This is a genomic window from Pseudomonas sp. GL-B-19 (assembly GCF_019956415.1).
Classification (GTDB): Bacteria; Pseudomonadota; Gammaproteobacteria; order Pseudomonadales; family Pseudomonadaceae; genus Aquipseudomonas.
Genome location: NZ_JAHBDK010000050.1, coordinates 1 through 40,660, shown reverse-complemented (window position 1 = coordinate 40,660; position 40,660 = coordinate 1). Strand labels below are relative to the sequence as shown.

Genomic DNA, 40,660 nt, shown 5'->3' with positions numbered 1-40,660 from the left:
CCCGCTAGCGTCGAGCCTGCACGTTCTTTCCTGACCTGCTCGACCCAGCGGCGCAACGCAGTAGGGCCGATATCGAAGTTGGCGCAGACCTCAAGAATGGGCTGGTCTTCATCAAGCACCATGCTTGCAGCATTGAGCTTGAACTCGCTGGAATAGGACTTTCGCATCATCATGCACACCTTAGATTTGGGCGCCATCATAGCGCCCTATTGAGGTGTCCAATTTCATTAGGCCAGATCAGGCTCGCTCCCACAGGGTTTGTGGTGTCTGAGAGAAATCAGTAAATCATTCACAAATGTTAACGGCTTGGGTCAATCACCGCCCCTGACCTATGCTGCACCCCAACGCTTTCGTTTCCGGTCGATTTTATGGGTCGTGGTTTGCTTTTGATGTTGCTGCTGATCGCCCTGCCCGCCGCAGCGCAGATTTATAAATACACCGACGCCGACGGCAATACCGCCTACAGCAATCAACCACCCGACGGCGTCACGGCCCAGCCGGTTGAATTGCCGCCGCTGAATAGCGTGGCACCCCCAACCCCTCCCGCTCCCTCTTCCGAAAGCACCAGCAATGAGCCGCCGCACAGTGCCTATGAGGCGCTGCAGCTGACCGGCCCGCCCACCGGTGAGGCCCTGCGTGCCAATAACGGCACCTTCACCGTCAGCGTCCTGATCAAGCCGCGCCTGCAAGCGCCGCACCTGTTGCGATTGCTGCTGGATGGCCAACCCTACGGGCAGTCGAGCAATGTGCCGATCCTGCAGCTGGTGAACGTCGACCGCGGCGAACATAGCCTGGCGGTGCAGGTGATCAATGGAGAGAACGTCCTTCAGCAAAGCCCCACCGTGACGTTCACCGTGCAAAGGGTGCACAAGCCATGAGGCTATGGCTGCTGATCGCCTACTTGATCGCCTTCCCTGTGTCGGCCGAGGTATTCACCTATGTCGATGCTCAGGGCAATCGCGCCTTCACCGACCAGCCGCAGCATGGCAATGCCAAACGTGTGCCGCTGGCTACCAGCAATCGCATGACTGCCCAGCCCACCGCTACGATGCCGCTGATTGCCGCGAACCCGCCCGAAGAACAACCGCTGTTCCACTACGACTTGCTTCGCATACTGGTGCCGGAGCCGGACGCGACGATCCGCAGTAATGCCGGCGAAATCATCGTCAGCGTCACCAACGAACCCCGCCTGCAACCGGGCCATCGCTACCGACTTCTGCTCGACGGCCAACCCACCGCCGACCCCGGCCTCAGTCCGGTGTTCCCCCTGAGCAACATCGACCGTGGCAGTCACAACCTGTCCGTTGAAATCCTCGACGAGCAAGGCCGCACCGTCGAACGCACCGCCAATCAGCCGTTCCATATGCTGCGCACATCCCTCGCGCAAAAACGCCAGGTCAAACCCTGCGCCCTCGTCGACTACGGCAAACGGCCGGAATGCCCGCTCACAGACAAACCGAAAGAAGAAATAAATCCTTTCTTGCGTTTGTTCTAACGCCGTTCAGCTTTACGCACTACATTGGTGCAATAGGTTGCACCGTACCCATATCGCAACCCATTTTGGTTCGAAAGTACCCGCGAAAACTGGCAGAACGCCACGCAAACGAGCGTCAAACGTCCGTTTCAGGCCTTAAACGCTTCTTTTCGGAGCCTTGGTTTGGTTTTTGCATTTTCCTCGTATCGGCGCGTTATTCACGCACATGCCCTGCTCCAAAAGAGGTCCTGATGACCATTAGCGACGCACTGCATCGACTACTACTCGACAACCTGACCACCGCCACCATCCTGCTCAACGCCGAATTGCGCCTTGAGTACATGAACCCGGCGGCGGAAATGTTGCTGGCCATCAGCGGTCAGCGTAGCCATGGGCAGTTCATCAGCGAATTGTTCACCGAATCCACCGAAGCGCTGAACTCCCTGCGCCAGGCAGTCCAGCAGGCGCACCCGTTCACCAAGCGCGAAGCGATGCTCACCGCTCTCACCGGCCAGACCCTGACCGTCGACTACGCGGTAACGCCGATCCTGGCCAATGGCGGCACGATGCTGTTGCTGGAAGTCCATCCCCGTGACCGCTTGCTGCGGATCACCAAGGAAGAGGCACAGTTGTCGAAGCAGGAAACCAGCAAGATGCTGGTGCGCGGTCTGGCCCACGAAATCAAGAACCCACTGGGCGGGATTCGCGGCGCCGCACAATTGCTCGCCCGCGAACTGCCGGAAGAAAGCCTGCGCGATTACACCAACGTGATCATTGAAGAAGCCGACCGCCTGCGAAACCTCGTCGACCGCATGCTCGGCTCGAACAAGTTGCCGTCGCTGGCCATGTGCAATATCCATGAGGTGCTGGAGCGTGTCTGCCAACTGGTGTCAGCGGAAAGCCAGGGCTGCATCACCTTGGTGCGCGACTACGACCCCAGCATTCCTGACGTGCTGATCGACCGCGAACAAATGATTCAGGCGGTGCTGAACATCGTGCGCAATGCGATGCAGGCCATCAGCAGCCAGAACGAACTGCGCCTGGGTCGCATCAGCCTGCGTACCCGCGCCTTGCGCCAATTCACCATCGGCCACGTGCGCCATCGCCTGGTGACCAAGATCGAAATCATCGACAACGGTCCGGGCATTCCCGCAGAACTTCAGGAAACCATTTTCTTTCCCATGGTCAGTGGTCGTCCGGACGGTACCGGGCTGGGCCTGGCCATTACCCAGAACATCATCAGCCAGCACCAGGGCTTGATCGAATGTGACAGCCACCCAGGCCACACCACTTTCTCGATCTTTCTGCCACTGGAACAAGGAGCCACATCGACATGAGCCGTAGTGAAACCGTGTGGATCGTCGATGACGACCGTTCTATCCGTTGGGTCCTGGAAAAAGCCTTGCAGCAGGAAGGCATGACCACGCAAAGCTTCGACAGTGCCGATGGCGTGATGAGCCGCCTGGCGCGCCAGCAGCCAGACGTGATCATCTCTGACATCCGCATGCCCGGCGCCAGCGGCCTGGAACTTCTGGCACGGATTCGCGAACAGCACCCGAGGCTGCCGGTCATCATCATGACGGCTCACTCCGACCTGGACAGCGCTGTCGCGTCCTATCAGGGTGGCGCGTTTGAATACCTGCCCAAGCCGTTCGACGTCGATGAAGCGGTCTCTCTGGTCAAGCGCGCCAACCAGCACGCCCAGGAGCAGCAAGGCCTGGAAGTCCCGGTCGCCCTGACCCGTACGCCAGAAATCATCGGTGAAGCACCGGCGATGCAGGAAGTGTTTCGCGCCATCGGGCGCTTGAGCCACTCCAACATTACCGTGCTGATCAATGGCGAATCCGGGACCGGTAAAGAGCTGGTGGCCCACGCCCTGCACCGTCACAGCCCACGGGCGGCCTCGCCGTTCATCGCACTGAACATGGCGGCGATTCCAAAAGACCTGATGGAATCCGAGCTGTTCGGCCACGAGAAAGGCGCGTTCACCGGCGCGGCCAACCTGCGTCGCGGACGTTTCGAACAGGCAGACGGCGGCACGCTGTTCCTCGATGAAATCGGCGACATGCCGGCCGATACGCAAACCCGCTTGCTGCGAGTACTGGCCGACGGCGAGTTCTATCGCGTTGGCGGTCATGTGCCGGTGAAGGTCGATGTGCGAATCATCGCCGCAACGCACCAGAACCTGGAAACCCTGGTACACGCCGGGAAATTCCGTGAAGACTTGTTCCACCGCCTCAACGTGATCCGCATTCACATCCCGCGCCTGTCGGACCGTCGCGAAGACATCCCGACCCTGGCCAAGCACTTCCTCAGCCGCGCTGCGCAGGAACTGGCGGTCGAGCCGAAGCTGCTGAAAAGCGAAACCGAGGAATACCTGAAGAACCTGCCGTGGGGCGGCAACGTGCGCCAGCTGGAGAACACCTGCCGCTGGATCACGGTGATGGCTTCGGGTCGCGAAGTGCACATCAGCGACCTGCCGCCAGAGTTACTGAGCCTGCCGCAGGACTCGGCACCGGTGACTAACTGGGAACAAGCGCTGCGCCAGTGGGCCGATCAAGCGTTGGCACGTGGTCAGTCGAGCCTGCTGGACACCGCTGTGCCGGCCTTCGAGCGGATCATGATCGAGACCGCCCTCAAACACACCGCCGGCCGTCGCCGCGATGCTGCGGTCTTGCTGGGTTGGGGGCGTAACACCCTGACACGCAAGATCAAGGAATTGGGGATGAAAGTGGATGGCGGGGATGATGATGAGGGAGATGAGGGTTAAGCAGCCTGCAGTTCTTCACTGACAGTTACATCCAATCGCGGGCAAGCCTTGCTCCTACAGGTCATATGCCAATTTTGACATTGCGCATGACCTGTAGGAGCAAGGCTTGCCCGCGATGCTTTATGGGGCCTCATGCACCGTGGCAATGCACCGTGAACCGCAATCGCGCACAAAGACTGATTCACAACCCCGCATTTTTTCGCAATCGAACCCAGCTGAAAAAACACGAAAGCCCCTGAATACGGGGCTTTTGGCGTTTTAAAGCGATTTTCTGTACCAATTTGTTAAAACCTGGCACGCCGCCTGCAATAGTCCATTCAGTGATTCAGTTCACTACCCGGTTTCGGGGACCTTGGTACAGGCAGGCCGGGGATTCCCCTCTTTACATCGGGCTCACACCGCTTACGCGACGAGCCCACCCTGTTTTGGGGCCCTTGATACAGGCAGGTCAGGGGTTCCTTCTTTACACCGGGCTCACGACGCAATGCGCGAGCCACGCCGTTTTGGGAACCTTGGTACAGGCAGGCCGGGGATTCCCTCTTTTATTGCTCCCGGAGATGGATCTCCAGCCGCCAGCGATCATCGACCTCACTACCGGCCCATTCGCCTTGCAGTGGTCGGGCTGCCACCACCGACAGCAACATCCCCCCATCACTCAAACGCACCCGCCAGTTGACGCTCTTGTCGTTGAGCTTGAGCTGACCTTTCTGCGCCGGGCCTTCGGCCTCGAACAGTAATGCGAGGCTACCGTCCACAAACTCGCCATGGTTCTTGGGTTCGTTGTTGAACCACACTACCAGCCCGTCGCTGGTGGCCTCGACCTGCTGCAAAACTGTCGGATCGGGCGCGGTCAGGCGACCGATCATCAGCCCCACCATCATCCCGACAATCGCCAACGAACCGAGCACTCGCGGGAATAGTTTCGAACGGGGATCCTTTGGCGGCGTAGAATGCCCGTCATCTTTACCTTCGGAGCCGTGCATGTTTCACGTCATCCTTTTTCAACCAGAAATTCCACCGAATACCGGCAACGTTATCAGGCTGTGCGCCAACAGTGGCTGCCACCTGCATTTGATCGAGCCGCTGGGCTTCGAGATGGACGACAAACGTCTGCGCCGGGCCGGCCTCGATTACCACGAGTATGCCACCCTGCAACGCCACGCCGATCTCGCCAGTTGTCTGGAGAGTCTTGGCCATCCCCGGTTATTCGCCTTCACCACCAAGGGCTCGCGACCGTTCCACGATGCCAGTTTCGCCGAGGGCGACGCCTTCCTGTTCGGCCCGGAAAGCCGAGGCCTGCCAGCTGAAGTGCTCGACGCCCTGCCCGGCGAACAACGACTGCGCTTGCCGATGCGTGAAGGCTGCCGCAGCCTGAACCTGTCGAACACCGTGGCCGTCGCCGTGTACGAGGCCTGGCGCCAAAACGACTTCAAATAACACCGCCGTCCTTGTAGGAGCTGGCTTGCCAGCGAAAGCGGTGTAACAGCCAGCACAGAGGTTGAGTGTGATGGCCCCTTCGCTGGCAAGCCAGCTCCTACAGGTTTCGTTTGCTCCATGAAAAAAGCGCCTTCAGAGGCGCTTTTTTCATGGAGCAAACGAAGCTTTTATTGAACGGTCGGAGTCTCGCCAGCCGCCTGCATGCGTTGCAGCTCTTGTGCGTACAGCGCGTCGAAGTTCACCGGTGCCAGCATCAGGGCCGGGAACGAGCCACGGGTGACCAGGCTGTCCAGGGTTTCGCGAGCGTACGGGAACAGGATGTTCGGGCAGAACGCGCCGAGGGTGTGGCTCATCGAAGCGTCGTCCAGGTTCTTGATCAGGAAGATCCCGGCCTGTTGCACTTCAGCGATGAATGCCACTTCGTCACCGTTCTTCACGGTCACGGACAAGGTCAGCACGACTTCGTGGAAGTCGCCTTCCAGGGTCTTTTGACGGGTGTTCAGATCCAGACCGACGCTCGGCTCCCACTGCTGGCGGAAAATCGCCGGGCTTTTCGGGGCTTCGAAAGACAAGTCACGTACGTAGATGCGCTGCAAGGAGAATTGCGGTGCGGTTTCTTCTTCGCTAGCTGCAGTGTTCTGTTGGTCAGTCATCTCAGATCCTTTCTGATCTTGGGGTCTTATAGGGAAGGCATACAGGCCTTGAGCATTGCGTCGAGCTTACCGGCGCGCTCAAGGGCAAACAAATCATCACAACCACCAACGTGGGTGCTGCCGATCCAGATCTGCGGCACGGACGTACGTCCGGCTTTCTGAGCCATGGCGGCGCGCACCTGCGGCTTGCCATCGACCTTGATCTCTTCGAAGGCCACGCCTTTGTTCTCGAGCAGGTACTTGGCTCGCGAACAGTAAGGGCAGTAATCGCTGGAATAGACGACGACGTTGCTCATATCACTTCACCAGCGGCAGGTTGTCGCCCTTCCAGCTGGAAATACCACCGGAGAGCTTGGCGGCGGTGAAGCCGGATTTCATCAGTTCGCGTGCATGCGTACCGGCGGTCTGGCCCAGGGCGTCGACCAGGATGATGGTCTTGGCCTTGTGCTTTTCCAGTTCGCCGATGCGAGCGGTCAACTTGTCGTGAGGAATGTTCAACGCGCCAACGATGTGACCGGCGGCGAAGTCCTTGGTCGAACGGATGTCGATCACAACGCCTGCGTCCTTGTTGACCAGCCCGGTCAATTCACCGGTACTCAGGCTACGGCCGCCGCCTTGCATTTGATAGGCAATCAGCGCCGCCAGCAGTACGACGAAGATACCGACAAGAATGTAGTGGTTAGTGGCAAATTCAATCAGGTGAGCAACCATCGAAGGAGGTTCCAGGGCGTTAAAATGTCGGCCAGTATACACAGCCACTATGGTGGGCCAAACCCCGTCCGGCGGTGACGTGGCCGGAACTTCGCTTTAAACTGCCACTCCCTTTTCCATCGCCCTCTTTTAACTTAAGCCAGAGTGAATCCATGACTACCACGCCTAAACCTTTGGTCCTGATTATTCTCGATGGCTTCGGTCACAGTGAGAGCCCTGAATCCAACGCCATCTATGCGGCCAAGAAGCCCGTGCTGGACCGTCTGTGGGCCACCGTGCCGAACGGCCTGATCTCCGGCAGCGGCATGGACGTCGGCCTACCGGATGGCCAGATGGGCAACTCTGAAGTCGGCCACATGAACCTCGGCGCCGGTCGCGTGGTGTATCAGGACTTCACCCGCGTGACCAAGTCGATCCGCGACGGCGAGTTCTTCGAGAACCCGACCATCTGCGCCGCTGTAGACAAGGCCGTTGCAGCCGGCAAAGCCGTGCATTTCATGGGCCTGCTGTCCGACGGCGGTGTTCACAGCCACCAGGACCACCTGATCGCCATGGCTGAACTGGCATTCAAACGCGGCGCTGAAAAAATCTACCTGCACGCCTTCCTCGACGGCCGCGACACGCCACCGAAAAGCGCGCAGTCATCCATCGAATTGCTCGACGCCAGCTTCCAGGCGCTGGGCAAAGGTCGTATCGCCAGCATCATCGGCCGCTACTTCGCCATGGACCGCGACAACCGTTGGGACCGCGTGTCCCAAGCCTACAACCTGATTGTTGACGGCAACGGCGAATTCAACGCAGCCACCGCCCAGGAAGGTCTGCAAGCTGCTTACGAGCGTGGCGAGAGCGACGAATTCGTCAAAGCCACCTCCATCGGCGAGCCGGTCAAGGTCGAAGACGGCGACGCGGTGGTGTTCATGAACTTCCGCGCCGACCGCGCCCGTGAACTGACTCGTGTGTTCGTCGAAGACGATTTCAATGAATTCGAACGCGCGCGCCAACCGAAACTGGCCGGCTTCGTCATGCTGACCCAATACGCCGCGAGCATTCCTGCGCCGTCGGCGTTCGCCGCCGGCAGCCTGGAAAACGTGCTGGGCGATTACCTGGCGAAAAACGGCAAGACTCAACTGCGCATTGCCGAAACCGAGAAATACGCCCACGTGACCTTCTTCTTCTCCGGCGGTCGTGAAGAACCGTTCCCGGGCGAAGAACGCATCCTGATCCCGTCGCCAAAAGTCGCTACCTATGACTTGCAGCCGGAAATGAGCGCGCCGGAAGTTACCGACCGCATCGTCGATGCCATCGATAACCAGCGTTACGACGTGATCGTGGTCAACTACGCCAACGGCGACATGGTCGGCCACAGCGGCGTGTTCGAAGCAGCGGTGAAAGCCGTTGAATGCCTGGACCAGTGCGTCGGCCGCATCGTCGAAGCCCTGGAAAAAGTCGGCGGCGAAGCGCTGATCACTGCCGACCATGGCAACGTCGAGCAAATGTCCGATGAAGCCACCGGTCAGGCGCACACCGCTCACACCACCGAGCCTGTGCCTTTCATCTATGTCGGCAAGCGTGACCTCAAGGTCCGTGAAGGCGGCGTACTGGCGGATGTGGCGCCGACCATGCTGATGTTGATGGGCCTGGAAAAACCGGCGGAAATGACCGGGACATCGATTCTGGTGTAATCGACCGTTCAATCACCACCAAACCCTGTGGGAGCGAGCCTGCTCGCGATAGCAATCTGACGGCCAACATCACTGTTGAATGTCAGGACGCCATCGCGAGCAGGCTCGCTCCCACATTGGTTTGTGGTGTTTTTTTGTCCAGTTATCACACAGCCCCAATTGGGCATTTTTTTTGCCACGCTTGGCGGGCATACTAGGCCGTCCCTTTCCCTGGTGCCGCCCGCCTCTATGCTCCGCGTCCTGATAGCCCTAGCACTGACTTGCCTGCTCCAACCGGCCTTCGCTGACGAGCGCGAGCAAACCCAACAACAGTTGGACGCCACGCGTCAGGACATTGCCGAGCTGAAAAAACTGCTGGGCAAGTTGCAGGAAGAAAAATCCGGTGTGCAAAAAGAGCTCAAAGGCACCGAGACCGAGATGGGCAAGCTCGAGAAACAGGTCGACGCCCTGCAAAAAGAGCTGAAGAAAAGCGAAACCGAGCTACAGCGACTCGATGCCGAGAAAAAAAAACTCCAGAGCGCGCGCATTGAACAGCAACGACTGATCGCCATTCAGGCCCGCGCGGCCTATAAAAACGGCCGTCAGGAATACTTGAAGCTGCTGCTGAACCAGCAGAACCCGGAACAGTTCGCCCGCACCCTCACCTACTACGACTACCTGAGCCAGGCCCGACTGGAGCAGCTGAAGAATTTCAACGAAACCCTGCGCCAACTGGCCAATGTCGAAAAAGACATAGACGCACAGCAGGCGCAGTTGCTGGTGCAGAAGAGCAGCCTCGACAGCCAGCGCGACGAACTCGACAAAGTCCGCAAGGAGCGCCAGCAAGTCCTGGCCAAACTCAACGAAGACGTAAAGGCTCGCGACCAGAAACTGGCCTCCCGCGAGCAGGATCAGGCAGACCTGTCTAAAGTCCTTAAAACCATTGAAGAAACCTTGGCTCGCCAGGCCCGTGAGGCAGAAGAAGCGCGGCAAAAAGCGCTGATCGCCCAGCAGGAAGCCGAAAAAAAGCGTTTACGTGAGGCTCAGGCTGCAGCAGATGCAGAAACCACCGACGCCCCACGCAAACCGGTTAAATCGACACCCGGCGCTTTGGTCTCAAGTTCAGGCGAGACCTTTGGCGGCCCCTTTTCGTCAACTCGGGGAAAACTTCCCTGGCCGGTTGATGGTCGACTGTTGGCACGCTTTGGCGAGTCTCGTGGCGACGATGCCCGCACCAAGTGGGACGGCGTGATGATCAGCGCCTCCGCCGGCAGTCAGGTGCATGCCGTGCATGGCGGTCGCGTGGTGTTTGCCGACTGGTTGCGTGGTGCCGGGCTACTGGTGATTCTCGACCACGGCAACGGTTTTCTGAGTCTTTATGGTCACAACCAGACGCTGCTCAAGTCTGCGGGTGACGTAGTAAAAGCCGGTGAGTCCATCTCCACTGTCGGCAACAGTGGCGGGCAGGACACACCAGCACTGTATTTCGCTATTCGTCAGCAGGGTCACCCGAGTGATCCGGCGCAATGGTGTCGTGTGCAAGGATAAGCACGCTACCTAATTCAGGAGTTCGTTTGACATGCTGCATTTGTCCCGCCTTACCTCGCTGGCCCTGACGATCGCCCTGGTGGTCGGCGCGCCCCTGGCGTTCGCCGCTCAACCAGCACCGGCTGTCGCGCCTGCGGGCACTGCCGCGACGACCAAGGCCCCGTTGCCTCTGGAAGAGTTGCGCACCTTTGCCGAGGTCATGGACCGGATCAAGGCCGCCTATGTCGAACCCGTAGATGACAAGACCCTGCTGGAAAACGCCATCAAAGGGATGCTCAGCAACCTCGATCCACACTCTGCCTACCTGGGCCCGGAAGACTTTGCCGAGTTGCAGGAAAGCACCAGCGGTGAATTCGGCGGCCTGGGCATCGAAGTTGGCGCCGAAGACGGTTTCATCAAGGTCGTTTCGCCGATCGATGACACTCCGGCGTCCAAGGCGGGCATTCAGGCCGGTGACTTCATCGTCAAGATCAATGGCCAGCCGACTCGCGGCCAGACCATGACTGAAGCCGTGGACAAGATGCGCGGCAAGATCGGCCAGAAAATCACCCTGACCCTGGTGCGCGATGGCGGTACACCCTTCGACGTAACCCTGTCCCGCGCCATCATCCAGGTGAAGAGCGTGAAGGCGCAGCTGCTGGAAAACGGCTACGGCTATATCCGCATCACTCAGTTCCAGGTCAAGACCGGCGAAGAGGTCTCCCAGGCCCTGGCCAAACTGCGCAAGGAAAACGGCAAGAAGCTCAAAGGCATCATCCTCGACCTGCGTAACAACCCCGGGGGCGTGCTGCAGGCTGCGGTGGAAGTGGTCGATCATTTCATCAAAAAGGGCCTGATCGTCTACACCAAGGGCCGTATCGCCAACTCCGAGCTGCGCTTCTCCGCGACCGGCAAGGATGAAAGTGAAGCCGTGCCAATGGTCGTGCTGATCAACGGCGGCAGCGCCTCGGCTTCGGAAATTGTCGCCGGTGCCTTGCAGGATCAAAAACGCGCCGTGGTGATGGGCACCACCAGTTTCGGCAAAGGCTCGGTACAAACCGTGCTGCCACTGAACAACGACCGCGCCCTGAAGATCACTACCGCGTTGTACTTCACCCCGAACGGTCGCTCGATTCAGGCCCAGGGCATCGTCCCGGACATCGAAGTGCGCAAGGCCAAGATCACCAACGAGCAGGACAGCGAGTACTTTAAGGAAGCCGATTTGCAGGGTCACCTGGGCAATGGCAACGGCGGCGCCGATAAGCCGACCGGCACCAGCGGCAAAGCCAAGGCCATGCCGCAGGATGATGATTACCAGTTGGCCCAGGCCTTGAGCCTGCTCAAAGGGTTGAGCATCACGTCCGGCCGCTGAGATGCTCCAGCGGTTTATCCTGTGTTTATTGCTCTGTCTGGCGGGTGTTGCTCACGCAGCGCCCGTCGAGACGCCCCCTCAAAAAGCCTATCTCAGCCTGATCATCGATGACCTGGGGCAGAACCTGCCCCGGGATCGCCGCGTGCTGGCCCTGCCCGGCCCGGTGACCGCGGCGATCATGCCCGACACACCCCACGCCACCGAATTCGCCCGCGAAGCCCATCGCGCCGGCAAGATCGTCATCCTGCACATGCCCATGGACCCGGCCACGGGCCCCTTCGCGTGGCACCCGGACTTGCCCATCGAAGAGCTGGAAAAACGCCTGAATGCGGCGTTCAAGGTCGTGCCCTATACCGCCGGCATCAACAACCACATGGGCAGCCGAATGACCGCTCAACCGGCCGCCATGGCCTGGTTGATGGCGGATTTGCAGCAGCGGCACAAATTCTTCGTCGACAGCCGCACCAGCGCGCAAACCGTTGCCGCCGCCCAGGCGCAGAAGATAGGTTTGGCCAGCGTTTCGCGGGATGTGTTTCTGGATGACGAACGCACCGAAGCGGCAATCTTCACCCAGTTACAGACGGCGATCAGCCTGGCGCGCAAGCAGGGTTCCGCGGTGATGATCGGGCATCCATATCCGCAGACGCTGGCGGTTATGGAGCGGGAGTTGCCGAAGCTGAAGGCTCAGGGGATTGAGTGGATTGATATCAGGCAGATGATCAGTGTGCGCGGTAACCGGGCAACCACGGCGCATGGCAAGGATGGGGTGTACCGATAACTTGCAGTTGAACCACCCTCTGTAGGAGCCGGCTTGCCGGCGAAGCGGTCTTGAATATCACGCTGCCTGTGCGACCGCCTTCGCTGGCAAGCCAGCTCCTACAAGGGGTGCGGTGGCGCCATTAGAGATACCGCGCCATGATCTCGTCTACCTTGCCTTCCTTGCGCAGTTGATCCAGCACGGCCTGAAGTTTGGCCACCATCTCGTCCGGCACGTCTTTGTTCAACGCCAGGTACAGCTCGGCGCTATTGAAGCGCAGCACCGTTTTGAGACCATTTACGCCTTCCTGCCGCGCAAGATAGCGCCCGGCCGGATCACCAGTCGCCCACAAATCAATTTGGCCGTTGACCAGTTTCTTCGCGTTGTCCTGATCGCGAAGCACAACGATTGGATTCAGCCCCTGCTTGGCGAGCGTCTCGGCAATTGCATCGCCCTTGTAGGCACCGATTTTGTATTGGCGCGCGTCATCCAGCGTTTCGAGGGTGATCGTGCTGTCGGCCTTGGCCAACATGATCCAGTCATCCGGGCCAATCGGGCCGACCCACTTGAAGAGCTTCTCGCGGTCAGGCAAACGCGCCATCACGAACACGCCGTAACCGGGCTTTTCCAGGGCGAGTTTGTAGATTCGCTCCCAAGGGAAACGCAGCGTCAGGCTATATGTGATGTCGGAACGCTTGAACATCTCGCGGACAATGTCCACGGCGATGCCATTGATGTTCTCGTCTTGAGCGAAGTTTTTGCCGTTCTTCGCCATGTTGTACGGCGGGAAATTTTCCGTCAGCAACACCAGGTCGGTGTCGGGGCTTTCTGCGGCATGCGCTCCGCTGATAAACAACAGAGAGGCACTGGCGAGGACTAGAAGAAGGCGTTTGAGCATGTCTGGCTACCGAAATCCATGGCGTACCCAAGAGTGCCTTGAGCCCGCCATGATGTCCACTGGCCTGCATTGATTGTTTAGCGCATCACGATGCCGCGATGCGCCATGTAGGCCTTGGCTTCCTGCACGGTGTATTCGCCGAAGTGGAAAATACTCGCCGCCAATACTGCGCTGGCGTGACCTTCGAGGATGCCGTCAGCCAAGTGCTGCAAGTTGCCGACACCACCGGAGGCGATCACCGGAATCCCCAAGGCATCGCTGATGGCACGGGTCACACCGAGGTCGAAGCCGTTTTTCATGCCGTCCTGGTCCATGCTGGTCAGCAGGATTTCACCGGCACCGAGGCCTTCCATTTTCTTCGCCCATTCAACAGCGTCGAGACCGGTAGGTTTGCGACCGCCGTGGGTGAAGATTTCCCAGCGCGGGGTTTCGCCCGGCAGTGAAACCTTCTTGGCGTCGATGGCGACGACAATGCATTGCGAACCGAAATGCTGCGCGGCTTCGCCGACAAACTCGGGATTGAACACCGCAGCCGTATTGATCGAAACCTTGTCCGCACCGGCATTCAGCAAATTGCGAATGTCCTGCACGGTGCGCACGCCACCGCCGACGGTCAGCGGGATGAACACCTGGCTGGCCATGCACTCCACGGTATGCAGCGTGGTGTCGCGACCGTCGACGCTGGCGGTGATGTCAAGGAAGGTAATCTCGTCGGCACCCTGCTCGTCGTAGCGACGGGCGATTTCCACCGGGTCACCGGCATCGCGAATGTTCTCGAACTTCACACCTTTAACGACCCGGCCGTTATCCACGTCCAGGCAAGGGATGATGCGTTTGGCCAGCGCCATGGTCAGTCCTCAGCCTTTGTACGAGTCGCAGAAAGCTTGCGCTTCAGCGACATCGAGGGTGCCTTCGTAGATCGCCCGGCCGGTGATTGCGCCGATGATGCCTGGCGCCTTGGCGTCGAGCAGCGATTTGATGTCACCGAGGTTGTGAATACCGCCGGAAGCGATCACCGGAATACGCGTGGCAGCGGCCAGGGCGGCGGTGAACGGTACGTTGCAGCCCTGCATCATGCCGTCTTTGGCGATGTCGGTATAAACGATCGCGGATACGCCGTCGGCTTCGAATTGCTTGGCCAGGTCAATCACCTGAATGGTGCTGATTTCAGCCCAGCCGTCAGTGGCGACAAAACCGTCTTTGGCATCCAGACCGACGATCACTTGGCCCGGGAACGCGCGGCAGGCTTCGGCGACGAAGGCCGGGTCTTTCACGGCTTTGGTGCCGATGATCACGTAGCTCACGCCGGCTTTTACGTAGTGCTCGATGGTTTCCAGCGAACGGATACCGCCGCCGATCTGGATCGGCAGGTTCGGATAACGCTTGGCAATCGCAGTGACCACTTCGCCATTGACCGGCTGGCCTTCGAAAGCGCCGTTCAGGTCGACCAGATGCAGACGACGGCAACCGCCTTCCACCCACTTGGCAGCCATGCTCACCGGATCATCGGAGAACACCGTGGAATCTTCCATGCGGCCCTGGCGCAGACGAACACAGGCACCGTCTTTGAGATCGATAGCGGGAATAATCAGCATCTGGCAAACCTTCAAATTCGAGTATTCAGCTTCGCTCGGAAATCAGTTTTTCTCGAGCGCCCACAAGTCGCTTTCGATGCTTTCGAACCTCTCTTTGAGGTGCGTCTGCACATCGAAAATCGCCCTGTTGTAATAGTGCGGAGCAATTTCACGGGTAAACAGCTCAAGGATTTCGGCCGCTTCGAACGAACCCAGGTCCAGTTCGAAGCGATCCTCCATGAAGCGTTTGATCTTCTGGTTGGCCTCGTTCTCCTGTTCAGGAGTGAGGGTCAGGATCGGTGGCTTCTTTTTGACGGCCATTTACCAGCGACCATCCCACGCGGCGAAGTTCTGCAGCAATTGCAGACCATGGGTATGGCTCTTCTCCGGGTGGAACTGCACGGCGAAACGCGAGCCTTCGGCCAGCGCCGCAGCAAAATCGACACCGTAGTGACCGCCGCCCACCACCTGCCGCGCGTTGCCGGCGGCGATGTAGTAGCTGTGCACGAAGTAGAAACGCGCCAGGTCCGGAATGTCGTGCCACAGAGGATGTGCAATCGTCTGCTTAACTTCGTTCCAGCCCATGTGCGGGACTTTCAGGTGTTCGCCGTCTTCGTGCAGGTCTTTGCCGAAAAACTTCACCGCGCCCGGGAACAGGCCGATGCAGTCGACGCCATCGTTCTCTTCACTGCTGTCGAGCAAGGCTTGCATGCCAACACAGATGCCGAGGAACGGACGGTCCTGGCTGACTTCACGCACCAGCGAATCGAAGCCCAGGCGACGGATCTCCGCCATGCAATCGCGAATCGCGCCGACGCCGGGGAAAACCACCCGATCGGCTTCGCGAATCACGTCGGCATCGCTGGTGATCAGGACCTTGCCGGCACCGACGTGCTCGAGGGCCTTGGCCACCGAGTGCAGGTTGCCCATGCCGTAATCGATAACCGCGACCGTCTGCATTACAGAACGCCTTTGGTCGATGGCATCTGACCGGCCATGCGGTCATCGAGCTCTACGGCCATGCGCAGTGCGCGGCCGAATGCCTTGAACACGGTTTCGATCTGGTGGTGGGTGTTGGTGCCACGCAGGTTGTCGATGTGCAGGCTGACGAGCGCATGGTTGACGAAGCCCTGGAAGAACTCCTGGAACAGGTCAACGTCGAAACCGCCGACGGTAGCGCGGGTATACGGGACATGCATCTGCAGGCCTGGGCGGCCGGAGAAGTCGATGACCACACGCGACAGCGCTTCATCGAGCGGCACGTAGGCGTGGCCGTAGCGACGGATGCCTTTCTTGTCGCCGATGGCTTTGGCAAAGGCCTGACCCAGGGTGATACCGACGTCTTCCACGGTGTGGTGGTCGTCGATATGCAGGTCGCCCTTGCTGACAATATCCAGGTCGATCAGCCCGTGACGGGCGATCTGGTCCAGCATGTGCTCAAGAAAAGGAACACCGATATCAAATCGGGCCTTTCCGGTGCCATCCAGGTTGATCGAGGCTTTGATCTGGGTTTCCAGAGTGTCGCGCTCGACTGACGCCTTACGTTCGGCCATCACCAGCTCCGCAAAATCATTGGGCGAAAAAGGCAGCCATTATAGGGGCGCGGGCGCGAAACAGAAACACGATACGTGATATCCCTGACGGGCTGAACCCGGCACTGTCGGGGATAGACATGTCCATACAAGCCGGCATTCATTGCGAATGCACGGCTTTTGTAGGAGCTGGCTTGCCAGCGAAGGCGGCCGGGCGAAGTGCAGCGGCAATGAGGACGCCTTCGCCGGCAAGCCGGCTCCTACAAGGTTTGGCGTTAGTGGAACAAGATCGCCGTTTTCTGCAGGGTTACCCACACACCCCACGCCAACGGAATACCCACCACCAGCCACGCCGCCACCGCCAAAGGCTTAGTGCCCGCGTCCGCTTTCCACTCCAGCTCGGTACTGCTGTCGGCACCTTTGTCGTGACCCAGCGCCTGTTCGGCAGCCAGCTCAGCATCGGTCATGAAGTACTTGTCAGCCACCGGACGCACCAGCAGGTTACACAGGAAACCCAGCACCAGCAGGCCGGCGAGAATGTACAAGGTGATGTCGTAAGCGGCGGCGCGCTCAACGCCGATGCTCAGTTGATACTCACGCAAGTAGTTCACCAACACCGGACCCAACACCCCCGCTGCCGCCCATGCCGTCAACAGACGACCGTGGATCGCGCCGACCATTTGCGTACCGAACAAGTCCGCCAGATAAGCCGGAACCGTCGCAAAACCACCGCCGTACATCGACAGGATGATGCAGAACGCCGCGACGAACAGCGAGACGTTACCCAGGTGACCGAGGTTCGGGATCAACGCATACAGCGCGAAACCCAACGCGAAGAACACGAAGTAGGTGTTTTTACGGCCCAGGTAATCCGAGAACGAGGCCCAGAAGAACCGGCCACCGATGTTGAACAGGCTCAGCAAACCAGTGAAACCGGCAGCAATCGCCGCAATCGAAGCCAGTTGCCCGGCGTCCAGTTGACCGAATGGCAGGTCCACACCAATCAATTTGCCGCCGAACACTTCCTGCAACAGCGGCGACGCCATGCCAAGGATTCCGATACCGGCCGATACGTTCAGGCACAGCACCAGCCACACCAGACGGAACTGTGGAGTTTTCCAGGCGACATTCACATGAACATGGCGGTGGGTGATCATCGCGTTAGCGGTTTTTTTCGCCGGCGCTGTCCAGCCCTCAGGCTTCCAGCCGGTTGGCGGAACGCGGTAGGACAGAGCGCCACCGATCATGAACACGAAGTAGATCGCGGCCATTACCAGGAAGCTCTGCCAGACGCCGACGCTGGTTGGCGAAGCGAAATGGCTCATCAGGGCTGCGGCCAGCGGAGCACCGACCATCGCGCCACCGCCAAAACCCATGATCGCCATACCGGTCGCCATGCCGCGCTTGTCCGGGAACCACTTGATCAACGTCGAAACCGGCGAGATGTAACCCAACCCCAGGCCGATACCGCCAATGACCCCGGAGCCGACCCACATCAGCCAGATCTGGTGGGTATAGATCCCCAGTGCTGAAATCAGCAGACCACCACACCAGCACAGCGCCGATACAACGCCAGCCTTACGCGGCCCGGCGTGTTCCAGCCAGCCACCCCAGATCGCTGCCGAGCAGCCGAGGAAGATGAAGAACAAAGTGTAGATCCAGCCGAGCATCGAGATCGGCCAGTCGCATTGCGACGAGAAAATTTGCGAAATGAAGCTCATGTCCGGCGCGCAGGCCACTGGAGCGGTCACGCCCAGCGCCTTGGACAGTGGCAACCAGAACACCGAAAAGCCGTAAGCCATACCGATGCAAAGGTGGATGGCCAAAGCGGCCGGTGGCACCAGCCAACGGTTAAATCCGGGCTTGGCGATGATGCGCTCCTTGGACAGGAACGCAGGCTGGCCGGCTATGAGGCCGTCCGCCGTGATGCTCGTGGTCATTGTGTATCCCCCAATTATTAGTAGGGTTCGCCAGCCACTCCTCACCCCCAGCCTTTATGCGCACGCGTGACCGTTTTGTTAGGTGAAGCTGCTTTTTGTGCGGCATCTCGTCGCAGCAGGACGGACGAACGGGCAAAGGTTACCATTTGAGCGTGGCAGAAAAGCCAAACTGATATCACCATTTGTATGTCATCCGTTCTCGTACCTCTTAAGGAGTCGCCATGCCGATCATTGTCGAACCGCTGAACGAGGCCACTTACCAGGATCAGCAAGACTTGCAGAAAATTTACCGTGACGCCCCGGACTGGCTGTACGCCCCGTATTCAGGGGATGTGCAACTGATCGAAGGCTGCCTGCGGGACGGTTCGCTGATCGCCGGACGCTTCAATGATCGACTGCTCGGCGCGGCCCGCTTGCAACGGCATCAGGACGTTTGGCACTTGTCCCAACTTTGCGTACGAAAAATTACCCGTCGGCGTGGCGTCGCCGAACGTCTGGTGAACGAAGCGCAGAAAATGGCCTCTGAGTCGGGCGCCACGCTTCGCTTGCTGGCCCCCGCCGGGCATCTCGAAGCCCAGGCCCTTGCCGCCAAGCTGAAACTGCCACTGGATGTACTTCCGGCAGTTATCGCCTGACCGGTCGTCCGCTTCAGAGCGCTATACTCCCCGGCTAAATTTCGAATTCGACTATCTACAAGGACTCGCCCATGAAAGCGTTCGGCAAAATCCTGGGTCTGGTACTTCTCGGGCTGTTGCTGATCATTGTGGCGCTGGGCTTTGCCCTGACCCACCTCTTTGATCCCAACGACTATAAAGACGAGATTCGCCAGATTGCCCGCGACAAGGCCCACATCGAGCTGACGCTCAATGGCGATATCGGCTGGAGCCTGTTCCCTTGGCTGGGCCTGGAATTGCACGAGGCCAGTGTCGCGACCCTGGCCAAGCCGACGGAGCCGTTCGCCGACTTGCAGATGCTTGGCCTGTCAGTGCGCGTGCTGCCGCTGCTGCGCCGTGAAGTGCAGATGAGCGATGTGCGTGTTGAAGGCCTGAATTTGCGCCTGAACCGCGACAAGGACGGCCATGGCAACTGGGAAGATGTCGGCAAGGTCCCGGCGCCAGTCACTCCGGCCACGCAACCAGCCACTCCTGGCGAACCTGCACCGGCGTCGGAAACCACCGTTCAGGTAGAAAAACCGGCCCAGCCGATTCGCCTGGACATCGACAGCCTGACCGTGAACAACGCCCGCGTCGAATACAGCGACGAGAGGACCGGCAGGCAGTTCAGCGCCGAAAGCATCCAGCTGAGTACAGGCCCGGTGCATGACTCGACCAACATCCCGGTCAAACTCACCGCGTTCCTCGGCACTAACCAACCGGTTCTGCGGGTGCGTACCGAGCTCACTGGTGAGCTGCGTTTCGAACGCGCGCTGCAACGCTACAAATTCGAAGACATGAAAATGTCCGGCGAAGTCGCCGGTGATCCGCTGCAAGGCAAGACCATGACCTTCGCAGCCCAAGGGCAATTGCTGCTGGATAAAGCTGCGAACGTCGCCGAATGGACCGGCATCAAGATCTCTGCCAACCAATTGCGCGCACTGGGTGAACTCAAGGTCAACGACCTCGACAAGACGCCGCAGATCAGCGGCGGCATTTCGATTGCCCAGTTCGACCTGGCGAAATTCGTCGACAGCATTGGCCAAAAACTTCCGGCCATGGCCGAAGGCAGTCTGAGCAAAGTCGAACTGGTGAGTCGCGTTGCCGGCACGCCGACCAGCGTTTCGTTCGACGACATCAACCTGAAAGTCGATGACAGCAGCTTCAGTGGCCGCATCGCCGTCGAGGATTTCGCCAAACAATCGCTGCGCGCAGTCCTGAAGGCTGACACGTTCAATGTCGACCGCTATCTGCCACCCAAATCCGCCGAAGCCAACAGCGCGACACAGGTGCGTCAGGCTGAAGTCGCCAGCACCGAGGCCAATGCCATAGCCGGCGCGGGCAGCACACCGCTGCCGGAGTCACCGACCAAGGACGCTTGGAGTACCGAACGCCTGCTGCCGGTGGAACGCTTGAGCAAACTCGACGTGGACGCCGACCTGACCTTTGGCCAGTTGACCCTCGACAAGCTGCCGATCCACAACGCCGCGTTCAAGGCCACTGGCCTGGGCGGCCTGTTGACTCTGGAGAACCTGCGCGGCGATCTGTACGACGGCAACTTCGAAACCAAGGGCACCCTCGACGTGCGCCAGCAAGTGCCTGCGCTGAGCATGCAGACGCAGATCAGCAAAGTGCCGGTGGAAAAAATCCTCGAAAGCCAAGGCAAAAATCCACCGGTCAACGGCCTGGTGACGCTCAACAGCGCGCTGACCGCCAGCGGCAACAGCCAGAAAGCGTTGATCGACAGCCTCAACGGCAACGCCAGTTTCGTCGTCAACAATGGCGTGTTGCTCAACGCCAACCTCGAACAACAGCTGTGCAAAGGCATCGCCACCCTGAACCGCAAAACCCTCAGCGGCGAGCCACGGGGCAAGGACACTCCCTTCCAGGAACTCAAAGGCACCCTGACTTTCCATAACGGCGTGGCCAGTAACCCGGACCTGAAAGTGCGCATCCCGGGCATGACCGTGAATGGCGACGGCGACGTTGATCTGCGCGTGCTGGGCATGGACTATCGCGTGGGCATCATCGTCGAAGGCGATACGAGCGCCATGCCGGACCCGGCCTGCCAGGTCGGCGACAAATATGTCGGCATCGTGTGGCCGCTGCGTTGCCGGGGGCCGCTGGAACTCGGCGCCAAAGCCTGCCGTCTCGACAATGAACGCATGGGACAAGTCGCGAGCAAACTGGCTGAAGATCGGATCAGTGAAAAAATCGACGAGAAGTTTGGCGATAAAATTCGCCCGGAACTGAAAAACGCGTTAAAGGAGCTGTTCAAGCGATGAAAGCCGAGCAGTTTTCTTCGGCGGTGCTGGACTGGTACGACCGCCACGGCCGCCACGATTTGCCTTGGCAACAGGGCATCACCCCGTATCGGGTGTGGGTCTCGGAAATCATGTTGCAGCAAACCCAGGTCAGCACCGTGCTCAATTACTTCGATCGTTTCATGGCCTCGTTGCCAACGGTCGAGGCCCTGGCCGCCGCGCCGGAAGACGAAGTGCTGCACCTGTGGACGGGCCTGGGTTATTACACCCGCGCGCGCAATTTGCAGAAGACCGCAAAAATTGTCGTCTCCGAGTACGGCGGCGAGTTTCCGCGAGACGTGGAAAAACTGGTTGATCTGCCGGGCATCGGCCTGTCGACGGCGGGCGCCATCGCCAGCCTGAGCATGGGCCTGCGGGCGCCGATCCTCGACGGTAACGTCAAACGCGTCCTGGCGCGCTTTACCGCGCAAGAGGGTTACCCGGGGGAGCCGAAGGTCGCAAAACAGCTCTGGGCCAACGCTGAGCGCTTTACGCCGCATGATCGGGTCAACGCCTACACTCAGGCGATGATGGATCTGGGCGCCACGCTGTGTACCCGCAGCAAGCCGAGCTGCCTGTTCTGCCCGCTGGAAAAGGGTTGCGAAGCGCACATGCTCGGCCTGGAAACCCGCTACCCCGTCCCCAAACCGCGTAAAACCGTGCCACAGAAGCGCACGCTGATGCCCATGCTCGCCAATGGCGAGGGCGCGATTCTGCTTTACCGTCGCCCTTCCACGGGCCTGTGGGGCGGTCTATGGAGTTTGCCGGAGCTCGATGACCTCGATGACCTGCAACATCTGGCCTCGCAGCACTCACTGGAACTGGGCAGCCAACAAGCGCTGCCAAGCCAGGTGCACACCTTCAGCCACTTTCAGTTGTCCATCGAACCCTGGCTGGTCCATGTCCAGGAAGCCGGCCATCACGTGGCCGAGGCCGACTGGCTCTGGTATAACCTCGCCACCCCGCCGCGCCTGGGCCTTGCCGCCCCGGTCAAAACCTTGCTCGAACGCGCGGCCGCCGTATTGAACGCAGGAGAGTCGACATGACCCGCACCATCATGTGCCGCAAGTACAAAGAAGAATTGCCCGCCCTGGAACGCGCTCCCTTCCCGGGCGCAAAAGGTCAGGACATTTTTGACCACGTCTCGGCCAAGGCCTGGGCCGACTGGCAAAAACACCAGACCCTGCTGATCAACGAAAAACGCCTGAACATGATGAACGCCGAAGATCGCAAATATCTTCAGGGCGAGATGGACAAGTACTTCTCCGGCGAGGATTACGCCAAGGCTGACGGCTACGTCCCGCCGGCTGAATAATCCCGATTTCTCGGGGGTCGGATCGTAAGCGACGGTAATAATTAAAATTTTTTTCAAAACTTTCTTGACGACCCCCTGAAAAACCAGTTTAATGCGCCCCGTTGCCCAGATAGCTCAGTCGGTAGAGCAGGGGATTGAAAATCCCCGTGTCGGCGGTTCGATTCCGTCTCTGGGCACCAAATACCGAAAACCCTGAATCGCAAGATTCAGGGTTTTTTTATGCCTGCGATTTGATGAGGCACTGTTCCAGTCACCCTCGAAGCGCCGAACAAAGCAGCATCCCCCCACCTCCTCGCGCCACGCCAGCAAGCACCTGCAACGCCTTCCGAAGCCGAGTCCCGAGTGGCATCAAGCATTAGTGATCGGCCCTTCTCGCAATCTCTCGGGTTTGTCGGAACGCTCCGTATGCTTTAACGGAAGTGGATGACATACGCTGATCATCGGCTTGGGCAGAATCGTGGGAGGAGCTGCCGCATAACCGGGAGCAGATACACAACAGGGATGTAGACAATGACTGACGCCATCAAACGGGATGTCGAAAACGTTGAGCTTCTTACTGGACAGGACATCAGAATTTTGAGCTTTGATATTCGGCAGTCAACATGGCTTCACAAGTTCGCCGAAGAACTGGCCGCCATCGGCGGGCCGCAGGCACCAGGAGCCAATTTCAAAGCCTCTCAGGCAGCCACAGAATTAAAGTTCTCGTTTTCGAAAGACCAATGCGAACTGCTGGCGGCCTACTCCAATGGCCTTGTTTGCGTGTTGATCTTTGAAGGGCTGCAAAAAATCACCGATGGCAGCCCTCCAAATGAACTACCCAACCTGACATCCCTGGAAAATCGCTACGACGTCCTTTGCCTGGCCGCCCGTAATCAGATCTTGTTGAAACTGGTGGATAACAACTCCTTTGCCTACGACATGGACAACGAAGGAAAGCTGGTTCGACTGGTGGCCAACTTCAAGGGTGGCGGACTCGTCAAAATCAATGCCGAGACGGACATCAAAGAACTGAGTTCCCATTCCGGCCTCGCGCTTGGCCCGCATACCGAGGCGCCTTACTGGTGCGCCGTGAACGCGAAAGACGGGCACTCGCCCTCTCCGTCGTCGCTCATACTTTCCGCCCTGTGGTGCCCGAGTCTGGAACCTACGCGGGTGATTCCGTTGCCTCCCCTATTGGAAAAAATTGGCGTTACCCACTGCCTCGCACTGACCACGGGCAACTTCCAATTCACTCGTAGCGACTCCTTTGTCAGTGGCAAAGGGGAAGATGGTCGCAACGTTTCGATTCTAGAGTTTGACGACAAGGTCGGGTTCGCGGCCCGCTTCAACTCGTATCGCTTTTCGGTCAACGACAACGCCTCGAGCTTTGTCAAAACGGTCTACGCCGCCCTTTGCCAGGGGGTAAGCGAAGCAACTCCATTCAAGTACACGCTGACGCAAGAGTCGGCCATGGTCATCAATAACGTCCGATCCCTGCACTGTCGCGATGTCATCAAAGACAACAGACGGGTCCTGGTACGTATTTTCGGGCTTTCAAAATTTTCTTCCCCTGTCGTTATTTCAGAGGACCCGTTACTGCTGCAGGGCTGATTTTTTAAGCGTTCAAGCTGCGCAAGGACCAGTCATGTGATTACTGGCCAATAACTATAAAGAGGGAATGTTATGTCTTGGGATTTAATAGGCATGTTGGCGCTTGTCGCTTTTTTCGCCGGTTTTTTTGATGCGATTGCCGGCGGTGGGGGCTTGATTACCTTACCTGCATTGTTTCTGGCCGGTATAGATCCGATCAGCGCAATTGCAACGAACAAGTTCCAGGCCGCGTCGGCAACTGTTTCGGCCACTGTGACCTTTGCTCGTAAAGGAATGATCGAGTGGCGCGAAGGCCGTTTCCTGGTGATCTGCGGATTTATTGGCGGCGCCAGTGGTGCCTTGCTGGTCAGCTCTATTGATAAGCACTATCTGGAAGTTTGCGTGCCTATCATGCTGATTCTGGTGGCTATCTATTTTGCTTTCTCTCCCAAGCTGGCCAATGAAGATCGACGCAAGAGAATCGGCATTCTGCTTTTTTCGTTTACCGTCGCGCCGATCCTGGGCTTTTACGACGGTATATTTGGCCCCGGTGTGGGCTCTTTCTTTATTGTCGGGTTTGTACTTCTCTGCGGCTTGGGCATGATGCGGGCCATGAGTTTTACCAAACTTGCCAACGCCTCATGCAACCTGGGTTCTTTGTCGGTCTTCATTACCAAAGGTGTGATTATTTGGCCGATTGCCATAGCCATGGCTTTGGCGGCCTTCATCGGCGCTCAATTGGGTGCACGAGCCGCTGTTCGCGTCGGTCCACGCTTGATTAAACCCATGTTGATCGTGGTCTGCTGCGCCTTGGCCATCAAGCTGCTGAGCGTAGAAAGCAATCCCTTACGCGTCGCGATCCTTGAAACTTTGGCTTCGCTATGATTGCCGGTGCGACTCTGACCAGTTCTTGCCTTCAACTTTGATCGCCGCCGACCCACCCTGCGCAGGGTCGGCGGTTCGATGCCGTCTCCGGTACCAAATACCGAAAACCCTGAAACCAACCCCCTCATTCGCTACTGTTCCAGTGGAACACCAGATTCCTCGCGCCAGCACTGGCGATATCTGTCGTGTCACGCTTCGCTTCACCATTGCGCGTTGCCACGACCGTGTACTTGCCAGGAGGCAATTGGACGTAAACCAAAGGGCCTGCCTGCCTGAGCGTCAGCACCGGACCTTGAGCGTTCTGGACAAGCAGTTCCACGTCTGGAATGTATTCGTCTTTCGGACCGACAGAGAAGGTCATGTGCAGGTTATAACCAGTGGTTTGCTGGATAGCCTTCGCTTCATCCTCGCCAATACCACCGGACAGGTAAGCAATCCCGTTTTGCTCCTGCTGCTGAACTTGCACGCCTGAACTGTCGACGGGCTCAAGACTGGCCGCATTCAGCATCGCTGGAAACGCCAGAGCGCCGATGGCAACAAGGGACAACATGAATGCATGGGCGAATTTCATGATGACGACTCCCGGGCTTCTCAGAACCCTTTCACTCCCTTGAATTTTGATTTCCAGTACACCGGTCGAGTTTTAGATTGATTCGATCTTGGGTTCACTGCGAAACGGACTACACCCTGTATTCCACAAATACGTCCCGCCGTCGGCCTGGTCCTGCAAAACGAATCCGGCAATTCCTTCCGGCTTACCAGCGGCGTACTGCATCGCCACCCCACGCTCTCTTGTCATCCTCTTTCGCCTGCTCCTCCAGCCACGGAAGACTTCATGACCATCGTCAAAACCGATAACACCCAAGATCCACAACTCGCCTCTCTGGTGAGCAACCTTGGAGATCTGATCCGCCAGGCACGTCTTAAAGTGCTTCGAGCGGTCGATACGGCTCAAGTGCAAACCTGTTGGCAGATCGGGCGGCATATTGTCGAGTTTGAGCAGGAGGGGGCTCGTAGGGCGGGGTATGGGAAGCAGTTGTTGGCGACTCTGGCGAAAATTCTGACAGCCGAGTTCGGGAAAGGGTTTGACGCTTCCAACCTTCGCTACATGCGCCAGTTCTATCAAGCCTTCCCAATTTGTGACGCACTGCGTCACGAATTGAGCTGGACCCACTACCGCAGACTACTGCGGGTGGACAACGACCATGCCCGTCATTGGTACATGAACGAGTCAGCCCTTCAGAATTGGTCGAGTCGCGCCCTGGAGCGTCAGATCAACACGCTGTATTACGAGCGGCTGTTGGCAAGTCGCGATCGGTCTGCGGTCAGGGAGGAAGCCGCCACCAATATCCGGAGAATGGCCACTAGTCCCACTGACCCTACACGGAGTTCAGAGGTATTGGAGTTTCTCGGCCTGCCTGATACAGCCTCAGTAGATTGTCCCCAAGCACTATGAAGACTATCGTTGGCAGCTACGCGCAAAGGTCCGTCACCGATGAATTTCAAGGACACGCCTACACTGGCACCCGCTCAGATCGAGCTGCCATTGCCTGACACCACACCCGGAGCCCCCTTCAAGGAGCCCGCCGCAGACGGCTTCACCCTCGGCGGGTTCACCTGGCGGCACACTCCGCAAGACCCTGCGCGCCCCGTCGTGATCATCAACGCTGCCACCTCTGTCCGCTGCCGCCATTACTCACGATTCGCCGATTACCTGTTCGCCAACGGGTTCGATGTCATCACATACGATTACCGTGGCATCGGCGAATCACGTCCCGTCTCGCTCAAAGATCTCGACGCTTCATGGACCGACTGGGGCGCGCTGGACTTTGAAGCGATGCTAAGGCGCGCTGAGCGTGAATTCCCCGGGCAGCCCATCGACGTCGTCGGCCACAGCTTTGGCGGCTGTGCAGCAGGCCTGGGGGCGTCCGGGCGTGTCATTCGACGGATGGTGACGGTCGGTGCGCAATTCGCTTACTGGCGTGATTACGCGCCCGCCCATCGCTGGCGGATGTTCGGCAAGTGGCATGTGGTGATGCCGTTGATGACGATGTTCCACGGCTATTTCCCCGGCAAGCGCCTCGGCTGGCTGGAGGACACACCGGCCGGCGTAGTTCGCGACTGGACTACACCGACAGCCCGTTATGAAACGCGCCCCAGCGGTCGACGCCTCCATGGCGGAACCGGTCGACTGCCCTTTGAGCGTGTCAGCGCGAAAATCCTGGCGATCAGCATCAGCGACGATCCTTATGGCACGATTTCAGCCATTGAACGCCTGCTCCGCTACTTCACCCACAGCACCAACACCCACTTGCGAATCGCCCCCCAAGACATCGGCGAAGAAGAAGTCGGACATTTCGCCTTTTTTCGTAGCGCATACCAAGCCACACTATGGCCCATTGCATTGTCCTGGCTGCAAAACGCCGAACTGGCCCCCGGCACACCCGGGCGGCAAGTCCCACGCAGCTGAGCCCTCTCAACGAATACGGAACGACACCCATGGCCTCCGCCAACAAACAGCACAAACGCGCCACTCGCGCCAAAGCCAAGGCCAAGCAGAACCGCACCCAACGGGCCGCCGCGCCGATCGAGCTGGACCCGAACGATGATCGCATCGACTTCGAATCGGTAGACCTGACCGAGCTGTTCAAGAAGATGATCGACGCCGAAAAGACCAGCCAGCAAGCGATGTGCGTGGCGTTCCTGGAAGACCCGCTGCTGGAATTGGTCTATGAACAGGAAGGTGAAGAAGGCGCGATGGACTTCATCCTCGCCGCGCTGATCGAGTACCGCCAATGGTCGACCGAAGTGGACGAAGCCGGCGCCCTGGCGTGGATCGAATCACCGGCCTTCCAGGCTGACTATGTGGCAGCGTCCGATATCATCGCCGCCCAAACCCAACAGAAAACAAACTGAGTTCCCATGGCATCCCCGAACAAGCAACAGAAACGCGCCAAACGCGCAAAGGCCAAAGCCAAGCAAATCAACATCCACGGCAGAAAACCCGCTGCGCTGGACGATGAACTGGGGGAAATCGGCGAGCCGATCCCGGAATACACCCTGGCGATGTTCAGCAAGATGCGTGATGCAGAGGCCGTCAACCGTAACGACATGCTTCAGGTCCTGCTGTCAGATCTCGCCGGGATCATCAGCGACCATCCAGAATTGCTGGACATGGAAAACGCCGACAACGAAGCCATGGCCGCCACTCACCTGGCCGCCGACATGCTGATCGACTACCGCATGTGGGCCGACGGCATGGACCGGGAAACGGCTCAAGCCTGGCTGACCGATCCGCAGTTCATCACCGACTTCGGCGATGCGCTGGATAGCTATCGTCAGGCGCTGGATGCGCAAGAAGAAAAAACTGATTAAACCTTTCCTCAGAATAACGGCTAATTACCAGCCGCCGTTTTCACAGGCATGCGAAGGAGCCCCATGGAAAAGAAGACCCTTTTCCGAAACGAAGGATGCAAGTCCGCCGAACGGGTCAATACGGAACCGATGTCGGATTCGGTGAATCCAGTCGATTTCGTCGCCATTGGAAGGGCTCGCGTCATCAAGCCCGCAGGAACTCAATGGAATGACTGGTTCGAAGGCGATGATGTCAGTGTCGACTTCATGACCACCCGCCATCAAACATGATTGCAAAAAAACAAAAACGGCCGCTTGTCATCACTGACAGCGGCCGTTTTCGTAGGTATCAACAACAATTGCCTTGGGTCAGAACCCTCAGCGTGCCAACACTGCGCTCAGCTTCTCATTACGACGACGGCGAGCTACCAGCACGCCAGCCGCCACCACCAGCAGGGCCAACAGGCCGGTTGCGAGAATCTCCACGCGATGCGCTTCCTGGAACAGCATGATGGTCAGGGCCGCCACGATGAAAATGATCACCGCGTAGGTCAGGCCCGGGAACAGCCACATGCTGAAGGCAATTTTTTCACCGCGAGCCATACGCTGTTTACGCATACGCAGTTGTGAAATGGCGATCACCAGGTACACCAGCAGCGCGATGGCGCCGGAGCTGGCCAGCAGGAATTCGAACACGGCGGCCGGGGCCACGTAGTTGGCGAATACCGCGAGGAACGCAGCGCCGGTGGACAACATCACAGCCCAGTACGGCGTGCCGCTCTTGTTGGTGCGTTGGGAAACGGCCGGTGCATCACCGCGCTTGCCCAGGGAGAACATCATGCGCGAGGCGGTGTACAGCGCCGAGTTCAGGCAGCTGGTCACAGCAACCAGTACCACGATGTCGACGATCAGCTTGGCATTCGGGATGCCCATGCGCTCAAGCACAGTCTGGTAAGAACCAACGCTGGCCAGGATCGGGTCGTTCCATGGCACCAGGGCCACGACGATGAAAATCGACACGAGGTAGAACAAGCCGATCCGCCAGATCACCGAGTTGGTGGCCTTGGAGATTTGCTGACCAGGGTTCTTCGATTCTGCGGCCGCAATGGTCACGATCTCGGTGCCCATGAAGGAAAACATGGTGGTCAGGATCGCGCCCAGTACCGCGCCCATGCCGTTTGGCAGGAAGCCCTGGGTGTCGAACAGGTGCGAAACGCCGCTGACCTGACTGGTCGGCATGAAGCCGAAGATCGCCATAACGCCGAGGACAATGAAACCGATGATCGCCACGACCTTGATCAGGGCGAACCAGAATTCGAACTCACCGTAGTTTTTTACGCTGAACAGGTTAGTCACCGTCAACAGCAGGGTGATGATCAGCGTGAAAGCCCAGATCGCCACATTCGGGAACCAGGCATGCAGGATGGTTGCGGCGGCGTTGGCTTCCAGCGGGATGACCAAGACCCAGAACCACCAGTACAACCAGCCGATGGTGAAACCGGCCCAGTGACCAATCGCGCGATCGGCGTACGTCGAGAAGGATCCGGTATCCGGCGAAGCAACGGCCATCTCGCCGAGCATGCGCATCACCAGCACGACCAGCATACCGGCGGCAGCGTATGCCAACAGCACGGCCGGGCCTGCGGCGGCGATGGCGTGACCCGAGCCAACGAACAAGCCGGCGCCGATAACTCCGGCAATCGACAGCATGGTCACATGACGCGGTTTGAGCCCCTGTTCGAGGCCATTGGAGCTTGGGGTACTGCTCATTGAAACTACCTTTGTAAGGAAAAGCGAATGCGTGCATCCCGCTTTGAATTCTTTCTCGTAAAAAGAAACCAACGGGGCGTTCTGGATTCTGTACGCAATAATTGCGCCAAAATGTTTCAAAACCGTCTACCACGGTGATCTCGTCCCGACCGGACGGTCATCGCAAGTCATTGAAATTAATGGCACTTTGCCAGAACGTTACCCTGCGACTCACTTTTAGAACGAATGCGCGCACCGGAAACACACCCGAAAAAGGCTCGAAGCACTATAAAAGTGCGGATCAGGGACGATTGGCCGGTTAGCGCTTCCAACACCCCGTCAAAGCTGGCAACATCGCGCCTTTTTTTACGCGACACCCACGGCTGCTTTGTATTTAAAAGCAGGTTCAAACGGCTGTTCGGTTGATAGCAGCGCGACAGTCTGCTGTAGCGATGCGACAACCTGCTACATCACTTCCGTTTACCGCCCGTAGCGCTGTTGGCTGCCATTCAAACGCTATGCTAGCTTGGCCGCCTCGCCAGGAAGGCCGCCAACAGCAGGAGCGAAACACTATGAGGAACGCACATGGCTGAGGCCACGCCCGCGCTTGAAATCCGCAATTTGCACAAACGCTACGGACAGCTTGAGGTGCTCAAAGGCATCTCGCTGACCGCCCGCGACGGCGACGTGATCTCGATCCTGGGCTCTTCCGGTTCCGGCAAATCCACGTTTCTGCGTTGCATCAATCTGTTGGAAAACCCGCACCAGGGTCAGATCCTGGTGGCCGGCGAAGAACTCAAACTCAAGGCCGCGAAAAACGGTGAACTGGTCGCCGCCGACGGCAAGCAGATCAACCGCCTGCGCAGCGAGATTGGTTTTGTGTTTCAAAACTTTAATCTCTGGCCGCACATGAGCGTGCTCGACAACATCATCGAAGCGCCGCGCCGCGTCCTCGGTCAAAGCAAAGCCGAAGCCATCGAAGTCGCCGAAGCCTTGCTGGCCAAGGTCGGCATCGCCGACAAGCGTCACGCGTACCCGGCGCAACTGTCTGGCGGCCAGCAACAGCGCGCCGCCATCGCCCGTACCTTGGCGATGCAGCCCAAGGTGATCCTGTTCGACGAGCCTACTTCCGCCCTTGACCCGGAAATGGTCCAGGAAGTACTTAATGTCATCCGCGCACTGGCCGAAGAAGGCCGCACCATGCTGTTGGTCACCCACGAAATGGGCTTTGCCCGTCAGGTGTCCAGCGAAGTGGTGTTCCTCCACCAAGGCCTGGTAGAGGAGCAAGGATCACCACAGCAGGTGTTTGAAAACCCGCTTTCGGCACGCTGCAAACAATTCATGTCCAGCAACCGCTAACGGAGCTTCCCGCATGCAGAACTACAAAAAGATCTTCCTGGCTGCCGCCGTCACCCTGGCGTTCAGCGCCGGCGCCATGGCCGAAACCCTGAAGATGGGCATCGAAGCGGCCTACCCGCCGTTCAACAATAAAGATGCCAGTGGCAATGTCGTCGGCTTTGACAAGGAAATCGGCGACGCCCTGTGCGCGAAGATGAAAGTCGAGTGCACCGTGGTCACCTCCGACTGGGACGGCATCATCCCGGCCCTGAACGCCAAGAAGTTCGACTTCCTGATCTCCTCGATGTCGATCACTGATGAGCGCAAGGGCGCGGTGGACTTCACCGACCCGTACTACTCGAACAAACTGCAGTTCATCGCCAAGAAAGACGTCGACTTCAAAACCGACAAGGCTTCCCTGCAAGGCAAAGTGATCGGCGCACAACGTGCGACCCTCGCCGGTACCTGGATGGAAGACAACATGGACGGCGTCGAGATCAAACTCTACGACACCCAGGAAAATGCTTACCTGGACCTGACTTCCGGTCGCCTGGACGGCATCCTTGCCGACAAGTACGTCAACTATGAGTGGCTGAAAAGCGACGCTGGCCGCCCTTACGAATTCAAAGGCGATCCGGTGGAAGAAAGCGACAAGATCGGTATCGCGGTACGTAAAGGCGACCCGATCCGCGCGAAGCTGAACCTCGCCCTGAAGGAAATCGTCGAGGACGGCACCTACAAGAAAATCAACGACAAGTACTTCCCGTTCAGCATCTATTGATTCTGACCTGCCGGACCGGCGCCGTACTCTGACGGCGCCAGTCCATGGCATTGCCTGCCGCGACTTGAAAAGAAACCCATGACTATCGATCTCTACGGATTCGGCCCGGCGCTCGCCGCTGGCGCGCTGATGACTGTGAAACTGGCACTCTCAGCCTTGTGTCTTGGGCTGGTGCTCGGTTTGCTCGGCGCCTTGGCCAAGACATCCCCGTACAAGCCGCTGCAATGGCTTGGCGGCACTTATTCGACACTGGTTCGCGGCATTCCGGAATTGCTCTGGGTGCTGTTGATCTACTTCGGCACGGTCAACCTGATGCGTGCCCTGGGCGAGTTTTTCGGCAATCCCGACCTCGAACTCAACGCCTTTGCCGCCGGCGTAATTGCGCTGGGCCTGTGCTTCGGCGCGTATGCCACCGAAGTATTTCGGGGCGCGATTCTGGCGATTCCCAAAGGTCACCGCGAAGCGGGCGTGGCGTTGGGTCTGTCGAAATTCCGCATCTTCACCAAACTGATCATGCCGCAAATGTGGCGCATCGCCCTGCCGGGTCTTGGCAACCTGTTCATGATCCTGATGAAAGACACCGCGCTGGTATCGGTCATCGGCCTGGAAGAAATCATGCGTCATGCGCAAATCGGCGTGACCGTGTCCAAGCAACCGTTCACCTTCTATATGGTGGCCGCGTTCATGTACTTGGGCCTGACCGTGCTCGCCATGAGCGGCATGCACTTAATGGAACGTCGTGCCGCTCGCGGCTTCGCGAGGAGCACCCAATGAACTGGGACATCATCATCAAGTGGCTGCCGAAGCTGGCCCAAGGCGCAACGCTGACCCTGGAGTTGGTGGCCATCGCTGTAATCGCCGGGTTGCTGCTGGCGATTCCGCTGGGTATCGCGCGTTCGTCGCGACTCTGGTATGTGCGGGCATTTCCCTACGGCTACATCTTCTTTTTCCGTGGCACGCCGTTACTGGTTCAACTGTTCCTCGTCTACTACGGCCTGGCGCAGTTCGATGCAGTTCGTAACAGCTCGATGTGGCCATACCTGCGCGATCCGTTCTGGTGTGCCACCGCCACCATGACCCTGCACACTGCGGCCTATATCGCCGAGATCCTGCGCGGCGCGATCCAGGCGATTCCGCCGGGTGAGATCGAAGCAGCGCGAGCATTGGGCATGTCTCGCGCCAAAGCACTTTTCTACATCATCCTGCCGCGTGCCGCACGTATCGGCCTGCCGGCGTACAGCAATGAAGTGATCCTGATGCTCAAGGCCAGCGCCCTGGCCAGTACCGTGACCTTGCTGGAACTGACCGGCATGGCCCGCACCATCATTGCCCGGACCTACCTGCCGGTGGAGATCTTCTTCGCCGCGGGGATGTTCTATCTGTTGATGGCTTACGTGCTGGTTCGCGGCTTCAAGCTGCTGGAGCGCTGGCTGCGCGTCGATGCCTGCCAAGGGCGTTGATGCCTCCTGCGTGCTGACGGGCGAGGACCTGCTCGCCCGCTTCATCGCGCTGGATGCTTTTCTGATTGAGCATCAGGCGCTGTGGAAACCACGACCGTTTACTCATCTGCAACTGCCTTGGGAAGCGTCCTATCCAGAACTGGCGCTTTGGTTGCGTGGGCGGTCGCTGGAAGACGCGGAAGTTGCTCATAACCAACCTTGTTTGCTGGATGCGCCGGAGCCGTTTGCTTCATTGGCGACGTTGTCGGCTGTGCTGAGTACGGTCAGTGAGTTGCCGGCGCACGCACTGGAAGCCGCCGGGCATCGGCTGAATGTCGATGTACCGGGGCGCAAGTGGCAACAAATTGAGGCGTTTGCCAGTCGCCTGTCGTTTGCTGCACCGCCCAAGCATTGGCTGGACTGGTGCTCGGGCAAGGGCCACTTGGGGCGGCGTTTGCTGCAAACCGGGCAACAACTGACCTGCCTGGAATACGACCCGGCGCTGGTGGCCAGCGGACAGGCACTCAGCCAGCGTCATCAATTGCGTGCCCTGCATGTCGAACAGGATGTGCTCGCTCTTGGCGCCGCAAGTTTATTGAATGCTGACCACTCGCCGGTGGCGCTGCACGCCTGCGGTGACCTGCATGTGCGATTGATCCAGCTCGCCAGCGCGGCAGGCTGTAAACAACTCGCCATCGCGCCATGCTGCTACAACCGCATCGGTCTGACCGAGTATTCGCCGATATCCCTGGCCGCAAAAGGCTCCGCCCTACAACTCTCCCTCGATGACCTCGCGCTACCAATGAGCGAAACCGTCACCGCCGGTGCTCGTGTACGACGTCAGCGCGACACCTCGATGGCCCGGCGCCTGGGTTTCGACCTGCTACAACGGCAACTGCGCGGTGTTGATGAATACCTGCCCACCCCTTCCCTGCCGAGTGCCTGGCTAGACACATCCTTTGCCGAGTACTGCCATCATCTGGCCGCACTGAAAGAGTTATCCACAGTCGGCCCGCAAGACTGGTCCGCACTCGAAGCCGCCGGCTGGCAACGATTGGCACAAGTGCGCAATCTGGAGCTACTACGCGGACTTTTTCGACGCCCGCTGGAGCTTTGGCTGGTACTTGACCGAGCACTCTTCCTGAGGGAGCAAGGCTATACCGTTCGTCTGGGTACTTTTTGCGAAATCCCGCTCACACCCCGCAATTTCCTGCTCTTGGCGGAACGTGCGTAAAAAAGTCGCAGCCTGTGGATAACTCTGTTGATGGAATTTCCGTGGATCCAATACCTGAGCCTGTTTCAGGGGTAAAACGACACTGTTCATTTTTTATACACTTGCAAAAAAATCCGGAAAAACAGCGATTTGCGGACAAATGAGAACTGGTCCACAAAAACAGTAATGAACGAGGCAATGCACCAAGCCCGTTGTGCATAAGCATTTAACACAAACGACATAAGCGCCTAAACCCGGACGTCATGCGGGGAAAATTGCACCGCTTCCCGACTCTTGTTATACAAACACGCAAGGGCGCCGACAGCGCGCCCACGAACAAGAAAATTCGACCGACAGGATGCGACAGTGACGTTCATTTCTTACGCACAGAATTTCGAAGACATACGCCTGTGGCGCGCCCTCAAAACCGTCGAGAACGGCTTCTATATCGACGTCGGGGCCAACGATCCCACCCACGACTCGGTCACTAAAGCGTTCTACGACCACGGCTGGACCGGCATCAACGTCGAACCGATGCCCAACTACTATGAAGCGTTGTGCCAGCAACGCCCCAAAGACACCAACCTCCAATGCGTGGCCGGTGAAAGCGCCGACAACCTGACCTTCTACGGCATCGCCGGCACCGGCCTCTCGACCGTCGACCCGGCCATGGCGCAAATGCACAAAGACGCCGGCATGGACGTGCGCAGCCAAACCGTCCAATCCCGCACCCTGACCTCCATCTGCGAAGAACACGCCCAGGGCCGCCCCATCCACTTCCTGAAGATCGACGTCGAAGGCCACGAAGAAACCGTCCTGCGCGGCATGGACTTCACCCAGTGGAGGCCGTGGGTCATCCTCATCGAAACCCCGTGGGACCGCGACCAGACCTGGGAAACCCTAGTCACCGGCGCCGGCTACCAATCCATCCTGTTCGACGGCATCAACACCTACTACCTCGCCGAAGAACACATGAACCTAAAACCCGCCTTCGACATCCCGCCATGCAACCTGGACGAATTCCAGTTCTGCAAAGGCCACAACTTCAGCCACCCCGTCGGCGACGCCGACCACCAGCTGGCCGCCGCCTTGCAACGCGCCGAACAGGCCGAAGCACAGCTGCGCGCAATGCAAAATAGCCGGACCTGGCAGGCCATTCAGAAACTCAAGAAAACCCTGCTTCGCGCCTGACCTGAAGCCTGCGCAAAAATAGTCTGAATTCAGGGGTTTACAGAACCAATCCAATCGCTATAATCGTCGCCCAACACGCCGGTATAGCTCAGTTGGTAGAGCAACTGACTTGTAATCAGTAGGTCCCGGGTTCGACTCCTGGTGCCGGCACCATATAGAACAACGAAAAAGGCTCACCTTGCGGTGGGCCTTTTTCGTTTATGGGTCTTTCGCTCCTGAGTTTCCCCCGTTCGTTCCCCATTTCGTGTTCGCCCCCCCTCTTCTGGTCGCTTTCACCCCTCTCGCTGAGGGGGTGGTGATATTCAACACAGGTGCGGAATCGACGTATCCAATTCTGGTACCGCGTGTCTGCATACCTCACCGAAACGATGAGCGGTTACGGTCGAAAATCAGTGAGGCGGCATAATGGCGGCAGTGCTTATGCACAATCTGCCACTTCACTCCGCCGTTGCGAGCCCCTTTGTAATGAACACCGAACGACGTTACTCGATCATCTTGGAGCACAGCGCCGAGGTGTTGCTTGAACATGCACCCATGGCGCAGATAGAGGCATTTTGGGACGCCAACGATACTCGCTACTTCGGATTGCGCATGGAGGACGAGCACAGCGCGCACGCACGAGTGATTGTTACGGACGAAGTCCCCGACGACGAAGATGCGGAGCTTTCTTGTCTGTAGCGAATGGAATCACTCGCCACCTACTTGAGGTGGGGAGGCCGGCCAGATGATTCCCAGATCTATTTTTCAATCTGGTGCCGGCACCATACAAAACAAAGCCCTCGTAGAAATACGAGGGCTTTGTTGTTTCTGGCGTTTGTAAACCAGGCCTTAGTGACCAGCGCTCTGCCCACCATCCACATGCAGGATTTCCCCGGTGACAAAGTTGGCGCTATCCAGATAAACAACCGCCTGAGCAATATCGCTGATCTCGCCCATGTGCCCAACCGGGTGCAGATTCCCCAGCGCTTCATGCGTTTCCTCGCCATGCATCGGCGTCTTGATGATGCCTGGGGAAACCGCATTCACCCGAATCCCACGCTTGGCGTACTCAATGGCCAGGGACTTGGTGGCAGCGTTCAAACCACCTTTAGTCAGCGAAGCCAGTACCGACGGCACACCATCAATCGCATGGTCCACAAGGCTGGTGGTGATGTTGACGACGTGGCCTTTGCCTTGTTTTTCCATCTCGGTGATCGCGAGTTGGGTAATGTAGAAGAAGCCATTCAGGTTCACCGACAACACATTGGCGTAGTCTTCAGCGGTGTACGCGGTGAACGGTTTGGCGATGAAGATCCCGGCGTTGTTGACCAAAGTATCGATGCGGCCAAAACGTGCGATCGCTTCACGGATCACCTGCTGCGCAACAGCCGGGTCGCCAATGTCGCCCGCCACGGTGAGGATATCCGGGTCGGTGGACGGTTTGATCGAACGCGAAGTGGCGACAACCTTGTAATCCAGATCACGGAAAGCTTTGACCATGCCCGCGCCGAGGCCTTGGGATGCGCCGGTAATGACGATGACTTTTTTCGAATTGCTCATGATGAACCTCTGCTAATAAAAGATGATTTAAAAAGTAAGTAATCAGGCTTCGGCGGGGGCCTTTGTCATTTGCCTCAGCATTTGTTCGTAGTACTCGACCGACTGCGATCCGGACACCAGGTGACGACCGTTGAGGATCATGGCCGGGACAGAGTTGATGCCGTGCTGGCGGTAGAACTCCTCAAGCTCGCGCACTTCTTTGGCGAACGCTCCGGACGCCAACACTTCTTGCGCAGCTGCCGCGTCGAGCCCGGCTTCACTAGCCAGACGAACCAGAGTCTCGCGATTGCTCGGGTTCTGGCCGTCGGTGAAGTAAGCGCGCAACAGGATCTTCTTCAGCTCGATTTGCCGCCCTTCCTGCAACGCCCACAACAGCAACCGGTGCGCATCAAACGTGTTGTAGAAGTGAGTGCGCTTCTCCAGATCGAACGTGAAACCGATGGCCTCGCCACGAGCGATCTGCATCGCTTTGCCGGCGGCGACGTCCTCGGCGGTGCGTCCATACTTGCGCATCAAGTGCTCTACAGCTTTTTCGCCGACCGCCGGCATGTCCGGGTTCAACTCGAAGGGCTTGTAGGTCAGCTCGACCGAGAGTTCACCGGCCACGTTCTCGATCGCCTGCTCCAGCGCCGTCGCGCCCAACGCGCACCACGGGCACACCACGTCGGAGACAAAGTCGATAGAAACGGACGCGGTCATGACTTGCCCTCCGCCTCAGCCAACTGCTTGCGGTACTGGGTGGTGGTGATGCCGGCGTAACCCCAATTATCGGTGTCGACTTCTTCGATCACGATGTGGGTCAGGTGCGGATCCTTTTTGAGGACGCGCTCCAGGGTTTCAGTGATTTCGGCGATCACCTGAGCTTTCTGCTCTGAGGTAACGCCATCGCGGGTGATGCGAACGCTGACAAAAGGCATGAGGAATCTCCAAGTGACCTGCCCTTCGGAATGAATGGGTAGGCGTTGGAGTTCAATGTAGGGAGTTAGCTGGAGGGGATAAAGGTGGGGACGGGAACATCATTAGTTACTTGGTGTAATGAGTAATGTCTCGCAGACATAATACGTTTGCGTCAAAACCGATCAATCGACTAGCCTGCATTTATCGTAAATTTTAGATAACTCAAAGGAGGGAGACGTTCATGGCAGTTCAATTTTTCGACAGCCCATTCCATGCCACGCATGACAGCGAAGTCGCCAGCAAACAAGCTTTGAAGATGGAGCTATCAATCTTCATCACTGACTACATCAAAACCCTGGGCCTCAAACAAAGTGAGGCTGCGGCCAGGTTGAACGTGACCCAATCACGCGTCTCAGAGCTCACCACTGGCAAGATCGAGAAATTCACGATCGATGCAATGATGGACATGCTGGATAAACTCGGCTTTCGAACGACTTTTACGTTGCCATCCAACGATGCCGGGGCTTTGCCTCAAATCGTAATTTCACAAGCTAACGCCTGCTAGATGTTGTGCGATTTTGCAGTAGGACTCACCCCCTTCTGATGTAGTCCGTTTTGCTACGTGTCGCTTTTTTCCACTTTCTGCGACACGTTTTTAGAACGTGTCGCTGGAGACGACATATGCGAGTCGATGCGTTCCTTCGTTAACGGCCTCACCTCAGCGATTGGAAGCGCTTGGCTCTCATTCATTTCGCGTACAGATTCCAGCAAATCCTTTTGAAACTGATCCAATTCGATATCCATTTCTGATGCCTTCTTCAACAAGTCGGGGGCTTCAGCAAGCCTTTTTCAAATTATGAAAATTATGGCTGGGCAATAATTATTGCCCAGCCATAAAAATCACTAAAACGTTCCCCCACGCCACCACCTAGCCACGATTGCGCATCTGTCCCTCTCAAGCTACCTTCAAGTCGTCGCTGCCAATTCAGCGACCGGGCCTGATAACCCGAGTAAGATACAGGCGCACAAGCGCCCATAATCACGATTGTTGGCGTTTTTTTGTGCCTGCATTTCCGTGTAATGGCGGCTGTGCGTGGGAGACCTTCGGGTCTGCCGGGTTCCTGTATCTCCGGTTTATCAGCCCGCGCATAGCTGCCACCCATTCGCCTGATAACGAACGTGGTAGCTCTAACTTTGATTCAGGAGTTTTTGCTAATGCCCGCTATCAGTCCGTCCAAAACTTGCGCTACTGCTCCACCTGTTCATACCCACCACCGCCCAAAAACCGGAGGTGCCCAATGACCAACCCTCAAGACCTCAAAACCATCGGCCTCACCCCCTTCTCCTACCACGCCAACGAAGCACTGTTCCGCATCAACGCCGGCGTCCCGGTAATCCAGGCCCTCTCCCACGCTTCCGACCTGCTCCACATCGCGAAACTCCTTGCATCAGATGCTGCGATGGTTCGCGATACCGACCGGTATGCTTGGGCGTCACATTATTTACAGGATATGAGTAAGGCGATCATCGATGACGTGGTGAAGGTGCTCGCCGCACCGTGTAACAACCGAGCCAATAGCGTCGCCTCATGATTTAAACCGCACACAAAAAAGCCTCGAATGGCTCGAGGCTTTTAGCGTGAGGAACATCGTTAGAAATTCAGGTCTTCTGCATAAAAACGAGTTTTCGTGCACAAAAACGATCATAAAACTGCCGTTTTGCATAAAAACGTTTCGAAATTGGCCAAACCACTCTGAAGTATTAACAAACGTTGCATACCCGCTCAGTTCTCACTCACATCTGAAAACCAGCATTTTTAGCCTTGAGTTGACACAAACCCCACTTGTTGCCGAGACTGGCCTCCAAGAGCGCGAAACCGACTGCCTTCAAGTGGCGATAGTCGACGTTAGGAACCCCGTTGATGACTTGAACATCAGCGCTCGGGTGAGACCTCTTGTTTTTGAAGCAGCCTGATTGGCTGCTTTTTTATGCTTGAAATAATCAGTTTAACGAGCTGGGTCTGAACCACCCGCAGGCAAAACCCGCACCGCCATCCCCGTTTCCCACCCAAAAAAAATGCCCAAACCTCCCGGTCCGAGCATTTTTTTGACCCCTATCACCCACCCTC

46 protein-coding genes, 2 tRNA genes and 1 pseudogene are annotated in these 40,660 nt (G+C 58.0%); 31 read left to right on the top strand and 18 right to left on the bottom strand.

All coding sequences use genetic code 11. The features are described 5' to 3' along the window. A partial coding sequence (locus KGB06_RS20040) for a transposase (protein WP_223511913.1) occupies positions 1-167 on the bottom strand: 167 nt, incomplete at its 3' end. Positions 168-368: 201 nt separating this feature from the next. Between KGB06_RS20040 and KGB06_RS20035 the strand changes: the two genes are divergently transcribed. From KGB06_RS20035 to ntrC, 4 genes are all read left to right on the top strand, one after another. Then, a complete protein-coding gene (locus KGB06_RS20035) occupies positions 369-878 on the top strand; it encodes a DUF4124 domain-containing protein (RefSeq protein ID WP_223518854.1) in 510 nt (169 codons plus the stop codon). After that, positions 875-1,495: a DUF4124 domain-containing protein gene (locus KGB06_RS20030; RefSeq protein ID WP_223518852.1), complete on the top strand. Its 621-nt coding sequence runs from the start codon at positions 875-877 to the stop codon at positions 1,493-1,495. Before KGB06_RS20035 ends, KGB06_RS20030 begins: the two co-directional genes overlap by 4 nt. Positions 1,496-1,725: 230 nt before the next feature. Then, positions 1,726-2,811, top strand: a complete 1,086-nt coding sequence (gene glnL, locus KGB06_RS20025) for a nitrogen regulation protein NR(II) (protein WP_223518849.1) — start codon at positions 1,726-1,728, stop codon at positions 2,809-2,811. Next, on the top strand, positions 2,808-4,244 hold the full coding sequence (gene ntrC / locus KGB06_RS20020; RefSeq protein WP_223518847.1) for a nitrogen regulation protein NR(I): 1,437 nt from the start codon (positions 2,808-2,810) through the stop codon (positions 4,242-4,244). The genes glnL and ntrC overlap by 4 nt, the downstream gene beginning before the upstream one ends. 542 nt (positions 4,245-4,786) lie before the next feature. Here the strand turns inward: ntrC and KGB06_RS20015 are convergent. Further along, positions 4,787-5,227 (bottom strand): hypothetical protein, encoded by a 441-nt coding sequence (locus KGB06_RS20015; protein ID WP_223518845.1) that lies wholly within the window; start codon positions 5,225-5,227, stop codon positions 4,787-4,789. On the opposite strand from KGB06_RS20015, the gene trmL reads away from it, so the two are divergent. Next, a complete protein-coding gene (gene trmL, locus KGB06_RS20010) occupies positions 5,226-5,681 on the top strand; it encodes a tRNA (uridine(34)/cytosine(34)/5-carboxymethylaminomethyluridine(34)-2'-O)-methyltransferase TrmL (protein ID WP_223518844.1) in 456 nt (151 codons plus the stop codon). The two genes, KGB06_RS20015 and trmL, sit on opposite strands and share 2 nt — an antisense overlap. Before the next feature lie 167 nt (positions 5,682-5,848). Here trmL and secB read toward each other — a convergent pair whose 3' ends face one another. From secB to KGB06_RS19995, 3 genes are read right to left on the bottom strand one after another with little or no spacing between them, the layout of a single operon-like run. Further along, a complete protein-coding gene (secB, locus tag KGB06_RS20005; protein WP_223518842.1) occupies positions 5,849-6,334 on the bottom strand; it encodes a protein-export chaperone SecB in 486 nt (161 codons plus the stop codon). 26 nt (positions 6,335-6,360) lie between these two features. Continuing rightward, a complete protein-coding gene (grxC, locus tag KGB06_RS20000; RefSeq protein WP_223518840.1) occupies positions 6,361-6,630 on the bottom strand; it encodes a glutaredoxin 3 in 270 nt (89 codons plus the stop codon). Between the two features lies 1 nt (position 6,631). Then, a complete protein-coding gene (locus tag KGB06_RS19995; protein WP_223518838.1) occupies positions 6,632-7,045 on the bottom strand; it encodes a rhodanese-like domain-containing protein in 414 nt (137 codons plus the stop codon). Between the two features lie 152 nt (positions 7,046-7,197). On the opposite strand from KGB06_RS19995, the gene gpmI reads away from it, so the two are divergent. The 4 genes from gpmI (at position 7,198) to KGB06_RS19975 (ending at position 12,383) form a co-directional block, all read left to right on the top strand. Further along, complete coding sequence (gene gpmI, locus KGB06_RS19990) at positions 7,198-8,727, top strand: 2,3-bisphosphoglycerate-independent phosphoglycerate mutase (RefSeq protein ID WP_223518836.1); 1,530 nt, start codon at positions 7,198-7,200, stop codon at positions 8,725-8,727. 228 nt (positions 8,728-8,955) lie between these two features. Continuing rightward, positions 8,956-10,254, top strand: coding sequence for a murein hydrolase activator EnvC family protein (locus KGB06_RS19985; RefSeq protein ID WP_223518835.1), 1,299 nt, complete (start codon positions 8,956-8,958; stop codon positions 10,252-10,254). Positions 10,255-10,285: 31 nt separating this feature from the next. Continuing rightward, a complete protein-coding gene (locus tag KGB06_RS19980; RefSeq protein ID WP_223518833.1) occupies positions 10,286-11,605 on the top strand; it encodes a S41 family peptidase in 1,320 nt (439 codons plus the stop codon). Between the two features lies 1 nt (position 11,606). Further along, positions 11,607-12,383, top strand: a complete 777-nt coding sequence (locus KGB06_RS19975) for a divergent polysaccharide deacetylase family protein (protein ID WP_223518831.1) — start codon at positions 11,607-11,609, stop codon at positions 12,381-12,383. 121 nt (positions 12,384-12,504) lie between these two features. Here KGB06_RS19975 and KGB06_RS19970 read toward each other — a convergent pair whose 3' ends face one another. The 7 genes from KGB06_RS19970 to KGB06_RS19940 all read right to left on the bottom strand — a co-directional run bounded on the left by KGB06_RS19970 (position 12,505) and on the right by KGB06_RS19940 (position 18,306). Then, on the bottom strand, positions 12,505-13,260 hold the full coding sequence (locus KGB06_RS19970; RefSeq protein ID WP_223518829.1) for a substrate-binding periplasmic protein: 756 nt from the start codon (positions 13,258-13,260) through the stop codon (positions 12,505-12,507). A 77-nt stretch (positions 13,261-13,337) separates the two neighbouring features. Then, the gene (hisF, locus tag KGB06_RS19965; RefSeq protein ID WP_223518827.1) at positions 13,338-14,108 is read right to left on the bottom strand and encodes an imidazole glycerol phosphate synthase subunit HisF; all 771 of its coding nucleotides are present in this window, start codon (positions 14,106-14,108) and stop codon (positions 13,338-13,340) included. Between the two features lie 9 nt (positions 14,109-14,117). Continuing rightward, positions 14,118-14,855 carry a 1-(5-phosphoribosyl)-5-[(5-phosphoribosylamino)methylideneamino]imidazole-4-carboxamide isomerase gene (gene hisA / locus KGB06_RS19960; RefSeq protein ID WP_223518825.1) on the bottom strand — a complete coding sequence of 246 codons (738 nt, stop codon included), beginning with the start codon at positions 14,853-14,855 and terminating at the stop codon, positions 14,118-14,120. A 42-nt stretch (positions 14,856-14,897) separates the two neighbouring features. Beyond that, positions 14,898-15,155, bottom strand: a complete 258-nt coding sequence (locus KGB06_RS19955) for a DUF2164 domain-containing protein (protein ID WP_050682512.1) — start codon at positions 15,153-15,155, stop codon at positions 14,898-14,900. Further along, on the bottom strand, positions 15,156-15,794 hold the full coding sequence (gene hisH, locus KGB06_RS19950; protein ID WP_223518823.1) for an imidazole glycerol phosphate synthase subunit HisH: 639 nt from the start codon (positions 15,792-15,794) through the stop codon (positions 15,156-15,158). Beyond that, positions 15,794-16,387, bottom strand: coding sequence for an imidazoleglycerol-phosphate dehydratase HisB (gene hisB / locus KGB06_RS19945; RefSeq protein ID WP_003218037.1), 594 nt, complete (start codon positions 16,385-16,387; stop codon positions 15,794-15,796). The genes hisH and hisB overlap by 1 nt, the downstream gene beginning before the upstream one ends. A 254-nt stretch (positions 16,388-16,641) precedes the next feature. Continuing rightward, positions 16,642-18,306: an OFA family MFS transporter gene (locus tag KGB06_RS19940; protein ID WP_223518821.1), complete on the bottom strand. Its 1,665-nt coding sequence runs from the start codon at positions 18,304-18,306 to the stop codon at positions 16,642-16,644. Between the two features lie 221 nt (positions 18,307-18,527). On the opposite strand from KGB06_RS19940, the gene KGB06_RS19935 reads away from it, so the two are divergent. From KGB06_RS19935 to KGB06_RS19905, 7 genes are all read left to right on the top strand, one after another. Next, a complete protein-coding gene (locus KGB06_RS19935) occupies positions 18,528-18,941 on the top strand; it encodes an acetyl-CoA sensor PanZ family protein (RefSeq protein ID WP_223518818.1) in 414 nt (137 codons plus the stop codon). Positions 18,942-19,012: 71 nt separating this feature from the next. Beyond that, the gene (locus tag KGB06_RS19930) at positions 19,013-21,244 is read left to right on the top strand and encodes an AsmA family protein (protein WP_223518817.1); all 2,232 of its coding nucleotides are present in this window, start codon (positions 19,013-19,015) and stop codon (positions 21,242-21,244) included. Beyond that, positions 21,241-22,308, top strand: coding sequence for an A/G-specific adenine glycosylase (gene mutY, locus KGB06_RS19925; protein WP_223518815.1), 1,068 nt, complete (start codon positions 21,241-21,243; stop codon positions 22,306-22,308). The genes KGB06_RS19930 and mutY overlap by 4 nt, the downstream gene beginning before the upstream one ends. Next, a complete protein-coding gene (locus KGB06_RS19920) occupies positions 22,305-22,577 on the top strand; it encodes an oxidative damage protection protein (RefSeq protein ID WP_007949047.1) in 273 nt (90 codons plus the stop codon). Before mutY ends, KGB06_RS19920 begins: the two co-directional genes overlap by 4 nt. Before the next feature lie 103 nt (positions 22,578-22,680). After that, a tRNA-Phe gene (locus KGB06_RS19915) sits at positions 22,681-22,756 on the top strand. 331 nt (positions 22,757-23,087) lie between these two features. Continuing rightward, entirely contained in the window at positions 23,088-24,167 is a 1,080-nt protein-coding gene (locus KGB06_RS19910; RefSeq protein ID WP_223518813.1) for a hypothetical protein, read from the top strand. 72 nt (positions 24,168-24,239) lie between these two features. Then, a complete protein-coding gene (locus tag KGB06_RS19905) occupies positions 24,240-25,031 on the top strand; it encodes a TSUP family transporter (protein WP_223518811.1) in 792 nt (263 codons plus the stop codon). Positions 25,032-25,155: 124 nt separating this feature from the next. Here KGB06_RS19905 and KGB06_RS19900 read toward each other — a convergent pair whose 3' ends face one another. After that, on the bottom strand, positions 25,156-25,602 hold the full coding sequence (locus KGB06_RS19900; RefSeq protein ID WP_223518809.1) for a carboxypeptidase regulatory-like domain-containing protein: 447 nt from the start codon (positions 25,600-25,602) through the stop codon (positions 25,156-25,158). A gap of 264 nt (positions 25,603-25,866) precedes the next feature. On the opposite strand from KGB06_RS19900, the pseudogene KGB06_RS19895 reads away from it, so the two are divergent. From KGB06_RS19895 to KGB06_RS19875, 5 genes and pseudogenes are all read left to right on the top strand, one after another. Further along, a pseudogene (locus KGB06_RS19895) lies at positions 25,867-26,466 on the top strand (DUF1016 N-terminal domain-containing protein); the annotation flags it as partial. A gap of 60 nt (positions 26,467-26,526) precedes the next feature. Next, entirely contained in the window at positions 26,527-27,501 is a 975-nt protein-coding gene (locus KGB06_RS19890) for an alpha/beta fold hydrolase (protein WP_223518807.1), read from the top strand. Between the two features lie 29 nt (positions 27,502-27,530). Further along, on the top strand, positions 27,531-27,947 hold the full coding sequence (locus tag KGB06_RS19885; protein ID WP_223518806.1) for a hypothetical protein: 417 nt from the start codon (positions 27,531-27,533) through the stop codon (positions 27,945-27,947). 6 nt (positions 27,948-27,953) lie between these two features. After that, positions 27,954-28,406, top strand: coding sequence for a hypothetical protein (locus tag KGB06_RS19880; protein WP_223518804.1), 453 nt, complete (start codon positions 27,954-27,956; stop codon positions 28,404-28,406). Positions 28,407-28,469: 63 nt separating this feature from the next. After that, the gene (locus tag KGB06_RS19875) at positions 28,470-28,676 is read left to right on the top strand and encodes an AbrB/MazE/SpoVT family DNA-binding domain-containing protein (protein WP_223518802.1); all 207 of its coding nucleotides are present in this window, start codon (positions 28,470-28,472) and stop codon (positions 28,674-28,676) included. Between the two features lie 87 nt (positions 28,677-28,763). Here the strand turns inward: KGB06_RS19875 and gabP are convergent, their stop codons facing one another. Then, on the bottom strand, positions 28,764-30,155 hold the full coding sequence (gene gabP / locus KGB06_RS19870) for a GABA permease (RefSeq protein ID WP_223518800.1): 1,392 nt from the start codon (positions 30,153-30,155) through the stop codon (positions 28,764-28,766). Between the two features lie 564 nt (positions 30,156-30,719). Here gabP and KGB06_RS19865 point away from each other — a divergent pair. The 8 genes from KGB06_RS19865 to KGB06_RS19830 all read left to right on the top strand — a co-directional run bounded on the left by KGB06_RS19865 (position 30,720) and on the right by KGB06_RS19830 (position 36,774). Then, complete coding sequence (locus tag KGB06_RS19865) at positions 30,720-31,493, top strand: ABC transporter ATP-binding protein (protein WP_007897462.1); 774 nt, start codon at positions 30,720-30,722, stop codon at positions 31,491-31,493. Between the two features lie 13 nt (positions 31,494-31,506). Continuing rightward, complete coding sequence (locus KGB06_RS19860) at positions 31,507-32,253, top strand: ABC transporter substrate-binding protein (RefSeq protein ID WP_223518798.1); 747 nt, start codon at positions 31,507-31,509, stop codon at positions 32,251-32,253. Positions 32,254-32,331: 78 nt separating this feature from the next. After that, on the top strand, positions 32,332-33,027 hold the full coding sequence (locus KGB06_RS19855) for an ABC transporter permease (protein ID WP_027922191.1): 696 nt from the start codon (positions 32,332-32,334) through the stop codon (positions 33,025-33,027). Continuing rightward, positions 33,024-33,713 (top strand): ABC transporter permease, encoded by a 690-nt coding sequence (locus tag KGB06_RS19850; protein WP_223518796.1) that lies wholly within the window; start codon positions 33,024-33,026, stop codon positions 33,711-33,713. Before KGB06_RS19855 ends, KGB06_RS19850 begins: the two co-directional genes overlap by 4 nt. Further along, complete coding sequence (locus KGB06_RS19845; protein ID WP_223518786.1) at positions 33,694-34,926, top strand: methyltransferase; 1,233 nt, start codon at positions 33,694-33,696, stop codon at positions 34,924-34,926. The genes KGB06_RS19850 and KGB06_RS19845 overlap by 20 nt, the downstream gene beginning before the upstream one ends. Before the next feature lie 345 nt (positions 34,927-35,271). Beyond that, the gene (locus tag KGB06_RS19840; RefSeq protein WP_223518785.1) at positions 35,272-36,096 is read left to right on the top strand and encodes an FkbM family methyltransferase; all 825 of its coding nucleotides are present in this window, start codon (positions 35,272-35,274) and stop codon (positions 36,094-36,096) included. A gap of 77 nt (positions 36,097-36,173) precedes the next feature. Further along, positions 36,174-36,249, top strand: a tRNA-Thr gene (locus KGB06_RS19835). A gap of 312 nt (positions 36,250-36,561) precedes the next feature. Next, a complete protein-coding gene (locus KGB06_RS19830; RefSeq protein ID WP_223518783.1) occupies positions 36,562-36,774 on the top strand; it encodes a hypothetical protein in 213 nt (70 codons plus the stop codon). Positions 36,775-36,924: 150 nt separating this feature from the next. Here KGB06_RS19830 and KGB06_RS19825 read toward each other — a convergent pair whose 3' ends face one another. From KGB06_RS19825 to KGB06_RS19815, 3 genes are read right to left on the bottom strand one after another with little or no spacing between them, the layout of a single operon-like run. Further along, complete coding sequence (locus KGB06_RS19825; RefSeq protein WP_223518781.1) at positions 36,925-37,635, bottom strand: SDR family NAD(P)-dependent oxidoreductase; 711 nt, start codon at positions 37,633-37,635, stop codon at positions 36,925-36,927. Between the two features lie 42 nt (positions 37,636-37,677). Continuing rightward, positions 37,678-38,334 (bottom strand): DsbA family oxidoreductase, encoded by a 657-nt coding sequence (locus KGB06_RS19820; RefSeq protein WP_223518780.1) that lies wholly within the window; start codon positions 38,332-38,334, stop codon positions 37,678-37,680. Then, positions 38,331-38,552, bottom strand: a complete 222-nt coding sequence (locus KGB06_RS19815; RefSeq protein ID WP_059406388.1) for a tautomerase family protein — start codon at positions 38,550-38,552, stop codon at positions 38,331-38,333. Before KGB06_RS19815 ends, KGB06_RS19820 begins: the two co-directional genes overlap by 4 nt. A 221-nt stretch (positions 38,553-38,773) precedes the next feature. Here KGB06_RS19815 and KGB06_RS19810 point away from each other — a divergent pair, with 221 nt between their 5' ends. Further along, positions 38,774-39,097, top strand: coding sequence for a helix-turn-helix domain-containing protein (locus KGB06_RS19810; RefSeq protein ID WP_223518778.1), 324 nt, complete (start codon positions 38,774-38,776; stop codon positions 39,095-39,097). 53 nt (positions 39,098-39,150) lie between these two features. Here KGB06_RS19810 and KGB06_RS19805 read toward each other — a convergent pair whose 3' ends face one another. Next, positions 39,151-39,336, bottom strand: coding sequence for a hypothetical protein (locus KGB06_RS19805; protein WP_223518771.1), 186 nt, complete (start codon positions 39,334-39,336; stop codon positions 39,151-39,153). 494 nt (positions 39,337-39,830) lie between these two features. On the opposite strand from KGB06_RS19805, the gene KGB06_RS19800 reads away from it, so the two are divergent. After that, positions 39,831-40,124, top strand: coding sequence for a DUF3077 domain-containing protein (locus KGB06_RS19800; RefSeq protein ID WP_223518769.1), 294 nt, complete (start codon positions 39,831-39,833; stop codon positions 40,122-40,124). Positions 40,125-40,660 lie beyond the last annotated feature (536 nt).

What these genes read in the sequence shown, in the direction of transcription:
- KGB06_RS19920 (WP_007949047.1), top strand. Translation starts at nt 22,305, where the DNA reads ATGACCCGCACCATCATGTGCCGCAAGTACAAAGAAGAATTGCCCGCC.
- glnL (WP_223518849.1), top strand. Translation starts at nt 1,726, where the DNA reads ATGACCATTAGCGACGCACTGCATCGACTACTACTCGACAACCTGACC.
- KGB06_RS20035 (WP_223518854.1), top strand. Translation starts at nt 369, where the DNA reads ATGGGTCGTGGTTTGCTTTTGATGTTGCTGCTGATCGCCCTGCCCGCC.
- KGB06_RS19860 (WP_223518798.1), top strand. Translation starts at nt 31,507, where the DNA reads ATGCAGAACTACAAAAAGATCTTCCTGGCTGCCGCCGTCACCCTGGCG.
- KGB06_RS19930 (WP_223518817.1), top strand. Translation starts at nt 19,013, where the DNA reads ATGAAAGCGTTCGGCAAAATCCTGGGTCTGGTACTTCTCGGGCTGTTG.
- KGB06_RS19810 (WP_223518778.1), top strand. Translation starts at nt 38,774, where the DNA reads ATGGCAGTTCAATTTTTCGACAGCCCATTCCATGCCACGCATGACAGC.
- trmL (WP_223518844.1), top strand. Translation starts at nt 5,226, where the DNA reads ATGTTTCACGTCATCCTTTTTCAACCAGAAATTCCACCGAATACCGGC.
- hisF (WP_223518827.1), bottom strand. Translation starts at nt 14,108, where the DNA reads ATGGCGCTGGCCAAACGCATCATCCCTTGCCTGGACGTGGATAACGGC.
- KGB06_RS20015 (WP_223518845.1), bottom strand. Translation starts at nt 5,227, where the DNA reads ATGCACGGCTCCGAAGGTAAAGATGACGGGCATTCTACGCCGCCAAAG.
- KGB06_RS19830 (WP_223518783.1), top strand. Translation starts at nt 36,562, where the DNA reads ATGAACACCGAACGACGTTACTCGATCATCTTGGAGCACAGCGCCGAG.
- KGB06_RS19900 (WP_223518809.1), bottom strand. Translation starts at nt 25,602, where the DNA reads ATGAAATTCGCCCATGCATTCATGTTGTCCCTTGTTGCCATCGGCGCT.
- KGB06_RS19825 (WP_223518781.1), bottom strand. Translation starts at nt 37,635, where the DNA reads ATGAGCAATTCGAAAAAAGTCATCGTCATTACCGGCGCATCCCAAGGC.
- KGB06_RS19940 (WP_223518821.1), bottom strand. Translation starts at nt 18,306, where the DNA reads ATGACCACGAGCATCACGGCGGACGGCCTCATAGCCGGCCAGCCTGCG.
- KGB06_RS20030 (WP_223518852.1), top strand. Translation starts at nt 875, where the DNA reads ATGAGGCTATGGCTGCTGATCGCCTACTTGATCGCCTTCCCTGTGTCG.
- secB (WP_223518842.1), bottom strand. Translation starts at nt 6,334, where the DNA reads ATGACTGACCAACAGAACACTGCAGCTAGCGAAGAAGAAACCGCACCG.
- KGB06_RS19890 (WP_223518807.1), top strand. Translation starts at nt 26,527, where the DNA reads ATGAATTTCAAGGACACGCCTACACTGGCACCCGCTCAGATCGAGCTG.
- KGB06_RS19845 (WP_223518786.1), top strand. Translation starts at nt 33,694, where the DNA reads ATGCCTGCCAAGGGCGTTGATGCCTCCTGCGTGCTGACGGGCGAGGAC.
- KGB06_RS19910 (WP_223518813.1), top strand. Translation starts at nt 23,088, where the DNA reads ATGACTGACGCCATCAAACGGGATGTCGAAAACGTTGAGCTTCTTACT.
- mutY (WP_223518815.1), top strand. Translation starts at nt 21,241, where the DNA reads ATGAAAGCCGAGCAGTTTTCTTCGGCGGTGCTGGACTGGTACGACCGC.
- hisH (WP_223518823.1), bottom strand. Translation starts at nt 15,794, where the DNA reads ATGCAGACGGTCGCGGTTATCGATTACGGCATGGGCAACCTGCACTCG.
- KGB06_RS19880 (WP_223518804.1), top strand. Translation starts at nt 27,954, where the DNA reads ATGGCATCCCCGAACAAGCAACAGAAACGCGCCAAACGCGCAAAGGCC.
- KGB06_RS19855 (WP_027922191.1), top strand. Translation starts at nt 32,332, where the DNA reads ATGACTATCGATCTCTACGGATTCGGCCCGGCGCTCGCCGCTGGCGCG.
- hisA (WP_223518825.1), bottom strand. Translation starts at nt 14,855, where the DNA reads ATGCTGATTATTCCCGCTATCGATCTCAAAGACGGTGCCTGTGTTCGT.
- KGB06_RS19935 (WP_223518818.1), top strand. Translation starts at nt 18,528, where the DNA reads ATGCCGATCATTGTCGAACCGCTGAACGAGGCCACTTACCAGGATCAG.
- gabP (WP_223518800.1), bottom strand. Translation starts at nt 30,155, where the DNA reads ATGAGCAGTACCCCAAGCTCCAATGGCCTCGAACAGGGGCTCAAACCG.
- KGB06_RS19850 (WP_223518796.1), top strand. Translation starts at nt 33,024, where the DNA reads ATGAACTGGGACATCATCATCAAGTGGCTGCCGAAGCTGGCCCAAGGC.
- KGB06_RS19815 (WP_059406388.1), bottom strand. Translation starts at nt 38,552, where the DNA reads ATGCCTTTTGTCAGCGTTCGCATCACCCGCGATGGCGTTACCTCAGAG.
- hisB (WP_003218037.1), bottom strand. Translation starts at nt 16,387, where the DNA reads ATGGCCGAACGTAAGGCGTCAGTCGAGCGCGACACTCTGGAAACCCAG.
- KGB06_RS19905 (WP_223518811.1), top strand. Translation starts at nt 24,240, where the DNA reads ATGTCTTGGGATTTAATAGGCATGTTGGCGCTTGTCGCTTTTTTCGCC.
- gpmI (WP_223518836.1), top strand. Translation starts at nt 7,198, where the DNA reads ATGACTACCACGCCTAAACCTTTGGTCCTGATTATTCTCGATGGCTTC.
- KGB06_RS19885 (WP_223518806.1), top strand. Translation starts at nt 27,531, where the DNA reads ATGGCCTCCGCCAACAAACAGCACAAACGCGCCACTCGCGCCAAAGCC.
- KGB06_RS19805 (WP_223518771.1), bottom strand. Translation starts at nt 39,336, where the DNA reads ATGGATATCGAATTGGATCAGTTTCAAAAGGATTTGCTGGAATCTGTA.
- KGB06_RS19865 (WP_007897462.1), top strand. Translation starts at nt 30,720, where the DNA reads ATGGCTGAGGCCACGCCCGCGCTTGAAATCCGCAATTTGCACAAACGC.
- KGB06_RS19980 (WP_223518833.1), top strand. Translation starts at nt 10,286, where the DNA reads ATGCTGCATTTGTCCCGCCTTACCTCGCTGGCCCTGACGATCGCCCTG.
- KGB06_RS19970 (WP_223518829.1), bottom strand. Translation starts at nt 13,260, where the DNA reads ATGCTCAAACGCCTTCTTCTAGTCCTCGCCAGTGCCTCTCTGTTGTTT.
- KGB06_RS19955 (WP_050682512.1), bottom strand. Translation starts at nt 15,155, where the DNA reads ATGGCCGTCAAAAAGAAGCCACCGATCCTGACCCTCACTCCTGAACAG.
- KGB06_RS19800 (WP_223518769.1), top strand. Translation starts at nt 39,831, where the DNA reads ATGACCAACCCTCAAGACCTCAAAACCATCGGCCTCACCCCCTTCTCC.
- KGB06_RS19995 (WP_223518838.1), bottom strand. Translation starts at nt 7,045, where the DNA reads ATGGTTGCTCACCTGATTGAATTTGCCACTAACCACTACATTCTTGTC.
- grxC (WP_223518840.1), bottom strand. Translation starts at nt 6,630, where the DNA reads ATGAGCAACGTCGTCGTCTATTCCAGCGATTACTGCCCTTACTGTTCG.
- ntrC (WP_223518847.1), top strand. Translation starts at nt 2,808, where the DNA reads ATGAGCCGTAGTGAAACCGTGTGGATCGTCGATGACGACCGTTCTATC.
- KGB06_RS19875 (WP_223518802.1), top strand. Translation starts at nt 28,470, where the DNA reads ATGGAAAAGAAGACCCTTTTCCGAAACGAAGGATGCAAGTCCGCCGAA.
- KGB06_RS19975 (WP_223518831.1), top strand. Translation starts at nt 11,607, where the DNA reads ATGCTCCAGCGGTTTATCCTGTGTTTATTGCTCTGTCTGGCGGGTGTT.
- KGB06_RS19820 (WP_223518780.1), bottom strand. Translation starts at nt 38,334, where the DNA reads ATGACCGCGTCCGTTTCTATCGACTTTGTCTCCGACGTGGTGTGCCCG.
- KGB06_RS19985 (WP_223518835.1), top strand. Translation starts at nt 8,956, where the DNA reads ATGCTCCGCGTCCTGATAGCCCTAGCACTGACTTGCCTGCTCCAACCG.